The sequence below is a fragment of the Streptomyces sp. NPDC001410 genome (assembly GCF_042895235.1).
Classification (GTDB): domain Bacteria; phylum Actinomycetota; class Actinomycetes; order Streptomycetales; family Streptomycetaceae; genus Streptomyces.
Map to the genome: position 1 here is coordinate 1 of NZ_JBIAWE010000005.1, position 56750 is coordinate 56750.

Annotated in this window: 50 protein-coding genes and 2 pseudogenes (1 of these 52 running past the window's edge); 23 read left to right on the top strand and 29 right to left on the bottom strand. The window is 70.4% G+C overall.

Annotated elements, in window-relative coordinates:
• Positions 1-60 precede the first annotated feature (60 nt).
• Positions 61-1197 (bottom strand): NB-ARC domain-containing protein, encoded by a 1137-nt coding sequence (locus ACFY3C_RS11760; protein ID WP_390770621.1) that lies wholly within the window; start codon positions 1195-1197, stop codon positions 61-63.
• Positions 1194-1751, bottom strand: a complete 558-nt coding sequence (locus ACFY3C_RS11765; protein WP_390770622.1) for a hypothetical protein — start codon at positions 1749-1751, stop codon at positions 1194-1196. The genes ACFY3C_RS11760 and ACFY3C_RS11765 overlap by 4 nt, the downstream gene beginning before the upstream one ends.
• 33 nt (positions 1752-1784) lie before the next feature.
• Here ACFY3C_RS11765 and ACFY3C_RS11770 point away from each other — a divergent pair, with 33 nt between their 5' ends.
• The 4 genes from ACFY3C_RS11770 to ACFY3C_RS11785 all read left to right on the top strand — a co-directional run bounded on the left by ACFY3C_RS11770 (position 1785) and on the right by ACFY3C_RS11785 (position 6648).
• Positions 1785-2627 (top strand): 5'-methylthioadenosine/S-adenosylhomocysteine nucleosidase, encoded by an 843-nt coding sequence (locus ACFY3C_RS11770; protein WP_390770623.1) that lies wholly within the window; start codon positions 1785-1787, stop codon positions 2625-2627.
• Between the two features lie 160 nt (positions 2628-2787).
• Positions 2788-4698: an ATP-binding protein gene (locus ACFY3C_RS11775; protein WP_390770624.1), complete on the top strand. Its 1911-nt coding sequence runs from the start codon at positions 2788-2790 to the stop codon at positions 4696-4698.
• Positions 4699-4879: 181 nt separating this feature from the next.
• The gene (locus tag ACFY3C_RS11780) at positions 4880-6130 is read left to right on the top strand and encodes a helix-turn-helix domain-containing protein (RefSeq protein WP_390770625.1); all 1251 of its coding nucleotides are present in this window, start codon (positions 4880-4882) and stop codon (positions 6128-6130) included.
• 122 nt (positions 6131-6252) lie between these two features.
• Positions 6253-6648, top strand: a complete 396-nt coding sequence (locus tag ACFY3C_RS11785) for a DUF6415 family natural product biosynthesis protein (protein WP_390770626.1) — start codon at positions 6253-6255, stop codon at positions 6646-6648.
• Positions 6649-6902: 254 nt separating this feature from the next.
• Here the strand turns inward: ACFY3C_RS11785 and ACFY3C_RS11790 are convergent, their stop codons facing one another.
• Both ACFY3C_RS11790 and tnpA read right to left on the bottom strand, forming a co-directional pair.
• Positions 6903-8111: an RNA-guided endonuclease InsQ/TnpB family protein gene (locus tag ACFY3C_RS11790; RefSeq protein ID WP_390770627.1), complete on the bottom strand. Its 1209-nt coding sequence runs from the start codon at positions 8109-8111 to the stop codon at positions 6903-6905.
• Complete coding sequence (gene tnpA, locus ACFY3C_RS11795; protein ID WP_390770628.1) at positions 8108-8536, bottom strand: IS200/IS605 family transposase; 429 nt, start codon at positions 8534-8536, stop codon at positions 8108-8110. Before tnpA ends, ACFY3C_RS11790 begins: the two co-directional genes overlap by 4 nt.
• A 64-nt stretch (positions 8537-8600) precedes the next feature.
• Between tnpA and ACFY3C_RS11800 the strand changes: the two are divergent.
• Positions 8601-8759, top strand: a pseudogene (locus ACFY3C_RS11800) (carbohydrate ABC transporter permease); the annotation flags it as partial.
• A gap of 137 nt (positions 8760-8896) precedes the next feature.
• Positions 8897-9604, top strand: a complete 708-nt coding sequence (locus tag ACFY3C_RS11805) for a helix-turn-helix domain-containing protein (protein ID WP_390770629.1) — start codon at positions 8897-8899, stop codon at positions 9602-9604.
• A 35-nt stretch (positions 9605-9639) separates the two neighbouring features.
• On the opposite strand, the gene ACFY3C_RS11810 is transcribed toward ACFY3C_RS11805, so the two are convergent.
• Positions 9640-10665 (bottom strand): ATP-dependent 6-phosphofructokinase, encoded by a 1026-nt coding sequence (locus ACFY3C_RS11810; protein ID WP_386578911.1) that lies wholly within the window; start codon positions 10663-10665, stop codon positions 9640-9642.
• Between the two features lie 225 nt (positions 10666-10890).
• On the opposite strand from ACFY3C_RS11810, the gene pta reads away from it, so the two are divergent.
• From pta to pyk, 3 genes are all read left to right on the top strand, one after another.
• Positions 10891-12981: a phosphate acetyltransferase gene (gene pta, locus ACFY3C_RS11815; protein WP_390770630.1), complete on the top strand. Its 2091-nt coding sequence runs from the start codon at positions 10891-10893 to the stop codon at positions 12979-12981.
• The gene (locus ACFY3C_RS11820) at positions 12978-14189 is read left to right on the top strand and encodes an acetate kinase (RefSeq protein ID WP_390770631.1); all 1212 of its coding nucleotides are present in this window, start codon (positions 12978-12980) and stop codon (positions 14187-14189) included. The genes pta and ACFY3C_RS11820 overlap by 4 nt, the downstream gene beginning before the upstream one ends.
• A 132-nt stretch (positions 14190-14321) precedes the next feature.
• Entirely contained in the window at positions 14322-15749 is a 1428-nt protein-coding gene (gene pyk, locus ACFY3C_RS11825; RefSeq protein WP_386578917.1) for a pyruvate kinase, read from the top strand.
• Between the two features lie 73 nt (positions 15750-15822).
• On the opposite strand, the gene ACFY3C_RS11830 is transcribed toward pyk, so the two are convergent.
• From ACFY3C_RS11830 to ACFY3C_RS11860, 7 genes are all read right to left on the bottom strand, one after another.
• A complete protein-coding gene (locus ACFY3C_RS11830) occupies positions 15823-16236 on the bottom strand; it encodes a hypothetical protein (protein ID WP_386578919.1) in 414 nt (137 codons plus the stop codon).
• 17 nt (positions 16237-16253) lie between these two features.
• Complete coding sequence (locus tag ACFY3C_RS11835; protein WP_390770632.1) at positions 16254-20699, bottom strand: polymorphic toxin type 27 domain-containing protein; 4446 nt, start codon at positions 20697-20699, stop codon at positions 16254-16256.
• A 128-nt stretch (positions 20700-20827) separates the two neighbouring features.
• On the bottom strand, positions 20828-21766 hold the full coding sequence (locus ACFY3C_RS11840; RefSeq protein WP_386578921.1) for an FG-GAP repeat domain-containing protein: 939 nt from the start codon (positions 21764-21766) through the stop codon (positions 20828-20830).
• A gap of 243 nt (positions 21767-22009) precedes the next feature.
• Positions 22010-23347 carry a hypothetical protein gene (locus ACFY3C_RS11845; RefSeq protein ID WP_390770633.1) on the bottom strand — a complete coding sequence of 446 codons (1338 nt, stop codon included), beginning with the start codon at positions 23345-23347 and terminating at the stop codon, positions 22010-22012.
• On the bottom strand, positions 23337-23894 hold the full coding sequence (locus tag ACFY3C_RS11850; protein WP_386578925.1) for a DUF6114 domain-containing protein: 558 nt from the start codon (positions 23892-23894) through the stop codon (positions 23337-23339). The genes ACFY3C_RS11845 and ACFY3C_RS11850 overlap by 11 nt, the downstream gene beginning before the upstream one ends.
• A 119-nt stretch (positions 23895-24013) precedes the next feature.
• Positions 24014-24661 (bottom strand): DUF6230 family protein, encoded by a 648-nt coding sequence (locus ACFY3C_RS11855; protein ID WP_386578927.1) that lies wholly within the window; start codon positions 24659-24661, stop codon positions 24014-24016.
• A gap of 621 nt (positions 24662-25282) precedes the next feature.
• On the bottom strand, positions 25283-26254 hold the full coding sequence (locus ACFY3C_RS11860; protein WP_390770634.1) for a tetratricopeptide repeat protein: 972 nt from the start codon (positions 26252-26254) through the stop codon (positions 25283-25285).
• A 210-nt stretch (positions 26255-26464) separates the two neighbouring features.
• Between ACFY3C_RS11860 and ACFY3C_RS11865 the strand changes: the two genes are divergently transcribed.
• Positions 26465-27082, top strand: coding sequence for a TetR/AcrR family transcriptional regulator (locus tag ACFY3C_RS11865; protein WP_386578931.1), 618 nt, complete (start codon positions 26465-26467; stop codon positions 27080-27082).
• Positions 27083-27150: 68 nt separating this feature from the next.
• Here ACFY3C_RS11865 and ACFY3C_RS11870 read toward each other — a convergent pair whose 3' ends face one another.
• From ACFY3C_RS11870 to ACFY3C_RS11905, 8 genes and pseudogenes are all read right to left on the bottom strand, one after another.
• A complete protein-coding gene (locus ACFY3C_RS11870; RefSeq protein WP_390770635.1) occupies positions 27151-28851 on the bottom strand; it encodes a methylmalonyl-CoA mutase in 1701 nt (566 codons plus the stop codon).
• A 99-nt stretch (positions 28852-28950) separates the two neighbouring features.
• The gene (locus ACFY3C_RS11875; RefSeq protein ID WP_390770636.1) at positions 28951-29289 is read right to left on the bottom strand and encodes a DUF3817 domain-containing protein; all 339 of its coding nucleotides are present in this window, start codon (positions 29287-29289) and stop codon (positions 28951-28953) included.
• Positions 29290-29332: 43 nt separating this feature from the next.
• Positions 29333-29842 carry a MarR family winged helix-turn-helix transcriptional regulator gene (locus ACFY3C_RS11880; protein WP_381785580.1) on the bottom strand — a complete coding sequence of 170 codons (510 nt, stop codon included), beginning with the start codon at positions 29840-29842 and terminating at the stop codon, positions 29333-29335.
• 156 nt (positions 29843-29998) lie between these two features.
• Positions 29999-30649, bottom strand: a complete 651-nt coding sequence (locus ACFY3C_RS11885) for a TetR/AcrR family transcriptional regulator (RefSeq protein WP_390770637.1) — start codon at positions 30647-30649, stop codon at positions 29999-30001.
• Positions 30650-30669: 20 nt separating this feature from the next.
• Positions 30670-30831: pseudogene (locus ACFY3C_RS11890) on the bottom strand (DUF4166 domain-containing protein); the annotation flags it as partial.
• 44 nt (positions 30832-30875) lie between these two features.
• Positions 30876-31634 (bottom strand): hypothetical protein, encoded by a 759-nt coding sequence (locus tag ACFY3C_RS11895; RefSeq protein WP_386578939.1) that lies wholly within the window; start codon positions 31632-31634, stop codon positions 30876-30878.
• A gap of 149 nt (positions 31635-31783) precedes the next feature.
• A complete protein-coding gene (locus ACFY3C_RS11900) occupies positions 31784-32077 on the bottom strand; it encodes an MTH1187 family thiamine-binding protein (protein WP_390770638.1) in 294 nt (97 codons plus the stop codon).
• Positions 32074-32424, bottom strand: a complete 351-nt coding sequence (locus ACFY3C_RS11905; RefSeq protein ID WP_390770639.1) for a DUF3817 domain-containing protein — start codon at positions 32422-32424, stop codon at positions 32074-32076. The genes ACFY3C_RS11900 and ACFY3C_RS11905 overlap by 4 nt, the downstream gene beginning before the upstream one ends.
• A gap of 211 nt (positions 32425-32635) precedes the next feature.
• Between ACFY3C_RS11905 and ACFY3C_RS11910 the strand changes: the two genes are divergently transcribed.
• The 4 genes from ACFY3C_RS11910 (at position 32636) to ACFY3C_RS11925 (ending at position 35298) form a co-directional block, all read left to right on the top strand.
• A complete protein-coding gene (locus tag ACFY3C_RS11910; protein ID WP_386578943.1) occupies positions 32636-33274 on the top strand; it encodes an AIM24 family protein in 639 nt (212 codons plus the stop codon).
• Position 33275: 1 nt separating this feature from the next.
• Positions 33276-33926, top strand: coding sequence for an AIM24 family protein (locus ACFY3C_RS11915; RefSeq protein ID WP_386578945.1), 651 nt, complete (start codon positions 33276-33278; stop codon positions 33924-33926).
• Positions 33923-34729 (top strand): AIM24 family protein, encoded by an 807-nt coding sequence (locus ACFY3C_RS11920; RefSeq protein WP_390770640.1) that lies wholly within the window; start codon positions 33923-33925, stop codon positions 34727-34729. Before ACFY3C_RS11915 ends, ACFY3C_RS11920 begins: the two co-directional genes overlap by 4 nt.
• Before the next feature lie 92 nt (positions 34730-34821).
• Entirely contained in the window at positions 34822-35298 is a 477-nt protein-coding gene (locus ACFY3C_RS11925) for a MarR family winged helix-turn-helix transcriptional regulator (protein ID WP_386578948.1), read from the top strand.
• Between the two features lie 311 nt (positions 35299-35609).
• On the opposite strand, the gene meaB is transcribed toward ACFY3C_RS11925, so the two are convergent.
• Positions 35610-36566: a methylmalonyl Co-A mutase-associated GTPase MeaB gene (meaB, locus tag ACFY3C_RS11930; RefSeq protein WP_390770641.1), complete on the bottom strand. Its 957-nt coding sequence runs from the start codon at positions 36564-36566 to the stop codon at positions 35610-35612.
• A 37-nt stretch (positions 36567-36603) separates the two neighbouring features.
• On the bottom strand, positions 36604-37803 hold the full coding sequence (locus ACFY3C_RS11935; RefSeq protein ID WP_390770642.1) for an acetyl-CoA C-acetyltransferase: 1200 nt from the start codon (positions 37801-37803) through the stop codon (positions 36604-36606).
• A 150-nt stretch (positions 37804-37953) separates the two neighbouring features.
• On the opposite strand from ACFY3C_RS11935, the gene mce reads away from it, so the two are divergent.
• From mce to ACFY3C_RS11950, 3 genes are all read left to right on the top strand, one after another.
• Positions 37954-38394 (top strand): methylmalonyl-CoA epimerase, encoded by a 441-nt coding sequence (gene mce, locus ACFY3C_RS11940; protein WP_145883619.1) that lies wholly within the window; start codon positions 37954-37956, stop codon positions 38392-38394.
• A gap of 208 nt (positions 38395-38602) precedes the next feature.
• Positions 38603-42451, top strand: a complete 3849-nt coding sequence (gene scy / locus ACFY3C_RS11945; RefSeq protein WP_390770643.1) for a polarized growth protein Scy — start codon at positions 38603-38605, stop codon at positions 42449-42451.
• 183 nt (positions 42452-42634) lie between these two features.
• A complete protein-coding gene (locus ACFY3C_RS11950; RefSeq protein WP_145883621.1) occupies positions 42635-43570 on the top strand; it encodes a cellulose-binding protein in 936 nt (311 codons plus the stop codon).
• 66 nt (positions 43571-43636) lie between these two features.
• On the opposite strand, the gene ACFY3C_RS11955 is transcribed toward ACFY3C_RS11950, so the two are convergent.
• Complete coding sequence (locus ACFY3C_RS11955) at positions 43637-45163, bottom strand: PQQ-binding-like beta-propeller repeat protein (protein ID WP_390770644.1); 1527 nt, start codon at positions 45161-45163, stop codon at positions 43637-43639.
• Positions 45164-45314: 151 nt separating this feature from the next.
• On the opposite strand from ACFY3C_RS11955, the gene ACFY3C_RS11960 reads away from it, so the two are divergent.
• The 4 genes from ACFY3C_RS11960 (at position 45315) to ACFY3C_RS11975 (ending at position 49301) form a co-directional block, all read left to right on the top strand.
• The gene (locus ACFY3C_RS11960) at positions 45315-46268 is read left to right on the top strand and encodes an ABC transporter ATP-binding protein (protein WP_390770645.1); all 954 of its coding nucleotides are present in this window, start codon (positions 45315-45317) and stop codon (positions 46266-46268) included.
• Between the two features lie 5 nt (positions 46269-46273).
• A complete protein-coding gene (locus ACFY3C_RS11965) occupies positions 46274-47047 on the top strand; it encodes an ABC transporter permease (protein ID WP_390770646.1) in 774 nt (257 codons plus the stop codon).
• Positions 47048-47178: 131 nt separating this feature from the next.
• The gene (locus ACFY3C_RS11970; RefSeq protein WP_390770647.1) at positions 47179-48426 is read left to right on the top strand and encodes an ABC transporter ATP-binding protein; all 1248 of its coding nucleotides are present in this window, start codon (positions 47179-47181) and stop codon (positions 48424-48426) included.
• On the top strand, positions 48423-49301 hold the full coding sequence (locus tag ACFY3C_RS11975) for an ABC transporter permease (protein ID WP_390770648.1): 879 nt from the start codon (positions 48423-48425) through the stop codon (positions 49299-49301). Before ACFY3C_RS11970 ends, ACFY3C_RS11975 begins: the two co-directional genes overlap by 4 nt.
• Before the next feature lie 6 nt (positions 49302-49307).
• On the opposite strand, the gene ACFY3C_RS11980 is transcribed toward ACFY3C_RS11975, so the two are convergent.
• A complete protein-coding gene (locus tag ACFY3C_RS11980; RefSeq protein ID WP_390770649.1) occupies positions 49308-49640 on the bottom strand; it encodes an ATP/GTP-binding protein in 333 nt (110 codons plus the stop codon).
• A 221-nt stretch (positions 49641-49861) separates the two neighbouring features.
• On the opposite strand from ACFY3C_RS11980, the gene ACFY3C_RS11985 reads away from it, so the two are divergent.
• Positions 49862-50890 (top strand): LLM class flavin-dependent oxidoreductase, encoded by a 1029-nt coding sequence (locus tag ACFY3C_RS11985; protein WP_390770650.1) that lies wholly within the window; start codon positions 49862-49864, stop codon positions 50888-50890.
• Between the two features lie 116 nt (positions 50891-51006).
• On the opposite strand, the gene ACFY3C_RS11990 is transcribed toward ACFY3C_RS11985, so the two are convergent.
• Positions 51007-51399, bottom strand: coding sequence for an SCO5389 family protein (locus tag ACFY3C_RS11990; RefSeq protein WP_386578965.1), 393 nt, complete (start codon positions 51397-51399; stop codon positions 51007-51009).
• Between the two features lie 299 nt (positions 51400-51698).
• Here ACFY3C_RS11990 and nucS point away from each other — a divergent pair, with 299 nt between their 5' ends.
• On the top strand, positions 51699-52370 hold the full coding sequence (gene nucS / locus ACFY3C_RS11995) for an endonuclease NucS (protein ID WP_389181731.1): 672 nt from the start codon (positions 51699-51701) through the stop codon (positions 52368-52370).
• A gap of 70 nt (positions 52371-52440) precedes the next feature.
• Here nucS and ACFY3C_RS12000 read toward each other — a convergent pair whose 3' ends face one another.
• From ACFY3C_RS12000 to ACFY3C_RS12015, 4 genes are all read right to left on the bottom strand, one after another.
• Entirely contained in the window at positions 52441-55005 is a 2565-nt protein-coding gene (locus ACFY3C_RS12000) for an ATP-binding protein (protein WP_390770651.1), read from the bottom strand.
• A 288-nt stretch (positions 55006-55293) separates the two neighbouring features.
• A complete protein-coding gene (locus ACFY3C_RS12005) occupies positions 55294-55617 on the bottom strand; it encodes an STAS domain-containing protein (RefSeq protein ID WP_030656141.1) in 324 nt (107 codons plus the stop codon).
• Positions 55618-55787: 170 nt separating this feature from the next.
• Positions 55788-56636 (bottom strand): 3-hydroxyacyl-CoA dehydrogenase family protein, encoded by an 849-nt coding sequence (locus ACFY3C_RS12010; protein ID WP_386578969.1) that lies wholly within the window; start codon positions 56634-56636, stop codon positions 55788-55790.
• Positions 56637-56748: 112 nt separating this feature from the next.
• Positions 56749-56750, bottom strand: partial view of an RNA-guided endonuclease InsQ/TnpB family protein gene (locus ACFY3C_RS12015; RefSeq protein WP_390770652.1) — a 2-nt sliver only. The gene runs 1273 nt beyond the window's last position; a 2-nt sliver of its 1275-nt coding sequence is all that appears in the window; the start codon falls outside the window, past its right edge — the gene reads right to left on this strand; the stop codon is cut by the window's right edge — 2 of its three bases fall inside, at positions 56749-56750.

The window sequence follows — 56750 nt, forward strand, 5'->3', positions numbered from 1 at the left end:
CCCAACATGGACATGACCAGCGGATGCCCCTGTATGACGATCAGTCCCACGATCGAGCGATCACGAACCGAGGAAGATCGGACTTAACGTCCACTGAGCCATCACACTCGTTCCGAACGCCCGCACAAGATCGTGCAAGCGCCACCGCCCGCGTCCACTCCCCCGCTCCACGAGGTGCGCACGCCCCAGCGCCCTCAGGTCCTTGAGCGGAGGCGCGTCGGCCCCGATCAACACGGCCACCACCTCGTCGGTCACCTCCGGCCCCGGCGCGATGGCCAGCAGGCGCAGGAGTCGGGCCTGATCGGCCGGCAGTCGGCGGTAGGAGAGGTGGAAGGCGGCGCGGACGCTGCGGTCACCGTCGTCGAGGGCGGCGAACCGGTCGTATGACGTGGCGAGCTCCTCGACGAGTTCCGCAACCGACTTGTCGGGATCCTCTGCCAGCAGCGCGGCAGCGATCTGCAAGGCCAGCGGAAGGTGCCCACAGAGATTGGCGAGACGTGCGGCCGCCTCGGCATCATCGGCGACCCGGTCGTCCTCCGGGTCGGCGATTCGCAGGGCGCGGTCGAGGAGTTCATGGGCCGCCGCAGGCATGAGCTGGTCCAACGGAATGAGTCGGGCCCCCAGTTGTGACAGCCGGTTTCGCGAAGTGACGAGAGCCCGGTGCCGCCCACCCCCCGGCAGCAGCGGCCGTACCTGCTCCGGCGAGGACGCGTTGTCCGCAAGGATCAGCACCGCATCCCGCTCAGCCAGCAACGACCGGTACAGCCCCGCCCGCTCGTCCGCCGTGGCCGGAACGTGCTCCGGCTCGACACCGAGCGCCTGCAGCAGCGACTGAAGTGCCTGGCCGGCGGTGACCGGTGCGTCGTCGTACCCATGCAGATCCACGAATAGGACGCCACCCGGAAACCACCCCGCCTCCCGCGCCGCGTACGCCGCCTGAACCGCCAGCGCGGTCTTGCCGATACCGCCGAGACCGGACACAGCGGTGACGAGTACGGCCTGAGGTACCCCACTGCCGCCCATCGGGTTCAGGGCAGCACGCAACCGGTCCAACTCCCGCTCACGGCCCGTGAAACCCGCCGTCTTGGGAGGCAACGCATCCAACGCCGTAGGCGCCGACCCCTGCTGCCGGTACTCCGCCTTCCCGATGACCGTCCCTCTGAACTCACCGCCCCGGAGGTCGATGTGATCGCTCACCCCGCGCTGCCCCCCACCCCGAACGGCACGGCGTACTGAACGATGTACACCCCCAGTCCGAGCACCGAGGCCGCCTCCAACACAGACAGCGCCACCAGGCCCGTCGAGACGTCATCCCCCACCCAGTACACGACGAGCGCACCCAACGGCACGACACAGAAGGCCAGCAGATCCACCACACACTGCGCGACCTTCCGCGAGACCCGCCGCGCATCCCCCCGATGGGCGACCTCCCATTTGAAGACCTCGCCCCCCTCCACCTGAACCATCTCCGCGAGCCGAGGCCCCAGCTCCCCCCGCACATAGGCCCCGATGGCCGAAATCTTCTGGTCATTGACGAGATACGTCCACCCGAGCACGACACACACCGGCGGCAGCGCCAGCAACATCGCGGCCTGCTTGGCCTGCGCGGCGGCGGCGATCACGGCAGCCACGACAGTGAGCGTCACGTACAGCAGATTGTCCCGGAACCCGATTCGGGTCTTCTGCTCGTCCTTGATCGTCTGGTACTCGGTGAGCAGCAACTGCCCTACCGTAACGTCCCGTTCCGCCACTCGTGCCCCTTCCCCCGGCAGTACCTTAAGAGTGTGCCGCAGACGAAGCCGACTGTTCTGATCCTGACCGCACTGGCGCTGGAGTACACGGCGGTGCGGGCGTACATCGAAGAGCGGGAGGAACGATCCCACCCCGACAACGGGACCTTCGTGGAGGTGGGCCGCCTGCCCGGCACGTCCTGGCAGGTCGCCGCCGCCGAGCTGGGCGAGGGCTCCAGGAGTGCGGCCGCACTCACCTCCTCCCTCATCGGCTGGCTGCGCCCGCAGGCCGTCCTGTTCGTGGGGGTGGCCGGCGGCCTCAAGGAGGACATCGGCCTCGGGGACGTCGTGGTGGGCACGAAGGTGTACGGCATTCACGGCGGCAAGGTCACACCCGAGGGCCACCTGGATCGCCCCGAGGCCTGGCACGGCTCCAACGCACTACTCTCCGCCGCACGTGCCGCCGTACGGGACATGCCCGACGTACGGACCCACTTCAAGCCGATCGCCACGGGAGACGTGGTCCTGGCCGACGCCGACTCCGACATCGCCCGGCACGTCCGCGAGCGCTACAACGACGCGGCCGCCTTCGAGATGGAGGGCTCGGGAGCGGCCCACGCGGCTCACCTGGAGGGCCGCGACGCCCTCGTCATCCGGGGTATCAGCGACCACGCGAACGCCGAGAAGGCCGTGGCCGACGCGGGCGGTTCCCAGCAGCGCGCGGCTGCGCAGGCTGCGGCGGTTGCGGTGGGGGTGTTGCGGAAGTACCGGCCGCGGGGCGGGAGTTCCGACGACTCCGAGGAGGGTCCCCAAGGGGGATACGGGGGCGACCACATCGACTTCCGGGGCGGGACCTTCTACGGGCCCGTCATCGGGAAGCAGGTCGGAGGCCGCTAAGGTCACCGTCCACGGCCCGGTACCGCGCGCGAGCGCGACGCTTCCGCCCCGGCCCCTCAGCTTCACCGGCCGCGAGGAGGAACTGCGCCGCCTGCTCCCCTGTCTGGGCCCCGCAGAGGACGACACCGCCCCGCCCATCCTGATCTCGGCCCTCACCGGCATGGGCGGCGTCGGCAAGACGGCGCTCGCGTTGGAGGCGGCGCATCGGGCGCGCGCCAAGGGCTGGTTTCCGGGTGGCACCCTGTTCGTGGACCTGCGCGGGTACGACGAGAATCCCGTCACCGCAGACCAGGCGGTGCTGGCGCTGCTCGACGCGCTCGGTGTGCAAGGGACGGATCTGCCGACGACGGCAGCACGTCAGTACGACGTCTACCGTGAAGGCCTCGCCAGCCGTGCCCGAACACTGCTCATCCTCGACAACGCCTCGGACCCGGCACAGTTCCGCGAGCTGTTGCCCGGCACCGATCATCACCGAGTCCTGATCACGTCACGCGACCGGCAGGACGCCCTGCCCATTCGGCTTGTCGACTTGGAGACGCTCGACCCGGCCGAGTCGGTGGCCCTCTTGACCCGGGCGCTACTCGACGCCGACGAGCGCGACGAGCGGCCCCGGCTGGAGCCTGGCACCCTACGCCAACTCGCCTCACTCTGCGGTCATTTGCCCCTGGCCCTTCAGATCGCCGCCGCGATGCTCCGTCGGCGCCGTCATCGCGGCATCGCCTCGCTGGTGGCAGAGATCGAGAAGGCCGGGGACCCGACCCACGTACTCGACAACGGTAGTCCGGCTGTCGATCTGTACGGACGTTCGTTGGTACTGCGGCCGGTGCTGGTGACGTCGTACCGCCGCCTTTCGCCAGAGCAGGCCCGGCTGCTGCGGTTGCTGGCTGTGGCCCCAGGTGAGGACACCAGCACAGAGGCCGTGGCGGCCCTGATGGACCTGGACGAGGAAACCGCCCTGCGTGCACTGGAGGACCTGGCCGCCGCACATCTCGTCACGGCGACCCAGGAGAGCGCAGGACATGCCGTTGTGCTGCGGTGGCGGTTGCATGACCTGCTGCGGGCTTTCGGGGCAGGAGTAGTGGCCGAAGACGTGGCTTTGCGGGAGGAAGGCGAAGCCGCGCGGGAGCGTGTGCTGGAGTTCTACTACGGGTGGGCCGATGCTGCCGATGACCGGTTGCGGTGGCTGCCCGGTATGCCTGAACCGGAGCACTTCGCGCGCCGGGGGCAGGCCCTGGCATGGCTGGACGGGGAGCGAGCGGCGCTTGTGGCGGCCGTGTCGTGGGCGAAGGAGGGGCGGCACACGGACACAGCGGTGCGGCTGAGCCTGTGCCTGGCGGAATATCTCCACTGGCGGCGGTTCTTCGATGACCTGATCACCGTGAGCCAAGTCAGCCAGGAGGCCGCTCACCGTGTCGGCGATCGCCTCGGTGAGGCCATGGCGTGGCACAACCTCGGTGCCGCCTTGCAGAGTGTGGGCCGGGCGGAGGAAGCGATCGACGCCCACACCCGCGCCCGCGACCTGTTCCAAGCCGCCAAGGACCGCCCGGACGAGGCCATGGCATGGAACAACCTCGGCCTCGCCCTGCGGCGATCGGGCCGGGCAGGGGAAGCGATCGACGCCCACAGCCGCGCCCGCGACCTCTCCCAGGCCATCAAGGACCGCCCGGGCGAGGCCGTGGCATGGCACAACCTGGGTGCCGCCCTGAATGAGTCCGGTCGGGCGGAGGAAGCGATCGACGCCCACACCCGCGCCCGCGACCTGTTCCAAGCCGCCAAGGACCGTCCCAGCGAGGCCATGGCGTGGAACGACCTGGGTGTATCTCTGGAGGAGTTGGGCCGGCCGCAGGAAGCGATCGACGCATATCGCAGGGCCCTGGATGTCCATCACGAGTTCGAAGACTGGTACCGGGCGGCCCAGACCCTTACCAATCTGGCCGCCGCCCACGAGGCCACCGACCGCCCCGCCGAAGCCCGCACCCACTATCTCCGGGCCGCCGACGCCTTCACACGAGCCAACGCCCCTTCCGAAGCCGCTCAAGCCCGTACCCGTGCGGCCCAGCAACCCGAATAACCCCAGCGTCACCCCACTCTCGCATTCCCCCGAGCCCCCGCAGCGCCGCCCGCACACCCACGCTCGTCGCCAGTTCGCGCGCTGACCTACAAAAGGCGTGAAGGCTCGGCCGGACCGTCACATGCGGCGGCCTCTACCCCTACCCTGACAGTGACGATGCTGGTAGGAGGGGCAGGCCGTTATGTCCTCAGAAGCTACTCCGGTCCCGTACGCCGATCCGCTGCGGTTCGGTCAGAGGGTGCAAATCCTTCGCGAGCGCCGTGGGATGACCCAATCTCAACTCGGTGGTCTCATCGGACTTTCGGAGCACACTGTGCGGAAGATCGAGAACGGCCAGCAGAAGCCACCCGGTCTCGACACGGTGCTGCGCATCGCCGAGGCTCTGCGGGTCCGAAACCTGGCGGAGTTGACGGGCCGCTCCGACACACACGTGGACTTGTTCATCGGCCCCGGCCATCCACGCCTCGCAGCCGTCAAGGCAGCCGTCGACAGCTTCCCGCTCAGCACCGGCGCTGAGCCGCCACCGCTGGCGCACCTTGAGGCGCGCCTGCACGCAGCATGGAAGGCACGGCACGCGTCGAAGAACCATCGCGAGGCGATCGGCAGGCTGCTGCCCGACTTGATCCGGGACGCTCAAGCCCTCGTCCGGCATGCCGACACCGCAGTGGAACGGCGCGCCGCGCAAGCCCAGCTCGCCCAAACGTACTCCCTGTCGCAGTTCTTCATCGCCTACCAGCCCGACTCGTCCCTGCTGTGGCGCGTCGCCGAACGCTGCATGATCGCCGCCCAGGAGAGCGAAGACCCGCATGCCATCGGCGTCGCATCGTGGCTGTTGGCGCAGGCGCACCGCGATTCCGGGCCAAGGCACTACGACGCGGCCGACGCGGTCAACTTGGAGGCCGTACGGTTCCTTGAGCCTCTGCTACCCGACGCCTCGGACGACGTCCTAGCCGTCGCGGGAGCCCTTGAGTTCGAACTCGCCTACACCGCCGCCCGGCGACGGGAAACCGGGACGGCATGGCGGCACTGGGACAAAGCCAACGACGTGGCCGCCCGGTTGCCGGCCGACTACTACCACCCGGTCACCAGCTTCAGCCAGGCCGTCATGGGCGCGCACGCGGTCACGGTGGCCGTAGAACTGCATCAGGGCGGTGAGTCGGTGCGCCAGGCGGCCCGTGCGGATCAAGCAACCATCCAGTCCCGTCCCCGACGCGCCCGGCACCGGATCGAGGAGGCGCGCGGCTACCACCTCGACAACCAGCCGGACGTGGCAGTCGCCTCACTGGAGAAGGCGTACGAGGCCGCACCGGAGACGATCCGGTACAACGGCTACGCACGGGCGATCCTCCTGGAGCAGGTCGAATCGACGCAGGCTCCTCGTCGTCGCCGGGCATCAGAACTGGCGGTGAAGGTCGGCCTTCTCGCTGCCTGAGAGTAGCGACCGGATTACGGTCGGCAGTCCCGCGCTGGCGCTTCTACGGTCGGAGCCTCAAGATCCCGGCGGCCTGGCAGGGCCCCGGGGCGTGCCCAACGCTTCGAGGGAGCGCCGACACCATGAAAGCTACAACCCAATCGACGGCCGTGGCAGATCACGGTCAGGGAGTCCCGCTGGACCTCGCGACGATGCGCGAGACCGTGAACATCCTGCTGGACCCAGATGCCGTCCCGAACGCACTGCCCCCGTCCGGCGCCGAGATCGAGACACTGACCCTGACGGTACGCGGCCAACTGGAGCTGCTCATCCCAGAGGTCGAGGTAGCGGCCAAGAAGCTGGACAAGGAAAGCATCCCCCGCTACTGCGCGCTCGCCTGTATCGGCGACGCACGCAGTCGGCTCCAGGCCGAGCCGAGCCGCCGGTACGGCGGAGCCGTCGGCCACGCCCGGCGGCTGGCCCGCGCCCTGAACGCCCTGTGCGACCACTACGAGAAGATCAGCAGTGATCGCTCGTGACGGACCCAAGCCAACGCCCCGGACAAGCCACCAACGCCCAATCCGCCGCAGACTCATTGACCTGACTAGACCGTCCTCCTACGTTCACACGGCAGCCATCTCCACGTCACGCCACAACGATGTGCGTCCAGGAGGTCATGCCCGTGCACCCCACCGCCGCCCTTACCGCCTGCGGCACCGGCTCCGGCCCGCTGGCTGATGAAGAACTTCGTGACTCCGCCCACGACAAAGTCGCGGGCTTCCTGTGTCGGTGGCTATGCCACGTCGCAGAGGACCAGCCCGGCCCTGTTGAGGACGTTCGTCGCGCCTACGTGGTCGGCGTTCGCTGTGAAGCCGCACGTGACGCATTCGAACTTCGCTTGGGTGGCGCGGTTCTCTTCCGCGACGTGCCCGCATGCGAGGCACGTGCGGGAGGTGTTGCGCGCGTCCACCGGAACCAGGAGGCGACCGGCGCTTTCAGCCTTGTTCGCCAGGATTTCGAGGAACTGCGCCCAACCCGCGTCGAGGATGGTGCGGTTGAGCCCGGCCTTCGCGGCGGCGCCGTTCGGCAGGAAGGCGCCGGGCGTGGCGGGGCCGGGCTTGGGCTTGGGTGCACGGGTCATGCCCGCCGTGTTCAGCAGCTCGTGCGCGATCGCGTCGTGGTCACGGACCAGGGCGAGCCCGGTCTTGTGGTGGAAGTCGAGGCGTTGCCTGCGGATCTTGGCGTGGAGCTTGGCGACCTTGCGGGCCGCGGCTCGGTGCTTCTTGGTGCGCTGCCGGGTGCGCTTGGGGAACGTCGCCAAGTGCCGCTGCGCATCGGCCAACTCGGCGGCAGCTGCGTCGAGGAATCGGGGGTTGGCGACGTGTTCGCCGTCTGAGGTGGTCAGGAAGTGCGTGATGCCCACGTCGATGCCGACCACTGCGCCGGTGGGCGGGAGTGGCTCGGCGGGGACATCGTCACAGGAGAGGACAACGTACCAGCGGTTCCCCTCGCGCTTGAGGCTGATCGTCTTCACCCGGCCGCGCACAGGCCGGTGCTGGTGTACCCGGACGTGCCCGACGCCCTGGAGACGCACGCGGGTGTGCGGTTCGTGCGGGGTGGAGTCCCAACGGCAGCCGTCGCCATCCTTCGGGAACACCACGGTGTCGAAATGCCCGACGCCCTTGAAGCGGGGGTAACCCGGCGCCTGCCCGGCCTTGACTCGCCGAAAGAACGCCTGGAATGCCTTGTCGAGGCGGCGCAGGGTCGCCTGCTGGGAGGAGAACGACCAGCGGCCCTGACGCTCCGGGTCGAACGCCCGGATCTCTTTGAGCTGGGCGGACTGGTCCCCGTACTTGATGCTCGTCTTCGAGCCGTGCCGCCAGGCATCCCGGCGTTCCTGCAAGGCGCCGTTGTACAGCGTGCAGTGGTCCCGCAGCATCTCACCCAGCGCCACCGCCTGACGGGCCGTGGGGCGCAGGAGGAACTTGTACTCGCGGATCACGAGCCGTCCCCCTTCTTCCAGGGACGTTCCCACTGGGTGTCGATGTTCCGCTGCACCGTCTCGGCGCTCACCACGCCGACCGAGGCCGCGAAGTACGACGACAACCACAGGGGTGGAAGCTTCGACCGCAGATGCGGGAACTCCTCGCGCAGGACGCGGGAGGTGAAGTTCTTGGACTGGTTCGCGACATACGAGGCCGACGGCTTCGGGTCGTGCTTGACGAACAGGCGGACGTGGTCGGGCATCACTTCGAGCCCCACGATCTCCCGCCCCCTTTCGTCGACCTTGGCCCGGATCAGTTCCTCAAGACGTGACGCGACCTGGCCACCGACCACCGGACGGCGGTACTTCGGGCACCACACCACGTGCAGACCGAGGTCGTACACGCCGCCCGAGAACCGGCGAACTTTCCTGGTCACAGCCACACGACGAACATATACACGACACCGGCAGATGAAATTCTCTGGCCCCTGAACGTCACACGTACGTGTGACGTGGGGGAACTTCTTCGGCAACCGGGGCATGGTCGCGTACGGGCAGCTCGCCGCGTTCTCCGTGATCTATTCGACGCCGGTGATCCTTCTGTACGTTCTCGTGGCGCGGCGACTGGGGGGTGGGTTCGCACTCGGGGGCGCGGTCAAGAGGTAGCGGGCACGGGTGATCCGCCCGTTACCTACCGAACGGCCGGAACGTACCGAACGGCCGGAACCGTACGTTCCTACAATTAGTGATCCTGTCGGAACGGCCCGTAGTCAACCCGCGGGTAGCTCCCTAGCTTGTGCGGAGTGCGCCAGCCCTCAGCCCAGCCGAACCCCTCGACTCCCCCGTTCAACGCCCCGGCCGCCCGCCGGCTCCGTGCCGCCCTCGGCATGGGGCCCGAGCACGTCGCCTACGGGATGCGTGCGTCGTACGGGATGCCGTATGTCACCCCGGACCTCGTCGTCGCCTGGGAACGCGGGATCGCCTGTCCCGACAATCCCGAGCTCACCGCCCTCGCGGGTGTGCTGTGGTGTTCTCCGGGTGAACTGATCGGCAGGCCCCGCACTCTGCGCGAGCACCGCGTCGCCCGCGAGATCGCGCCCGAGGACGTGGCCCACGCCCTCGGCATGGACCTGTCCGGGTATCTGCGCATGGAGGAGAGCGGGGAGTGGCGGGGCAACGAGCGCCAGTCGGCCGCGCTCGCCCGGGTGTTGGAGCTGCCCCTGCCCGACTTCGTGACCGTGACGGGCCGCGAGAAGAAGCTCGCCGAGCTGCTGCACAGCGCGGTGACCACCCGCTGGCAGGCCTATGTGCGCCCGGTCACGAAGCTCGCACCCCTGGACCGGACAGTCCTGGAGGACGTACTGCAGGAGCTGCACCAGGACTACCAGGGGCACATGGCCGCCACCCTCAGCTGGGGCGGCGGCAGCAGCGATGCCAGCGAGTCCGGCCAGGACTTCATCGGCCGGATCGTGGAGAACTTCTGGACGGCCGTCGAGAACAGGACCGGCTAGTCGAGAACAGGTACAGCTGGAAGAGACAGGTACGGCTAGAAGACCGACTCGGCCTCGTCCATGCGGTCCTTCGGGACCGTCTTCAGCTCGGTGACCGCCTCCGCCAGCGGCACCATCTGGATGTCGGTGCCGCGCAGCGCGGTCATCTTGCCGAAGTCACCGCGGTGTGCGGCCTCGACGGCGTGCCAGCCGAAGCGGGTGGCGAGGACGCGGTCGTACGCGGTCGGGACGCCGCCGCGCTGGACGTGGCCGAGGATGACCGGCTTGGACTCCTTGCCGAGGCGCCGCTCCAGCTCGAAGGCGAGCGCGGTGCCGATGCCCTGGAAGCGCTCGTGGCCGTACTGGTCGATCTCGCCCTTGCCGTAGTCCATGGTGCCGTCGACGGGGTGGGCGCCCTCGGCGACGCAGACGACCGCGAACTTCTTGCCCCGGGAGAACCGCTCCTCGACCATCTTGACCAGGTCGGCCGGGTCGAAGGGGCGCTCGGGCAGGCAGATGCCGTGGGCGCCGGCGGCCATGCCGGACTCCAGGGCGATCCAGCCGGCGTGCCGGCCCATGACCTCGACGACCATCACGCGCTGGTGGGACTCGGCCGTGGTCTTCAGGCGGTCCATGGCCTCGGTGGCGACGCCGACGGCGGTGTCGAAGCCGAAGGTGCGGTCCGTGGAGGAGATGTCGTTGTCGATGGTCTTGGGGACGCCGACGACCGGCAGGCCCGCGTCGGAGAGCATGCGGGCCGCGGTCAGCGTGCCCTCGCCGCCGATCGGGATCAGCGCGTCGATGCCGAACTCCTCGGCCATGTCGGTGGCCCGCTCGCAGGCCTCGCGCAGCCGGTCGCGCTCCAGCCGGGAGGAGCCGAGGATGGTGCCGCCGCGGGCCAGGATGCCGCTGACGCCGTCCAGGTCGAGGGTGCGGTAGTGGCGGTCGAGCAGACCGCGGTAGCCGTCCTCGAAGCCGATGACCTCGTCGCCGTACTGCGCCACCGCCCGGTGCACGACTGACCGGATCACGGCGTTCAGGCCGGGGCAGTCGCCGCCTGCGGTGAGAACTCCGATGCGCATCGTGCTGTGTCTCCTGCTCGCTTTCGGTGCCGGTGAGCCAGTGCCGATTGTTTCACGTCCGCCGGAGCGGTGAAGTCCTGACGGGCGCCTTATCCGGCACCGGGGGTACTGTCAAGAGGGTTCTGCTCACCTTGGTGGGCGATTTTTATGCCGTAGACGAGACAGCATCGCCGAGACAGCACCGGCGAGACAGCACCGACGAGCCACAGGAAACGGAGTGCACACGTGACGCGCAGCGTGTACGTGACCGGGATCGACCGCGGCGACGGCCGCCAGGTCGTGGAGCTGGGGGTCATGGAGCTCCTGACCCGGCAGGTCGACCGGGTGGGCGTGTTCCGCCCGCTCGTGCACGACCGACCCGACCGGATGTTCGAGCTGCTGCGGTCGCGGTACCGCCTCTCCCAGGACCCGGCGACCGTCTACGGCATGGACTACCTGGAGGCGTCCGCGCTCCAGGCCGAGCAGGGCACGGACGAGCTGGTCTCCGCCCTGGTCGACCGCTTCCACCTGGTGGCCCGGGACTACGACGTCGTCCTCGTCCTCGGCACCGACTTCGCCGACACCCAGCTGCCGGACGAGCTGTCCCTGAACGCCCGCCTCGCCAACGAGTTCGGCGCGTCCGTGATCCCGGTGGTCGGCGGCCGCAGGCAGACGGCCAAGTCCGTGCTGGCCGAGACGCGCAACGCCTACCGCGCGTACGACGGGCTGGGCTGCGACGTCCTCGCCATGGTCACCAACCGGGTGGTGCGTGAGGACCGCGACGCGATCGCCGAGCGGCTCGCGGACCGGCTGCCGGTGCCCTGCTACGTGGTGCCCGACGAGCCCGCGCTGTCCGCGCCGACCGTCGCGCAGATAGCCCAGACCCTCGGCGCCAAGGTGCTGCTCGGGGACGACTCCGGGCTCGCCCGGGACGCGCTGGGCTTCGTCTTCGGTGGTGCGATGCTGCCGAACTTCCTGGGCGCCCTGACCCCGGGCTGTCTGGTGGTGACCCCGGGCGACCGCGCCGACCTGGTCGTCGGCTCGCTGGCCGCGCACAGCGCCGGCACCCCGCCGATAGCAGGCGTGCTGCTCACCCTGGACGAGGTACCGAGCGAGGAGATCCTCACGCTGGCCGCCCGCCTCGCCCCGGGCACCCCGGTGCTCTCGGTGTCCGGCACCAGTTTCCCCACCGCCGAGCACCTCTTCTCCCTGGAGGGGAAGATGACCGCGGCCACCCCGCGCAAGGCGGAGACCGCGCTCGGCCTGTTCGAGCGGTACGCCGACACCGCCGAGCTGGCCCGCCGGGTCTCGGCACCGAGCAGCGACCGGGTCACCCCGATGATGTTCGAGCACAAGCTGCTCGAACAGGCCCGCTCCGACAAGCGAAGGGTCGTTCTCCCGGAGGGCACCGAGGAGCGGGTGCTGCACGCGGCCGAGGTGCTGCTGCGCCGGGGTGTGTGCGACCTGACCCTGCTCGGCCCGGTCGACCGGATCCGCAAGCAGGCCGCCGACCTGGGCATCGACCTCGGCGACACCCAGCTGATCGACCCGGCCACCAGCGAGCTGCGCGACGCCTTCGCCGAGCAGTACGCCCTGCTGCGCGCCCACAAGGGCGTGACGGTGGAGCAGGCCTACGACGTCGTCTCCGACGTGAACTACTTCGGCACCCTGATGGTCCAGGAGGGGCTGGCCGACGGCATGGTGTCGGGGTCGGTGCACTCCACGGCGGCCACCATCCGGCCCGCCTTCGAGATCATCAAGACCAGGCCGGACTCCTCGATCGTGTCGTCCGTCTTCTTCATGTGCCTGGCCGACAAGGTGCTCGTCTACGGCGACTGCGCGGTCAACCCGGACCCGAACGCCGAGCAGCTGGCGGACATCGCCATCCAGTCGGCGGCCACGGCGGCGCAGTTCGGCGTGGAGCCGCGGATCGCGATGCTGTCGTACTCCACCGGTACGTCGGGTTCGGGCGCCGACGTCGACAAGGTGCGCGAGGCGACCGAGCTGGCGCGCTCGCGGCGGCCCGACCTGAAGATCGAGGGGCCGATCCAGTACGACGCGGCCGTGGAGCCGTCCGTCGCCGCCACCAAGCTGCCCGGCTCCGAGGTCGCCGGTCAGGCCAGCGTGCTGATCTTCCCCGACCTCAACACCGGCAACAACACCTACAAGGCCGTGCAGCGCTCGGCCGGCGCGATCGCCGTCGGCCCGGTCCTGCAGGGCCTGCGCAAGCCGGTCAACGACCTGTCCCGCGGCGCGCTCGTCCAGGACATCGTCAACACCGTCGCCATCACGGCGATCCAGGCCCAGAACCCGAGCGAGAAGGCGTCCGAGCTGTGAACACCCCGACCCGTGTCCTCGTCCTCAACTCCGGCTCCTCGTCGGTGAAGTACCAGCTGCTGGACATGCGGGACAGCAGCCGGCTGGCGGTGGGTCTGGTCGAGCGGATCGGCGAGCAGACCTCCCGGCTCAAGCACACCTGCCGCACCACGGGCGAGACCCGCGAGCACACCGGCCCGATCGCCGATCACGACGCGGCCCTCAAGGCGGTCGCCGAGGAGCTGGGCCGTGACGGCCTGGGCCTGGACTCGCCGGAGCTGGCCGCGATCGGGCACCGGGTGGTGCACGGCGGCATGTTCTTCACCGAGCCCACCGTCATCGACAACGAGGTGCTCGCCGAGATCGAGCGGCTGATCCCCGTCGCACCGCTGCACAACCCGGCCAACCTCACGGGAATCCGCACCGCGCAGGCGCTGCGCCCCGACCTGCCGCAGGTCGCGGTGTTCGACACGGCGTTCCACACGACGATGCCGGAGTCCGCGGCCCGCTACGCGATCGACCCGAAGATCGCGGACCGGCACCGCATCCGCCGCTACGGCTTCCACGGCACCTCGCACGCGTACGTCTCCCGCGAGACCGCGCGACTGCTGGGCAAGGACCCGTCGGAGGTGAACGTGATCGTGCTGCACCTCGGCAACGGCGCCTCGGCGTCGGCGGTGGAGAAGGGCCGGTGCGTGGACACCTCCATGGGGCTGACGCCGCTGGAGGGCCTCGTCATGGGTACGCGCTCCGGGGACCTGGATCCCGCGGTCATCTTCCATTTGGCGCGTGTTGGCGGAATGTCCATGGACGAGATCGACACTCTTCTCAACAAGAGGAGCGGTCTGTTCGGCCTGTGCGGGGACAATGACATGCGGGAGATCCGCCGCCGGATCGACGAGGGCGACGAAGAGGCCGCGCTCGCCTTCGACATTTACATTCACCGGCTCAAGAAGTACATCGGCGCCTATTGCGCGGTGCTCGGCCGGGTGGACGCGGTCGCGTTCACGGCCGGGGTCGGCGAGAACGCGGCGCCGGTGCGGGAGGCTGCGATCGCGGGCCTGGAGGGGCTCGGCCTGGCGGTCGACGGCGAGCTGAACGCCGTACGCGGCGACGAGCCGCGACTGATCTCGCCCGAGTCCGCGCGGGTCGCGGTCGCCGTGGTGCCGACCGACGAGGAACTGGAGATCGCCACGCAGACCTACACGCTTGTCGGAAAGAGCAGTTGAGCAAAAGGCAGTACAGCTGAGCAGTGGAGCTGAGTAATACACGGCAGTAACACGCCTGAGCGCATGTCCGCCCATTTGTATCTTCCGCCAGACGGAATATTCCGCAGCGAAACAAACCGATAGGATCGCCCCATGCGCCGTTCGAAAATCGTCTGTACTCTCGGCCCCGCGGTCGACTCCCACGAGATGCTCGTCGCCATGATCGAGGCGGGCATGAATGTAGCCCGCTTCAACTTCAGCCACGGCACCCACGCCGAGCACCAGGCGCGGTACGACCGCGTCCGTGCGGCTTCGAAGGAGACCGGCCGGGCCATCGGTGTCCTCGCCGACCTGCAGGGCCCGAAGATCCGCCTGGAGACCTTCGCCGAGGGTCCGGTCGAGCTGGAGCGTGGTGACGAGTTCGTCATCACGACCGAGGACGTCCCGGGCGACAAGCACATCTGCGGTACGACGTACAAGGGGCTGCCGGGCGACGTCTCGCGCGGCGACCAGGTCCTCATCAACGACGGCAACGTCGAGCTGAAGGTCCTGGACGTCGAGGGTTCGCGGGTGCGGACCATCGTCATCGAGGGCGGTGTCATCTCCGACCACAAGGGCATCAACCTGCCCGGCGCGGCGGTCAACGTCCCGGCGCTGTCCGAGAAGGACATCGAGGACCTGCGCTTCGCCCTCCGCATGGGCTGCGACATGGTCGCGCTGTCCTTCGTCCGGGACGCCAAGGACGTGCAGGACGTCCACCGCGTGATGGACGAGGAGGGCCGCCGGGTCCCGGTGATCGCCAAGGTGGAGAAGCCGCAGGCGGTCGAGAACATGGAGGACGTCGTCCTGGCGTTCGACGGTGTGATGGTCGCCCGTGGTGACCTCGCCGTCGAGTACCCGCTGGAGAAGGTCCCGATGGTGCAGAAGCGCCTGGTGGAGATGTGCCGGCGCAACGCCAAGCCGGTGATCGTGGCGACCCAGATGATGGAGTCGATGATCACCAACTCCCGCCCGACCCGCGCCGAGGCGTCCGACGTGGCCAACGCGATCCTGGACGGTGCCGACGCGGTCATGCTGTCGGCGGAGTCCTCGGTGGGCGCCTACCCGGTCGAGACGGTCAAGACGATGTCGAAGATCGTCGCCGCGGCCGAGCAGGAGCTGCTCTCCAAGGGCCTGCAGCCCCTGGTCCCGGGCAAGAAGCCGCGCACCCAGGGTGGTTCGGTCGCCCGCGCGGCCTGCGAGATCGCCGACTTCCTCGGCGGCAAGGGGCTGATCGCCTTCACCCAGTCCGGCGACACCGCCCGCCGGCTGTCCCGCTACCGCGCGGCCCAGCCGATCCTCGCCTTCACCACCGACGAGGGCACCCGCAACCAGCTGACCCTCAGCTGGGGCGTGGAGCCCCACGTCGTCCCCTTCGTCAACACCACCGACGAGATGGTGGACATGGTCGACCAGGAGCTGGCCAAGCTGGGCCGCTTCACCCCCGGCGACACGGTCATCATCACCGCCGGCTCACCCCCCGGCGTCCCCGGCACCACCAACATGGTCCGGGTCCACCACGTGGGCGGCGAGACCAAGTAACGCTCCCCGCCAGGACCTTGTACGACAGTGAGGGCGCCCCCTGTGGCAGGGGGCGCCCTCGGTGTTTCATCCGTCAGTCGACGGTGCCCGACTCCACGGGGTAGTCCGGGGGCCAGGGCTTGGAGGTGTCGTACAGCTCCTCCCGGTCAGCCATCAGCTTGTACTCGGCCTCGCGCCAGCTCGGGTTGCTGCCGATGACGAAGCTGTCGCCGTTCGGCTCCAGCATCCAGGTGTACTCCGCATCGCCCGGTTCGAGCCCGTGCCGTTCCCGCAGGACGGCGAACTCGTCGGCGGTGGCCCGGCGGATGTGGAGGCCATCGGGGTAGATGGGCTTGAGGAACATCAACCGGACATGTCCGATGTAGACCTCGACCTGTGAAGTGGTCCGGTCGACGGCGAGCGGCTCGCTGGTCAGGAACAGCTGCCGGTGGGAGGGATGGAATCCCACGACTCTGAACAGCCGACCCCCGCGCATGAAATCTGCCATGGCGGCAATCCTCCCTTCTACTCCGGCACCGGTTCGCCGTTGGGGTACTTGAACCGTTCCGGGAAGACCCTCACGACCTGGCCCTCCTCGTTGGTCATGTACCACTTGATCGAGGACCACGGGCGCTTCTCCAGGCGCACCGCACGGCGCAGTTCGGTCATCTCCCACGCGGTTCCGTAACCGGACTTCGTTATGGTCGCCCAGTCGCCTGGGGTGATCGTCTCACCTCGGGCCAGCAAGGCGTCGAGTGCCTCGTTCGCTGTGTTGGCACCCTTCACACCGTCCAGCGTCACCGAGATCTCGACGTTCGGGTTCGGCACGGCTTTCTCGACGCCGAGCGTCCAGAGCGGTCGTTGGCCCACGCCCATGTCGGCCGGGATCTCCATACCGAACGGGTCGCCGTTGAACGTCCGCGCGGTGGTCTCCTTCAGGGTCTTGGTGGCCAGGCTGTCGGAGAACGGATTGACACCCAGAACGATGTGGTCGCCATCGTGGACGAGATCGTCCATGAGCGCCTTGATGCATTCGTTGTGCACCAGGACCGGCGTCGACCCCGCGTACACGTAGTACGTGTGGTTCTCGGCGACCTCGAAGTTGAAGACGCGGACGGGTCCCTCGACCACAGACGTGCCGAGGACCCGCGTGGAGCCCCCGTCCCGGGTCTCGAAGGTGTCTCCGGCCCGCAGCTCGCCCGCCTCGACCCAGCCGCGCTCGCGCACCCAGAAGCGGTGCGTGTCGGTGGCCTTGACCTCGCCGTCGGCGGTTCTGATCCGGACCAGGGACGCCACGGTGCGGTGGAACAGCTTCAGCACCGGCTGGAGGGACTTCTTACCGGTCGCCTGGTCCTCGGACCAGACGCGATCACCGACCTTGATGTCCTCGATGGGTTTGGGCCCGTCGGCTGTCGCGACCTTGGTCCCGGCGGGGAAACACTTGGACAGCAGGGCCTTGCCGCCGAGCTTCTCCAGCTGCGCGATCGCGGCCCCGGCCAGTCCCGAACCGCGCAGCCCCCACAGTGCCGCGCTGATCCTGGTGCCGTCCCGCATCGCCATGCGCACCGCGATCGCGGCCTCGGCCATCTTCCCGAGCAGACCGGGGATGACGATGCTCCCCACGAGCCACGCACAGCTGCTGATCTTGCCCTTGGAGCAGCCGACGATGTCGTCGATCGCGGCCATGGCCACGGACTTGAGGATCTGCTCGGTGAGCTTGTAGCCGTTGATGTGGAATTTCTTCTCTTCGAACTTCACATCGAGCGGCACGCTCGTCAGGTAGTCGTGCTTGAGGCCGGCACCACACTTGCTGCGCTCGACCCCGGGCAGCGAGCAGGTCTCCAGATAGAAGTCCATCTCGCCGTACACGTGGAACTTGAGGTCGATCTCGCAGCCCGCTTCGCCGCCCGAGTGCGTTCCCACGCAGTCGCTCTGGGGATCGATGTCGACCAGCGTGTCACCGCTGGGCCGCATCACGACCCCCTCGACGCCCGTGCCGCCGCCGTCGGCCGTGCGGCCCCGCTCCTCCGCGTCCTCGAAGTCGGCCTGCTGGGTGCGGATGGCGTCCTGGGCGGCCTCGACGGCGAGATCGCGAGCCTTGGCCGCCGCCGCCTCCGCGGTGGCCGCGTCCTTCTCGGCCTTGTCGGCGACGTCCCGCGCACTGGCGGCGTCGCCCTCCGCGTCACTCGCGGCGCTGCGGGCTCTGGCCGCGTCCCGCTCGGCGTCGTCGGCCTCCGCGTCGGCCTGGGTGGCGTAATCGCCGGCGGAGTCGGCGGCCTTCTGGGCCGCCTCCGCGTCGTCCTTGGCCTGCTTGTCGTACTCGACGGTGTTGGCCTCGGACTTCTTCGCCGCCTTCGCGGACGCGGCCGCCGCGTCGGACGACGCCTGGGCGTCCGCCGCCGAGTCGGCGGCCTGCGCCGCGTAGTCGGCCGCGTTCGCCGCGGCCTCGGCCGCGGCCTTGGCGTCGGCGTCCGCCTTCGCGGCCTGCGCCTTGGCGTCGGCCGCCGCCTTGGCCGCCTGGGCCGCCTTGGCCTTGGCCAGCGCCGCCTGCTGTTCGGCGGCGGTCTTCGAGGCCTGACCGGTCAGCACGGCGAGACCCGCCGAGGAGTCGGTCTCGGCGTACGGGGAGCCGAGTTCGATGGCGTCGTTGGCCGGCTTGACCACCCGGGCCGCCGAGTCACGGGCGGCCGCCGCGGCCTGCGCGGTGGCGTAGGCGTGGCCTGCGGCGCGGATCGAGTCGGCGCCCGCGAGGTTGGCCTCGGAGCGGGACACCGTGGCGTCGCCCCGGGCCTTGGTGGCCGCCTTCTGCGCGGCCTCCGCCTCCGCCTTGGCGGCGATCGCGTTCCACTTGGCGGCGGCGGAGGCGGCGATGGCGTCGGCGGCGGCCGCGTGGGCCTTCTTCACCGCTGCCTCGGTCACCTTGACGTCCGCCTTGGCGTCGTCCGCCGCGGCCTGCGCGCGCTTGGCGGCCCCTTCTGCCTTGGTGGCCGCTTCTCTGGCGTTGGTGGCCGCCTCGGTGGCGTCGTCGGCCGCACTGCGCGCCTCGGTCGCCGCGGCGGTGGCGTCGTCCGCCGCCTTGCGGGCCTTGGTGGCCGCGTTGCGCGCCTCGATGGAGTCCTCGGTGCTGTCCACGGCGGCCAGCAGGGCCTCCGCGCTATCGGCCTTGGCCACCAGGCTGTCGCGGCGCTGCTCCGCCCTGTGCGCGTCGGCCCGGGCCACGGCGGCCCTGCCCTCGGCGGCGACCGCCGCGTCCTTCTTGTCGGCCGCCGTCGTTCCCGCGGCCTGTGCGTCGGCGAGCTTGTCGGCCGCGACCGAGCGCTGTGACTGGGCCCGCGCGTCGGCGTCCTTCGCCTTCTGCCGCTCGGCGGCCGCGAGGTCCTTCTGCGCCTTGGCGTAGTCGCGTTCGGACTCGGCCTTCTGCCGCTTGGCGGCGGCGTCGGCGGCCGCGTCCTTCGCGGTCTTCTCGGCGGCCGCGGCCTTGTTCTCGGCGGCCTTGGCGTCGGAGGCGTGCTGGGCCGCCTCCTTGGCCTGTGCCGCGGCGCCCTCGGCGGCGGCCTTCGCCTGGGCCTCGGCCTCCTGGGCTGCCTTGCGCCGGAACTCGGCCTTCGTGGCGTGCGCCTGGGTGTTGGCCAGGTCGTTCAGCGTCTTGCTGTCACCGGCCGAGGCACGGGTGGCCTGGAAGGCGGTCTCGGTCGCCTTCGCGGCGGCCTGGGCCGCGGCCGCGGACGCCTTGGTGATCTGGGCGGCCTGCTGGCCGTACATCAGACCCCGGCCGCGCGGCAGTCCGGCCTTGTCGGCGATGTCGTACGCCTCGTCCTGCGCCTTGGTGACGTCGGCGGCGGCGTTCTTGGCGTCGAGGGCGGCGCGGGAGGCCACGAAGAGACGGCCGGAGGCGCGTCCCTGCGCGTCCGTGATCCACTTCTTGACCTTGTCGAACTCCGCCTTCGACGGGTAGTCGTTCGGGTGGTCGGCCGGCTTCTGCTTGGTCCAGTACGCCTGCCAGTCCGTGAGGCGACCGGCGATCAGGGACTGCCCCAGCGCCTCGCCGAGCGCCTGCGAGGCCGCCTTGAGGTCGGTGGCCGCCTGCGCCTCGGACACCAGGATGGCGTTGCGCTGGGCCTTCTGGCCGTCCAGCTCGCTCTGCCACTCGGTGGCGGCGACGCCCAGCTCCTCGGTCAGCACGCCATGCGGGTCCGCCGGGTTGCTCCAGGTGCAGGAGGCGAACCGGGACTTGAGGTTCTCCACGTCGATCCGGAACTCCATGGAGTCCGGGTCGGGCGCAGCGGTCGGGAAACCGCCGTACTGGAGAAACAGACGTGCGTCGTCGGCGTACAAGCCGTGCATGTGCTGCAGGAAGTACCAGGCCTCGCGGTCCTCGTAGTCGTCGTGACTGTCCGGCGAGTAGCGGGCGTTGTAGACAGCCGTGGCTGCGTCCACGGAGTCCTTGTTGGCCGTCGCCTGGACGTCGACGTAGAAGTCGTCCTCCTGCTTCCAGTACTGGTCGCCGATCCAGCCGCTGAGGCCGATCTTGTCGAACGGCGTGGGGGGCTCCACCCACTGGAAGCCGGTGTACGTGTAGGGCGGCGGCGGAGAGGTGACCGCGAGGGACTTCTCCCACACGTCGGCGCGGGCGCCCAGCTCGGTCGCCTTCGCGTCCGAGGCCGCCCGATCCTTGTCGAAGGCGGCGGAGAGCGGGGTGTCGGTCCAGTACTCCCTGTTCGCTGCCGTGTGCAGTTGCTCCGGGGTGCCGGCGAGGCCTGTACGTGCCACCTCCTTCATCGCCGGACCGCCCTTGCGCAGGACGTAGTTGAGGCGGCACTGGTCCTCGCGAAGCTGTGCGGCCTGCTTGAGGTCGACGGGGGTGCCCGGGGCATCCGCCGCGGCCGCGACGGGCTTGACCATGTCGGGAAGGTGGCCGCCGGTGACGGCGATGACGGCGGCGGTGCCCAGCGCGGTGGCCGTGGTGAGCACACCGCTCCAGATGCCGGGAGGCCTGGCCCCGTTCCGGCGTCTGCGCCGGTTCTGAGACGCGTGTGAGCGCATGCGGAAATCAGCCGTTCTGCTGAAGAGTGAAAGAGTGAAAGGAGGGTGACGGCCGCTCAGAAGAGCAGGTTGTACGTGGTCCAGGGCATCAGACCGATCTTCGTCCGCGCGGCGAAGGGGGCCGAGGCCTTCCCCGTGCCCTTGTACAGCCACAGCGTGCCCAACTTGTCCAGGGCGAACAGGTCCGGCTTGCCGTCACCGTCGTTGTCACCGACGGAGACGACATCGCCGTAGGTGTTCCACGCCGTGCCGCCGACGGCCGCGACCGTGACGCGGGTGCCGAACACGGCGTCGGCGGTGGCGTTTCCGGTCCCCGGGTAGAGGTAGAGCGTTCCGGTGCTGCTGCGCGCCAGGATGTCGGCCTTGCCGTCACCGGTGTAGTCGCCCCGGCCGGTGATGTCGCTCATGGCGTCCCAACCGGACGCGCCCGCACGGACCTTGGCGGCCAGGGTGCCGTCGGCCTTGCCCTGGTAGAGCCAGAGCGCGCCGTCCTTGTCGCGGGCCAGCAGGTCGGGCTGGGCGGTGCCGGCCAGGCTGTCGGCGGAGACGAGGAGGTCGTAGGCGCCCCAGCCGGTGCCGAGCACCTTGGTGTCGGCGCCGCGCTCGGCCGTGTAGTAGAGCGTGCCGTCGATGACGGCGTACAGGTCGGTGCCGGTGAGGTTGCGGGAGATGTTGGCCTGGGCCAGGGCGGTCGCGTCCCCGTAACCGCCGCCGAGGTCGAATCTGGGCTCGAAGCCTCCGGTGCCGCTGGGCTCGTAGTCGTAGAGATGGCCGTCCTTGGCACGGACGAGGAGCGGGAACATCCCGGTGCCGGTGCCTGCGGCCTGCTGGAGGAGCGGGGCCCGGTCGGGGCGGGCCGCGTGTACTGCCGTTCCCGGTGCGGTGGGCGAGGTCGGTGCGACCTTCGCCGTCGTCATCGCGAGGACGGCGGCCGCGGCGAGCACCGCCGCGACCGAGGCCGCCCGGCGCACCGGGCGGCTGACATGACTGAACATGGAGCGCGAGGTCCCCCTCACTGGATAGACGGGGGATTTGCACGCCTGTAAGCCGTAACTTCGCGTTACGGCAGTGATGTTCCTGGTGTGGTACCCCCGCACCGGGGCTGGTCATGCCCACGGCAAGAGCACACTATGAGGAACGTGTGAAGGCTGTAAAGGGCCGGAAACGGCCGTGGCCCGGTCCTTCACGAGTGGAGGACCGGGCCACGGCGTGCGGCTCCCGAACGGGTCGAGGGGTGCTCAGTCGGTGGTGTACACGTGCATGCCGGGCACGTGGAGGTCGCCACCGAACTGGGCTGCCTGCGTCACCTTCACGTTGGTGAAGTAGATCAGCGGGATGTTGAGCGGCGGCGGGCTGTCGGGGCTGAACGTCACCGGGATCAGTCCGAACAGGTTGCCCGAGATGCTCTGGGTGTACATCACGGTGTCGCCGTTGCGGATGGTGGACGTCGAGCCCTTCTCGGCCTGCACGTGGTAGACCTTGCCGGACTGCTTGTCGTTGACCGTCTGGTGCAGGTCGCCGATGTCGGTCCCGCCGGAGATGACGTACTTCAGCACCTTCTTCTTGGTGCCGCCCGCCGTCTTCACCTCGACGATGCCCTGGTAGTCGGCGCCCTTCAGCAGCAGCGAGCTGGCGTTCAGGTACCAGGGGTCGTCCGCCACCGGCACCTTGTTGTCGACACCGCTGACGTCGTCGGTGGCCGCCACACAGTTGTCCGGAGCCGTCGAGGAGCTCGCGGAGGGGCTGGGCGTGGCCGACTCGGCCGCGTCCGTGACCGCCTGGGTGGTGCTGTCGGCCGTCTTGGAGACCGTGTCGGTGGTGTTCTTCACCGTGTCCGTGACCGTCGTGGCGGCCTTGGTCGCGGTGTCCTTGACGGTGTCGGCGGCGCTGTCCGTGTCCGAGGAGCCGGACGAGGACGACGTGGCCGGCGACGAGGACGCGGACGGCGTCGGGCTCGCGGACGTACCGGAGTCCTTCGTGCCGCCGGTGAGGACGTCACCGATGTCACCGATCGTGTCGCCGATGGTGTCCAGGATGGTGCCACCGCTGCTCTGGGACGCCGACGGGGTCGGCGTGGCCGTGCTGCCGCCACCGGAGTCCGAGGAGCCGGAGTCCGAACCCGAGCCGGAGGAGCCGGAGGTCGCCGTCGGCGTGGGCGTGGCCTGGTCGCCGGAACCTGAATCCGACGAAGAGGTCTTGCCCGTGGTCTTGCTGTCCTGGGTCTCGGCGGACGCCGTGGGGGTCGGCGTGGGCGTGGCGGTGGACTCGCTCGCGGACGGCGACGGCGAGGCCGAGGCGTCCTTGGAGCCGTCCAGCGCCGCGACGCAGTCCTTGTAGTCCGCGGCCTTCTGGCTGTTGGACGTCGACGGCGTGCTGCCGTTGTCGGCGAGGGCGAGGGTCGAGGTGAAACCCATGCCCACGATGACCGCCGTGGGCATGGCCACGGAAGCGATCGCCTTGCCGCCCGGCATATGGAACCTGGTGAACAGCGGCCTCTTGGGTGCCGCGTGGCGTGGCCCGGTTCTCGCGCGGGACCCGTCCACGTCGGTCCCGTGGGCCACCTCGTCAGCCGGCACTGTGCCTCCCGTTCGCCTCGTTGGCCGGGCTCGTCCCTGACAGGTCGTACGACTTGCTCACCTCGTCCGCGGCCTGCGGCGGCAGCGGCGCGGCTTCGGGGGCTGCGCCCTCACCCGGACCGGGCCCGGCCGGCGGCTCCGGCTGCGGCTCCGCGGCCGGCGCCCACGCCACGGCCATCGCTCCGCCGACGAGGGCGAGCAGGAAGCCCATGATGAAGCCGCCGAAGTTGGAGACGGGGAGCGACACGAGCGCCAGCAGGATCGCGGCGACTCCCGCGAACGTACGTACGTGCTTCTGGAACCAGAGGCTGACGCCCAGCACGATGAGCAGCACGCCGATGATCAGGGAGCCTGCTCCCGCCGTGGTCGCCATCGCCAGCGTCAGGTGACCGAGCTGGAGGTGGAAGTACGGGAAGTACATGATCGGAAGACCGCTGAGCAGGACGTAGAGCCCGGCCCAGAACGGACGGGTGCCCCGCCATGCGCGGAACTGCAGCCTCCGGTGGGTGAACTGGCCGGGTTCGGCGGCAGGAGTCTCGGCGCTCATGGAAAACAGCTCCCTGGTGCGGCGTTGCTGTGGTGGTGATGTGTACCGCGCGTGAAGACGCGGCCGGAGTGCGGGTCGGGCGGGGGTGCCGTCGGCTCCCCCGCCCGATCACCGAGTGCCTAGTAGCACTCGATGCCCTTGCCGTCGCCCTTGTGCAGCGACATGTGCAGACCGCTGAGCTTGAAGGTGCCGGCGGTGGTGGCCCACGCCGTCTGCTGCACCCCCGTCAGGTCCGCCGAGTCCGCCTGCTGGGCGAAGCCGAACGGGTTGGCCTGCTCGCCGTTGCCCTTCATGCCCGGACCCTTGCTGGCGTCCTTGGCGGCCACACCGATGTCGATGCCGTTGAAGGTCGCGTCGGCCTGCAGGTCGTCAACATCGATGTAGAGGTTGTGGGCCTGGACCTTGTCGTGACCCGCGCCGCCAGCCTCCAGACGGAGGGTGACCGACCCGAGGAACGGCACGTTCGGGGTAACCACGGACTGGCACATGTTGGTGATCGTGGCGTCGTTGAACGACGAGACGGCGACCGCGTGGGCCGTCTTCTTCCCGTCGAGCGTGTAGCCGCTGTCGACCGCCCCGTACTGGGCGAAGCCCTCACCGTGGAGGCTGTCGGCCGTCACCTTGAACTGCTGACCCGAAACGCTGAACGAAGCAGCGAGAGCGCCCTGCGCGAGGGCGACACCTATCGCGGCCGTAGCGGCGACGCTGGGCACCATGACCACAGCGAACCGCTTCCATCTGGTCCCGCCACGCACCTGGGACTCCATATTTCCTCCTTCTCGGACGTACATCTCCTGGCCCGGACTCGCCCCAGTCGGCGGCTCAGCCAGGCAGGGATGGGAGAAGTGCTACGTCCTCGGGAAGGAGAGCGCCCGTACCCGGAGGCGCGAACCGCGCCCGAATCACCGGCGATCACCCCCGAGCGACAACCACTGGTCGCGCCTGACACACATCACGCACAACCTCTGGACAGGCTTCGCCGGTAAGGCGAAGACCCCCCTGCCCTAGAGCCGGCGCCACTGCCGCCGGCTCTGCCCGGTGGGGACCCAGAGTCTCCCGCGACCCGACCGGCTGTCGGGGTACGGGAATGGACCGAGCGTCGCCGATCGTGGTGCATTCTCGCGCCGGGCACAAGGGGGTTCGTTACTCGCTAGTAACGGCCGGATAACCGAACAACGACCCGCTGGTCTCGGAGTGCCACCCTGGGTGGCTTCCGGGGGTAGAGCAATGCCATTTATTTCAGGACAAAACCAGACAGGTCAATGGCCCTGATTTACTGCGAGTAACAGCGGCCGCGATTACCAAGATTTGGTAAAGCGCGGCCGCCCTGACGCCTCGTCGGCAAATCTTTCACCCCGGCGTCACAAGCCGTGGCGTTTAGTAACTGGTCAGAACAGGGCTCGGGCCAGCGCCCGGCGCGCCCCGACCACCCGCGGATCCTCGGGTCCGACGACCTCGAACAGCTCCAGCAGCCGACGCCGCACCGCGTCCCGGTCGTCACCCACCGTGTGCTGCACGGTCTCGATGAGCCGCCCGAAGGCGTCCTCCACATGACCGCCCACCAGGTCCAGGTCGGCGGCCGCGATCTGCGCGCCCACGTCGCCCGGCTTCTCGGCGGCCTCCTTGCGCACCTGCTGCGGGTCCATGCCCTGCACCCGCTGGAGCAGCTCGGCCTGCGCGAGACCGAGGTTGGCCTCCGTGTTGGCCGGGTCGTCGGCCAGTACGTTCTTGTACGCCTGGATGGCCCCACCCAGGTCGCCCGCGTCCAGCGCCTGTACGGCGGCCTCCAGCAGGGAGTCGTACGGGCCGGCCGGCACCTCGCGCTCGGCGGCGGCACCCGGCTGCGCGTCCGGGTCGACGGTCAGGCCGGTCAGCCCGAAACGCTGCTCGGCGACCTGCACCAGCTGGTCCAGGGTCTGCCGGATCTGCTGCTCCCCGGCGGCCCCCTGGAAGAGCGGCAGCGCCTGCCCGGCGACGACCGCGAACACGGCGGGGATCCCCTGGACCCCGAACTGCTGCATCAACATCTGGTTGGCGTCGACGTCGATCTTGGCGAGCAGGAAGCGCCCGTTGTACTCGACGGCCAGTCGCTCCAGGACCGGGCTCAGCTGCTTGCAGGGCTGACACCACTCGGCCCAGAAATCGATGACGACGGGGACTTCGGCGGAGCGCTGCAGGACATCGCGCTCAAAACCGGCTTCGTCGACATCGATGACGAGATCGGCCGGAGAGACGGCCCCCGCCCCGCCCTGCCGGGCGGCTTCGGCGCGCGCCTGCTCGGCCTTGCTCTTGGCCTCCTGGGCCGCCTTCACCGCGGCGAGGTCGACGACGCCGCTCATGGACATGTTCCGTGGCTGCATGCGTCTATCCTCCCCCGTTCCCGCGTATGAATGAAAAAGCGTTGCGGTTGGCGTCGGGGTCCCCACCCCACGCCGGTGACCGTCGCCCGTGTACGTCCCTCACGAGCTTTCGCTACGAGTCGTAGCGTAATGGCAGAGGGGGTCGCCGCGACACCACGCCCCGGTGATCTCCCTCACGGCATCACAGAAACGGCCGGTTATGGTCGTGGGATGCAGAGCCGCACCCCCGCCAGCCGTACCGGACGCCCGCGCAGCGCCGCCGCTGACGCCGCGATCCTGGCGGCCACGCGTGCGGCGCTGGTGGAACTCGGCTGGTCCAAGCTCACCCTCGGAGACGTGGCGACGCGGGCCGGGGTTGCAAAGACGACGCTGTACCGACGCTGGGCCGGCAAGCACGAACTGGTGGTCGACGCGGTCGCCGAACTCTTCGACGAACTGGAGCTGCCCGACCGCGGCAGCCTGGCCGCCGACATCGAGGGCGTGGTCCTGCAGTTCGCGGCGATCCTGGACCGCCCGGAGGCCCGCAGCGGCCTGATGGCGGTGGTCGCGGAGTCGACCCGGGACGACGCCCTGCGGGAACGTATCCGCGCCTCCATCGTGGACCGCCAGATGCGCCTGGTCCTGGAGGGCCGCGCCCGCGCCCAGTGCCGCGGCGAACTGCCCCCGGAGCCGGACCCCGTGGAATCCGCCCGAACGGGGGACCTCATCTTCGACATGGTCGCGGGTGCGGTGGTCCACCGCACCCTGGTGAGCGGCAAGCCGGCGGACGAGGAGTGGGTCCGAAGCTTCACCCGGGTACTGCTGACGGGCCTGGCGTCTCAGCAGTAGGCCGGCCGGCACAGGCCGGGGGTCCAGGGGGCGGAGCCCCCTGGTACGCCCGCACGAGGCAACGGCACCTAGAAGCCCGCAGGCTCCGTGTACACCCCCCACTCCTCCCGCAGCACCCCGCAGATCTCACCGAGGGTCGCCTCGGCCCGTACCGCGTCCAGCATCGGCTCGATCATGTTCGCCCCGGAGCGGGCCGCGGCCAGCATCCCGTCCAGCGCCCCCCGGACCGCCGCCTCGTCCCGCGCGCCCTTGCGCGCACCCAGCACCCGGACCTGCTCCCGCTCCACCTCATGGCTGACCCGCAGGATCTCCAGGTCCCCGGTCACCGACCCGGTGTGGACGTTGACGCCGACGACCCTCTTCTCACCCTTCTCCAGCGCCTGCTGGTACCGGAACGCGGACTCCGCGATCTCCCCGGTGAACCAGCCGTCCTCGATCCCGCGCAGGATCCCGGACGTGATCGGCCCGATCGGGTGCCGCCCGTCCGGGTGAGCCCTCAGCCCCCGCTCCCTGATCTGCTCGAAGATCTTCTCCGCGTCCGCCTCGATCCGGTCCGTCAGCTGCTCGACGTACCACGAACCACCCAGCGGATCCGCCACGCCCGCGACCCCGGTCTCCTCCATCAGCACCTGCTGCGTGCGCAGCGCGATCTCCGCGGCCTGCTCGCTCGGCAGCGCGAGGGTCTCGTCCAGGGCGTTGGTGTGCAGCGAGTTGGTCCCGCCGAGCACGGCGGCCAGCGCCTCCACGGCCGTACGCACCACGTTGTTGTACGGCTGCTGCGCGGTCAGCGAGACACCGGCGGTCTGCGTGTGGAACCGCAACCACTGTGCCTTCTCGCTCTTCGCCCCGTACACGTCCCGCATCCAGCGGGCCCAGATGCGCCGGGCCGCACGGAACTTGGCGATCTCCTCGAAGAAGTCGACGTGGGCGTCGAAGAAGAAGGACAGCCCCGGCGCGAACACGTCCACGTCGAGCCCGCGCGAGAGCCCCAGCTCCACGTACCCGAACCCGTCCGCGAGCGTGTACGCCAGCTCCTGTGCGGCCGTGGCCCCGGCCTCGCGGATGTGGTAGCCGGAGACGGAGAGCGGCTTGTAGGCGGGGATGCCGGCGGCGCAGTACTCCATGAGGTCGCCGATGAGGCGCAGATGGGGCTCCGGCTGGAAGAGCCACTCCTTCTGCGCGATGTACTCCTTGAAGATGTCGGTCTGGAGGGTCCCGTTGAGCACCCCCGGATCCACACCCTGGCGTTCGGCGGCGACCAGGTACATGCAGAAGACGGGTACGGCGGGCCCGCTGATGGTCATCGACGTCGTGACGTCGCCGAGCGGGATGTCCTTGAACAGGACCTCCATGTCGGCGGCCGAGTCGATCGCCACCCCGCAGTGCCCGACCTCGCCCAGCGAGCGCGGGTCGTCGGAGTCGCGGCCCATCAGGGTCGGCATGTCGAAGGCCACGGACAGACCCCCGCCGCCGGCGGCGAGGATCATCTTGTAGCGCTCGTTGGTCTGCTCGGCGTTGCCGAAGCCGGCGAACTGGCGGATCGTCCAGGTGCGTCCTCGGTAGCCGGTCGGATGGAGCCCGCGCGTGTAGGGGTACTCCCCGGGCCAGCCGATCCGCTCGAATCCCTCGTACGTGTCCCCCGGTCGGGGTCCGTACACCGGCTCCACGGGATCGCCGGAGAGCGTGGTGAAGTCTGCGTCGCGCTTGCGCGCGGCGTCGTATCGGGCCTGCCAGCGTCGGCGGCCTTCCTCGATGGCGTGAGCGTCCATACCATCGAATTTACTTGGACGTCCTAGTAAATGTCGATGCCCGCCGCGCAAGCGGCTGATGTGATGGCCCGCCGTACGGGGGTCGTACGGCGGTGAAACCTACGCCTTGGCGACGGCCGGGGCCGGCTCGGCGACCTTGCCCTCCAGCTCGCGGCTGATCTTCCGCTCGACGAAGAAGGCGGCCGTCGGGATCGTCCCCGCCAGCAGCACCCACAGCTGCTTGCCGACCGGCCACTTCGCCTTGGAGCCCAGGTCGAAGGCGAAGACCAGGTAGACGACGTACAGCCAGCCGTGCGCGATGGCGACGACCCGGGTGAAGTCGGCGGCACCGTCGACGTCCATCCCGTACTTGGCGATCATGCTCAGGCACAGCAGGACCAGCAGCACGCCGGTGAGGTAGGCCAGGACGCGGTAGCGGGTCAGCACGCTCTTCTTCATGCGGTCGAGCGTAACCGTCCGTTCCGGGAGATCTTGCCCCGGGTCACTCCTCGTCGAAGTCGTGTGCCGAGATCCGCAGCGGGCGCAGCATCGCGAAGATCTCCGCGCACTCCTCGGCGTCGTACGCCCCGAGGCCGAAGTCCATCGCCATCAGGTCGCGGGTGGCCGCGTCGACCACCTCACGGCCCTTGTCGGTGATGACGGCCAGCGTGCCGCGGCCGTCGTTGGGGTTGGGGCGCTTGGCCACCAGGCCGGACTTCACCAGCCGGTCCACGGTGTTCGTCACGGACGTGGGGTGCACCATCAGCCGCTCGCCGATCTTGGACATCGGCAGCTCACCGGCCTTGGAGAAGGTGAGCAGCACCAGCGCCTCGTAGCGCGCGAAGGTCAGTCCGTACGGCTTGACCACCGCGTCGACCTCGGCCAGCAGGATCTGCTGGGCCCGCATGATCGAGGTGATCGCGGCCATCGAGGGCACGTTTCCCCAGCGCTGCTTCCAGAGCTCGTCGGCACGGGCGATGGGGTCGAAGGGGAGGCTGAGAGGCTTCGGCACGTCATCAGACCCTACCGGCCGGTCATATGCCGGTCAGCCCCGTCTCGGTCTTCGGTCGTTCGGCGGCCACTTCGGTGAGGTCCGTCACGACGATCTGGCGATGACTCGTCACGTTTAGTTATGGAAAGCGACGGAATGGGTGTCTGGTCTCCAGTGTCAGCGGCGGCCGGTGCGGCGCAGGTGGTGGCGGATCGCGCGCTGGGCGACCGGGCCCAGCTCCTCCAGGGCCGCGACCAGCGCGCCCAGCTGTTCGAGGGCTTCCAGGGCCGCGTGTGCGCCGGCCTCGTCCACGCCCTCGTACAGCTCCATGCCGACGAAGGAGGCGGCGACGGCGCGGGCCAGGCCCGTCGGGTCGGCGAACCCGGCTAAGGGGGTCGAGGCGAGCACCCTGCGCAGCACCTGCTCGATCTCGGCGATCCACAGGTCGAGGCCTGCGGCCGTGGCCGGGCCGAGTGCGGCGTGGGTCTGGGCGCCGGCCAGGAGCTGGCCGAGGAGGGTGACGTGCCCGCCGGCCCGTTCCTGCTCGTGTATCTCCCGGCCGACGGCGAGCAGCTCGGAGAAGCAGGTGACCGAGGCGAGCCGCCCGCGATGCCGTGCCACGGACTTCTCGGCGCCGTAGCGGCAGGCGGCGGCGAGCAGCTCGTCGACCGAGCCGAAGTGATAGAAGACCAGCGCCTGGTTGACCCCGGCAGCCGAGGCCACCGTACGGGCCGACGTCTTGGCGATGCCCTGCTCGGTGAGCGTGCGCAGTGCGCCCTCCAGGAGGCGGGTCTTGGTCTCCTGGGCCTTCACCGTCTCCGGGCTCACGCACGCGCCTCCGCCCGCACGTCGAGGCTGCGGGCGCCCCTGGGGCCGAGCACGGTCCGGGCGTCGAAGCCGCTGGAGCGGCCGGGCAGGTCGAAGATGCGCACGAAGGTCACCGTCTCACGGCCGAGGGGGTCGGTGTACGGCACGTTCCCGATCATGAAGGAGACGTCCCGGCCGGTGCGGATCTCCCCGCTCGCCAGGCCCGTCGAGGGGCGGCGCGCCGGGATCACCCGTGCTTCTCCAGGGCCAGCGTGCGCAGGAGGCGGGGGGTGCATGCCTGGGTGACCGGGGCGCGCAGGCAGCGGCGGGCGGCCGGGGTGCAGGCGAGCGGCGCCTTGAGGAGGGCGAGCGAGAGCGCGACCATCAGCAGCAGCGGGCACAGGAAGGCCGCGGTGGCCGCGAACGGGCCGAAGACGCGGATCCCGGACTCCAGCCCCAGACCGGCCAGGCACGCCGTGAGCACCAGCGCGCGCACGGCCAGCTCGGTCAGCCAGTTGACCAGGGCCCGCTCGGGGGTGATGCCCCGCTCCAGCCACAGCCGCAGCCGGTCGAAGGACCAGGCGGTGGCCCAGCCCATCAGCGGCCGGAACACCAGCCGGTCGGCGAGCGCGCCGAAGGCGCCCCAGCGGGGGCGGTAGTCGTAGCCGGTGAGGAAGCGGACGCCTTGCGCGTCGGGCACGTAGCGCCAGTAGCCGCTGCCCTCGGCGGGCAGGGAGAGGGGGTGCGGGGAGGCGAAGCGCAGGGCGGCGGTGCGGGTGCCGTCGGGGCACTCCTTCTCGCCCGCGGCGACGCCGGAGCCGGACACCGTGAGGAACGGCAGCACGCGTGCGACGTACCGGAAGCGCTGCGGTTCGCCCTCCGCGCGGGGGAGGTAGTCGATCTCGCTGACCCGCAGGTCCCAGCGCAGGTGCTGGGCGGGGTCCTGCGTGCGCGCCCAGAGATCGTCCAGGTCGGTGTGGATATGCGTCTCTATGTAGAGACCCATGGTGTTCCCCCACGTCAGAGTGGCACTTGAGCGACTGCTCAAACTGTCTGGCTGGGAAAGTACCCCCCTTTGAGCGACCGCTCAAAGAAAGCGGTTGACAAAACCCCGGCCCTTGAGGGCCGGGGTTTTGTGTGCGAGTCGGCCGGTGCTCACCCGGCCAGGTGCCGCTCGACGGTCTCGACCTTGGAGGTGAGCCCGTCGGTCACGCCGGGCCGGATGTCGGCCTTGAGGACGAGCGACACGCGGGGCGCCCGCTCCTCGACGGCGGCCACGGCCCGCTTGATCACGTCCATGACCTCGTCCCACTCCCCCTCGACGGAGGTGAACATCGCGTCGGTGCGGTTGGGCAGGCCCGACTCGCGGACGACACGGACGGCGTCGGCGACGTGCTCCCCCACGTCCTCGCCGACACCCAGCGGTGTCACGGAGAAGGCGACGATCATGCGTTCACGACCCCTTCCTTGCGGGCGCGGGCCGCGATGACGGCGTCCTCGGCCTCACGGCGCAGCGCGCGCTCGATGATGAAGCCGCCGCCCGGGATGATCGAGTACGCGAAGTAGAGGGCGGCCTTGCCCTTGGCCCACTTGGTGCGGTTCCAGGCGTCCGCCCAGAAGAGCACGTAGAGGATGAACAGCACGCCGTGGATCGGGCCCAGCACCGGTGCGACGTCGAAGCCCGAGGCGACCGTGTACTTGATGATCGTGCAGGTCGCGAGAATGATCCAGGAGATGCCCTCCGGCACGGAGATCAGACGGAGGCGGCGGATGGCGGATGCTGTCTTGAGGTCCACGGGTCACCTTCGGTGGGAGTGTCGCTGAGGGCGCGGTCACTTGGCGATCGGTTTGCTGATCGGCTTGCCGATCGACTTGGCGATCCGCTTTGTGAACGGAAGCACAAGGGTTCGCCCATTGTGGCAAACGGTGCCCCTAGGGGTGCGCTCAGGGTCGTTCTCCACCCACGGGCCCTGTTCCGCCCACCCGCGGCGCCGCTACTTTCGCAGCGTGGCGACGTTCCGGCTCCAAGGGAGCAAGGTGCTCGCCGTCGACATGACCGGGGACGCCGTGAAGGCGAAGAACGGCTCGATGGTCGCGTACGACGGGCAGATGGCCTTCAAGAAGCTGAGTGGTGGTGGCGAGGGGCTGCGCGGGATGGTGACCCGGCGGCTCACCGGCGAGCAGATGACGGTGATGGAGGTGAGAGGACAGGGGACGTGCTGGTTCGCGGACCGGGCCTCGGAGATCAACCTGGTCGGTCTCCAGGGGGACAAGCTCCACGTCGAGTCGAGCAACCTGCTCGCGACCGACGCCGGGCTGCGGACGGGCACGACGTTCACCGGACTGCGCGGCGCCTCGCAGGGCAACGGGCTGTTCACGACGACCGTCGAGGGACACGGCCAGGCGGCGATCATCTCCGACGGCCCGGCCGTGGTGCTCCGGGTCAGCCCGCAGTACCCGCTGATCGTCGACCCGGGCGCCTACATCGCCCACCAGGGGAACGTACGGCAGTCCTTCCAGTCCGGTGTGACGTTCCGCACGCTCTTCGGGGAGGGCGGCGGCGAGGCCTTCCAGATCCGCTTCGAGGGCGACGGGCTGGTCTATGTGCAGCCGAGCGAGCGGAACACGATCGCGGGGGACCTGTGAGATGAGCTTCCGGGAGATCAACTCCAAGATGGTCGAGGCGACCGTGCTGCCCGGCCGTCGGCTGTTCAGCCAGCGCGGCGCGATGCTCGCCTACCAGGGGGACGTGTCCTTCACGCCCAACCTCCAGGGCGGCCAGGGCGGGCTGGTGTCCATGCTCGGGCGGCGGGTGGCCGGCGAGGCGACCCCGCTGATGACCGTCGAGGGCAGCGGCACCGTCTTCTTCGGGCACGGCGGCCACCACGTGCACGTCATCAACCTCTCCGGCGACACCCTGTACGTCGAGGCCGACCGGCTGCTCGCCTTCGAGGGCACCTTGCAGCAGGGCACGATGTTCATGGGCGCGCAGGGCGGGGTCATGGGCCTGGTCCGGGGCCAGGTCACCGGGCAGGGCCTGTTCACCACCACCCTCCAGGGGCAGGGGTCGGTGGCCGTGATGGCGCACGGCGGCGTCTTCGAGATCCCGATCACACCCCAGCGCCCGGTCCATGTGGACCCGCAGGCCTACGTCGCCCACCACGGCGACGTGCGCAACAAGCTGTCCACCGCGCTCGGCTGGCGCGACATGGTGGGCCGCGGCTCCGGTGAGGCGTTCCAGCTGGAGCTGAGCGGCAGCGGCACGGTGTACGTCCAGGCCTCGGAGGAGAAGCTGTGAGCGCGTACGGACCCCCCGGCGGCCCGGTGGTGTACGACCCGATGACGCTGCCCGTCGACGACAACGTGAACAAGTACACCTTCTGCGTCGAGCTCAAGAGCGGGCAGTGGTTCCTGCAGAAGGGAAAGATGATCGCCTACTACGGGGCGATCGAGTTCAACGGCATCGGGCACGGCCGACTCGACCGACTTGTCCGTACGTCTTTCCATTCGCCACTGCACGCGAGCGACTGGGTCGTGGCGCAGGGCTCGGGCAAGATGCTGCTGGCCGACCGGGCCTTCGACGTCAACTCCTACGACCTGGACGACGGGAACTTGACCATTCGCGCGGGCAACTTGCTCGCTTTTCAGCCAAGTCTCGCGCTCAAACAGTCGATCGTGCCAGGTTTTCTGACCCTTATCGGAACCGGAAAGTTTGTGGCCGCATCTAACGGTCCGGTGGTGTTCCTGGAACCTCCGATCCGGGTGGACCCCCAGGCGCTGGTCGGGTGGGCCGACTGCCCGTCACCGTGTCATCACTACGACCACGGGTACCTGACGGGCGTGATGGGCGGTCTACGTGCGATGACGGGCCTGGGCGGAGCTTCCGGCGAGGAGCACCAGTTCGAGTTCGTGGGAGCCGGGACGGTCCTGCTGCAGTCGAGCGAGACCCTGATGGCCGAACCGGCGACGGGGGCGGTTCCGCCCGAACCGGGGGTGCCCGGCGGTGGCGGAGTGGCACCGTCCGGACACGGTCCGCAATCGTCGGGCGTACCGCGCCTTCCCGGACAGCTGGGGGACCTCCAGCGTCGCTTCGGGCTGTGAGCGGTAGTCTGCGGAGTGTGACGTCGAACGCGTGCGCACAGTCACACCACCCGAAGTAGTTCGTCATTCAACTTCTTAGGTAGACTTCATTCATGGAGACCGAGACGGCCACGCGCTGGCTGACCGATGCGGAGCAGTGCGCCTGGCGCACCCACCTGGAGGTCAACAGGCTGTTGACGTACCAGCTCGAAAAGGATCTGCAGCCGTTCGGCCTGACTATGAACGACTACGAGATCCTCGTGAACCTGTCCGAGTCGGAAGACGTGCGGATGCGGATGAGCGATCTGGCCTCCGCGACGCTGCAGTCCAAGAGCCGGCTCTCGCACCAGATCACGCGGATGGAGAACGCGAACCTGGTGCGGCGCGAGAACTGCGAGTCCGACCGGCGGGGGTTGTACGCCGTGCTGACGGAACACGGCATGGAGACGATGAGGAAGGTCGCGCCGCATCACGTGGCGTCGGTGCGGAAGCACTTCATCGATCTGCTGTCGCCGGAGGCCCTGATAGAGCTGGACAAGGGCTTGAAACCGATCGCCGAGCATCTGAGGGGGCAGCGGGGGCGCCCCTGAGGCTCTCCGAGAACCTCGGGCAGCAGCAGCTGGGCCGGGCGATGAGGGCGCCCGCGCAGGCCATCGCCGCCGTCAGGGCCCACAGGTTCGCTGCCAAGCCCGCCTCAGCGATCGTCAGACCGAGACCCACCGCGAAGCGGCACAGCCGTACCCGGGCGGGCGTACGCCACCGCGCTGCCCGCCGAGAGCGCACCCAGCACCCAGGGGACCAGGGCGGTGTCGTACGACCGTTCGGCGGCGAAGGCCGGCACCAGCAGTTCGATGCCGCTGAGGGTCGGTCCCCGGCAGCAACTCGGCCGAGTTGAGGAGCTTCAGCCCTCGGTGAGCCCCGTCACCAGTTCGTCCGCCGCGCGGTACGGGTCCAGTTCGCCTGCCACGATGCGTTCCGCGAGGGCGCTCAGGCGGCGGTCACCGTGGAGGTCGCCGATGCGTTCGCGCAGGGCCGTGACCGCGATGGTCTCCACCTCGCGGGCCGCGCGGGCCCTGCGGCGCTCGTCGAGGACGCCGTGCTCCTCCATCCAGGCGCGGTGCTTCTCCAGGGCCTCGACCACCTCGTCGACGCCCTCGGCGCGGGCCGCGACCGTCTTGACGATGGGCGGGCGCCAGTCGCCGGGACCGCGGGCCTCACCCAGGCCCAGCATGTGGTTCAGCTCGCGGGCGGTGGCGTCGGCGCCGTCCCGGTCCGCCTTGTTGACGACGTAGACGTCGCCGATCTCGAGGATGCCGGCCTTGGCCGCCTGGATGCCGTCGCCCATGCCGGGGGCCAGCAGGACGACGGAGGTGTCGGCCTGGGAGGCGATCTCCACCTCGGACTGGCCGACGCCGACCGTCTCGACCAGGATCACGTCGCAGCCCGCCGCGTCCAGGACGCGGATCGCCTGGGGGGCGGCCCAGGCGAGGCCGCCGAGGTGGCCGCGCGTGGCCATGGAGCGGATGTAGACGCCGGGGTCGGAGGCGTGGTCCGACATGCGCACCCGGTCGCCGAGCAGGGCGCCGCCGGAGAACGGGGAGGACGGGTCGACGGCCAGGACGCCGACCCGCCTGCCCTGTTTGCGGTACGCCGTGACGAGGGCGGAGGTGGAGGTCGACTTGCCGACACCGGGCGAGCCCGTCAGACCGACCACGTAGGCGTTGCCGGTCAGCGGGGCCAGCGCCGCCATGACCTCCCTGAGCTGCGGGGACGCCCCCTCCACCAGGGAGATGAGCCGGGCCACGGCCCGCGGCCGGCCTTCCCTGGCCTGGGCCACCAGAGAGGAGACGTCCTGCATCAAACAGCTCCGTTCACTTCACAGACGTAACTGAAACTCAGGCCTTCGGTACCCGCACGATCAGGGCGTCACCCTGGCCGCCGCCACCGCACAGCGCGGCCGCGCCGACGCCGCCGCCGCGCCGCTTGAGCTCCAGCGCCAAGTGCAGCACGAGCCGGGCACCGGACATACCGATCGGGTGACCCAGCGCGATCGCGCCACCGTTGACGTTCACCTTTTCCGTGGATACGCCGAGGTCCTTCATTGACTGCACGGCGACCGCGGCGAAGGCCTCGTTGATCTCGATGAGGTCCAGGTCGGAGACCTCCAGGCCCTCCTTCTTCAGGGCGTGCTGGATGGCGTTGGAGGGCTGGGACTGCAGCGAGTTGTCCGGCCCGGCCACGTTGCCGTGGGCACCGATCTCGGCGAGCCACTCCAGGCCCAGCTCCTCGGCCTTGGCCTTGCTCATCACGACCACGGCCGCCGCACCGTCCGAGATCTGCGAGGAGGTACCGGCGGTGATCGTGCCGTCCTTGGCGAAGGCCGGGCGCAGCTTGCCCAGGGACTCCACGGTCGTGTCGCCGCGGATGCCCTCGTCCTTGCTGAAGACGACCGGCTCACCCTTGCGCTGCGGGATCTCGACCGGGGTGATCTCGGCCTCGAAGACACCGTTCTTCTGCGCGGCGGCGGCCCGCTGGTGGGACAGGGCGGCGATCTCGTCCTGCTCGGGACGCTGGATGCCCAGGCGCGTGTTGTGCTTCTCGGTGGACTCGCCCATGGCGATGCCCTCGAAGGAGTCGGTCAGACCGTCGTACGCCATGCAGTCGAGCATCTCGATCGCCCCGTACTTGAAGCCCTCGCGGGACTTCGGCAGCAGGTGGGGGGCGTTGGTCATGGACTCCTGGCCGCCGGCGACCACGATGTCGAACTCGCCGGCGCGGATCAGCTGGTCGGCGAGGGCGATCGCGTCCAGGCCGGACAGACACACCTTGTTGACGGTGAGCGCCGGGACGCTCATCGGGATGCCGGCCTTGACCGCGGCCTGGCGGGCCGGGATCTGGCCCGCGCCGGCCTGGAGCACCTGACCCATGATCACGTACTGCACCTGGTCGCCGCCGATTCCCGCACGGTCGAGGGCAGCCTTGATCGCGAAGCCGCCGAGGTCGGCTCCGGAGAAGGACTTCAGCGAGCCCAGCAGCCGCCCCATGGGCGTGCGCGCGCCCGCGACGATCACCGAACTGGTCGTTCCAGAAGACATGAGCTGCGATCCCCTTCCAGCTGCAAAAGAGCCGAGGAGTGAACGAGGGTTTACTTCGAATGTACTGAGTGGCACTCCGTGCCGTCACCGGGCCGTCGGTGTGATCGCGCGCACGTTGCGTAACCACCTCCGTAGCGCTGCACTGAATCCATGCTGACGCGAATCGACCACATCGGGATCGCCTGTCACGACCTCGACGCGACCGTCGAGTTCTACAAGGCCACCTACGGCTTCGAGGTGTTCCACACCGAGGTCAACGAGGAGCAGGGCGTGCGAGAGGCCATGCTCAAGATCAACGAGACGTCCGACGGCGGCGCCTCCTACCTCCAGCTGCTGGAGCCGACCCGCGAGGACTCCGCGGTCGGCAAGTGGCTGGCGAAGAACGGGGAGGGCGTCCACCACATCGCCTTCGGTACGGCGGATGTGGACGGGGACTCCGAGGAGATCCGCGGCAAGGGCGTACGCGTTCTGTACGACGAGCCACGTCGCGGCTCCATGGGGTCGCGGATCACCTTCCTGCACCCCAAGGATTGCCACGGAGTCCTGACAGAACTGGTCACTTCGGCCCCTGTTGAGTCGCCCGAGCACTGACCCCCGTACATAAGGGCCGGTAGGGTTGGGGGCGGTCGTCCCTGTAGGCGGGGGTCGGCCGCATGCCGGGGTCCGGGTTTCGGGGGACGAGCGTCGGGGCAGCAGCCCGTGCTCCGCCGTTGATCTGACACCATTCCCCGGGGGCCCCGTTCGGCGGATGGACGGAGCTCGTTGGAGAAGCTGACCAGGGGACGGATGGGACCGCGCAGTGCGGGGCTACGAGAGCCAGGAGCGAGAGCCGGCGGCTGACGTCGACCACCTCTCTCGGTTCGAGGCCGAGATGAAGCGGCTGAAGACCGAGCGGGAAAAGGCGATCCAGCACGCCGAGGACCTCGGCTACCAGGTCGAGGTGCTGCGCGCCAAGCTGCACGAGGCGCGACGCACCCTGATGACCCGGCCCGCCTATGACGGCGGTGACATCGGTTATCAGGCCGAGCAGTTGCTCCGTAATGCCCAGATCCAGGCCGACCAGCTGCGCCAGGACGCCGAGCGGGAGCTGAGCCAGGTCCGGGCGCAGACCCAGCGCATCCTGCAGGAGCACGCCGAGCAGGCCGCCCGGCTCCAGGCCGAGCTGCACCAGGAGGCGGTCACCCGCCGCCAGCAGCTGGACCAGGAACTGGCCGAGCGCCGGCAGACCGTCGAGTCGCACGTCAACGAGAACGTGGCGTGGGCCGAGCAGCTGCGCGCCCGCAGCGAGTCGCAGGCCCGCCGGCTCCTCGACGAGTCCCGCGCCGAGGCCGACCAGGCCATGGCCGCCGCCCGGGCCGAGGCCGAACGACTGACGGGCGAGGCCCGGCAGCGGCTGCAGAACGACGCCGAGGCGGCACGTGCCGAGGCCGAGCAGATCCTGCGCCGCGCGCGCACGGACGCCGAGCGGCTGCTGAACGCCGCCTCCACGCAGGCGCAGGAGGCCACCGACCACGCCGAGCAGCTGCGCAGCTCCACCGCCAGCGAGTCGGACGCCGCCCGCCGGCAGGCCACCGAGCTGAGCCGGGCCGCCGAGGAGCGCATGGCGCAGGCCGAGGAGGCGCTGCGCAAGGCGCAGGCCGAGGCCGAGAAGCTGGTCACGGAGGCCGAGCAGGCCGCCGCCAAGACGCTGTCGAGCGCCGAGGCCGCGAACGAGACCCGTACGCGTACGGCCAAGGAGCAGGTCGCCCGGCTGGTCAGCGAGGCCACCAAGGAGGCCGAGACCACCAAGGCGGACGCCGAGCAGCTGGTCGCGGACGCCCGTGCCGAGGCCGAGAAGATCGTCGCGGAGGCCTCCGAGAAGGCCCGCACGATCACCGCCGAGGAGAGCGCGACCCAGCTGTCCAAGGCCGCCAAGACCGCCGAGGACGTCCTCAACAAGGCCTCGGACGAAGCCAAGAAAACCACCAAGGCCGCAGCCGAGGAGGCCGAGCGGATCCGCACGGAGGCCGAGGCCGAGGCGGACCGGCTGCGCGCCGAGGCGCACGACATCGTCGAGCAGCTCAAGGGCGCGGCGAAGGACGACACCAAGGAGTACCGCGCCAAGACGGTCGAGCTGCAGGAGGAGGCCCGCCGGCTGCGCGGCGAGGCCGAGCAGCTGCGCGCCGACGCGGTCGCCGAGGGCGAGTCCATCCGCGCCGAGGCCCGCCGCGAGGCCGTGGTGCAGATCGAGGAGGCGGCCAAGTCCGCCGAGGAGCTGCTGGCCAAGGCCAAGGCGGACGCCGACGAGCTGCGGCAGAAGGCCACCACGGACAGCGAGAAGGTCCGCACCGAGGCCATCGAGCGGGCCACCGCGCTGCGCCGGCAGGCCGAGGAGACCCTGGACCGCACCCGCAAGGAGGCCGAGCGGCTCCGCGAGGAGGCCGGTGAACAGGCCGAGGCGGTCAGGTCGGACGCCGAGCAGGCCGCGCGTGAGCTGCGTGAGGAGACCGAGCGCGCGGCCGAGGCCCGTCGCGCCGAGGCCGCCGAGGAACTGACCCGGCTGCAGACGGAGACCCAGGAGCGGCTGGTCGCGGCCGAGCAGGCGCTCACCGACGCCCGCGAGGAGGCTGCCCGGATCCGCCGGGAGGCCGCCGAGGAGACCGAGCGGCTGCGCGCCGAGGCCGCCGAGCGGATCCGTACGCTCCAGCAGCAGGCCGAGGCCGAGGCCGAACGGCTGCGCACGGAGGCCGCGTCCGACGCGTCCGCCTCGCGCGCCGAGGGCGAGGCCATCGCCGTACGCCTGCGTTCGGAGGCCGCCGCCGAGGCCGAGCGGCTCAAGGCGGAGGCCCAGGACACCGCCGACCGGGTCCGTGCGGAGGCGCAGGCCGCCGCCGAGCGGCTCGGCACGGAGGCGTCCGAGACGCTGGCCGCCGCGCAGGAGGAGGCCGCCCGGCGCCGCCGCGAGGCCGAGGAACTGCTCGGCGCCGCGCGCTCCGAGGCCGACCAGGAGCGCGAGCGGGCCCGCGAGCAGAGCGAGGAGCTGCTGGCCTCGGCGCGCAGGCGCGTGGAGGACGCGCAGACCGAGGCGACCCGGCTGGTCGAGGAGGCCGACCGGCGCGCCACCGAGATGGTGTCCGCCGCCGAGCAGCACGCGCAGCAGGTGCGGGACTCCGTCGTCGGGCTGCACGAGCAGGCGCAGGAGGAGATCACCGGGCTGCGCTCGGCCGCCGAGCACGCGGCGGACCGTACCCGCCGGGAGGCCGAGGAGGAGGCGGACCGGGTCCGCGCCGACGCCTACGCCGAGCGGGAGCGGGCGAGCGAGGACGCGTCGCGGGTCCGGCGCGAGGCGAACGAGGAGGCGGAGGCCGCCAAGGCGCTCGCCGAGCGTACGGTCGCCGAGGCGCTCGCGGAGTCCGAGCGGCTGCGCTCGGACTCGGCCGCGCACGCACAGCGGGTGCGCACGGAGGCGTCGGACGCGCTCGCCGAGGCCGACCAGGCCGCGGCGCGCACCCGGGCGGACGCCCGCGAGGACGCCAACCGCATCCGCTCGGACGCGGCGACGCAGGCGGACACGCTCATCACCGAGGCGCGCAGCGAGGCGGAGCGGCTGCAGAACGAGACGGTGGCCGAGGCGGACCGGGTCCGTGCCGAGGCCGTCGCGGGCGCCGAGCAGCTCATGGCGGACGCCACCGACGACGCGGAGCGGCTGCGCGCCGAGGCCGCCGAGACGGTCGGCTCGGCCCAGCAGCACGCGGAGCGGCTGCGCATCGAGGCCCAGCGGCTGCGGGCGGACGCGGAGGCGGAGGCCGAGCGGCTCGTCAACTCGGCGCGCGAGGAGTCCGAGCGGACCCTCGACGAGGCCCGCAAGGACGCCAACAAGCGGCGCTCGGAGGCGGCCGAGCAGGTCGACACGCTCATCACGGAGACCACGGCCGAGGCGGACAAGCTGCTCACCGAGGCCCAGCAGCAGGCGCTCAAAGCCACCGCGGACGCGGAGTCGCAGGCCGACACGATGGTGGGTGCGGCCCGCAGCGAGGCCGAGCGGCTCGTCGCCGAGGCGACCGTCGAGGGCAACTCGCTGGTCGAGAAGTCCCGTACCGACGCGGACGAGCTGCTGGTCGGCGCCCGCCGGGACGCGACCGCCATAAGGGAGCGCGCGGAGGAGCTGCGCGACCGCATCACGACCGAGATCGAGGACCTGCACGAGCGGGCCCGCCGCGAGGCCGCCGAGACGATGAAGTCCACCGGCGACCGCTGCGACGCGCTGATCAAGGCGGCCGAGGAGCAGCTGGCCAAGGCGCAGGCGAAGGCCAAGGAGCTGGTGTCGGAGGCCAACTCCGAAGCGGGCAAGGTCCGGATCGCCGCCGTCAAGAAGGCGGAGGGCCTGCTCAAGGAGGCCGAGCAGAAGAAGGCGTCCTTGATCAGGGAGGCCGAGGAGCTGAAGGCCGAGGCGATCCGCGAGGCTCGGCGCTCGGTCGAGGAGGGAAAGCGCGAACTGGAAATCCTGGTGCGCCGGCGCGAGGACATCAACGCCGAGATCTCCCGTGTCCAGGACGTGCTGGAGGCGTTGGAGTCCTTCGAGGCGCCGTCGGCCGGCAAGGACGGCGGAGTCAAGGCGGGCGCCACCGTGGGCGCCCCTCGATCGGGTGGCAAGCCGTCGGACGGCTAGCGGGTGGCACGGGTTCCGGTGTCTTCTGGGTGCTTTGTCCTGGTCTTTGGCAAGCCGTCCCGCGGTCAGCCACCCAAAAGAGGTGTCATTCTCCAGATCAAACACGTATCCGCTCGATGACACACCGCTTCGGCCCCTAGGATTCCCCCTATCACCTCACCGGTCTCTTTCGACAGGAACCCCATGAGCGACACTTCCCCCTACGGCTTCGAGCTTGTGCGGCGTGGGTACGACCGCGCTCAGGTGGACGAACGAATCTCCAAGCTCGTCTCCGACCGTGACAGCGCTCTCGCCCGCATCACCGCTCTGGAAAAGCGCATCGAGGAGCTCCACCTCGAGACGCAGAACGCCCAGGCCCAGGTGACCGACGCCGAGCCGTCGTACGCCGGTCTCGGTGCGCGTGTCGAGAAGATCCTGCGCCTCGCCGAGGAGGAGGCCAAGGATCTGCGCGAGGAGGCCCGGCGCGCGGCCGAGCAGCACCGCGAGCTGGCCGAGTCGGCGGCCCAGCAGGTGCGCAACGACGCAGAATCGTTCGCTGCGGAGCGCAAGGCCAAGGCCGAGGACGAGGGCGTCCGGATCGTCGAGAAGGCCAAGAGCGACGCCGCCCAGCTGCGTTCCGAGGCGCAGAAGGACGCGCAGTCCAAGCGCGAGGAGGCGGACGCCCTCTTCGAGGAGACCCGCGCCAAGGCCGCGCAGGCCGCCGCCGACTTCGAGACGAACCTCGCCAAGCGCCGCGAGCAGTCCGAGCGCGACCTGGCCTCCCGCCAGCAGAAGGCCGAGAAGCGCCTCGCCGAGATCGAGCACCGCGCCGAGCAGCTCCGCCTGGAGGCGGAGAAGCTGCGCACGGACGCCGAGCGCCGCGCCCGCCAGACGGTGGAGACGGCCCAGCGCCAGGCCGAGGACATCGTGGCCGACGCCAACGCCAAGGCCGACCGCATCCGCTCGGAATCCGAGCGCGAGCTCGCGGCCCTCACCAACCGCCGCGACAGCATCAACGCCCAGCTGACGAACGTCCGCGAGATGCTCGCCACGCTGACCGGCGCCGCGGTGGCCGCGGCCGGCTCCCCCGCCGAGGACGAGCCGATCTCCCGGGGCGTTCCGGCGCAGCAGTCCCGGTAGGCACGGGTAGTCGTACGACGCCGTGAGGGGCGGTGGGACTCGGTCCCACCGCCCCTTCCGCATGCACTAGCGCAGTCCCAGCAGGGGCGGTTGGCTCGTGCCGTCGCCGTTGACGACGACCCAGGTGTCGCCGGCTCGCAGCAGTTGGGCGCCGGTGGCGTACCGGTCCGTGCGCACCGTCGTCCCGTCGTCCTCGCCGATGCGGTGGCCGTGGGCCGTGTCGAGCGTCCACAGCCTGCCGTTCCCGAGCAGGCCGCTCCCGAGCACCGCCACCCGGCCGCGGCCCGCCGGAGCCAGCGCGGCGACCTCACCCAGGTCGGCGTGCCACAGGTGCCGGCCGTCGCGCAGCGCGTAGCCCGAGACCCGGTCGGCAGAGGTGGCACCCGGCTTGGCCGCGGCGACGACGAGTGTGTCCCCGCTGACGGTCGCCCAGAGCGCCGGCCGCGCCTCGAAGGTGTCGTAGGCGCCCGGCAGCGGCTTGAGGTCCTCGTCGTCGCCGGTGAGCGGGATCTGCACCGGGTCGCCGTGGGGGTCGGGGTAGGCCAGGACTGCCGCGACACCGCGCCTGTCCCGTTCCTTCAGCAGGAGGGTGAAGGGGTCGGCGCAGAGCACCATGACCATGTCGGCGGGGCTCTCGATGGGCAGGGCCAGGCTGCCGCGCTGCTTGCCGGTGGTGTTGTCCAGGGTCACCAGCCGTCCGCTGCCGCCGTCCGCCGTCGCGCACGTCAGCACGACCGTGGTGGTGCCGCCGGTGGCGGAGACGACGCTCGGCGCGCACGCCTCGCCGTCGCGGTGCTTCCGGTCCAGGTCGGCGCTCCAGCGCGGTCGGCCGTCGGCCAGGCCGTACGCCCGGACGCCCGTGTCGGTCAGCGCGACGGCCACGTCCCGGTCGGCGGCGAGCAGGCTGTCGCTGCCGGAGGTGAACTGAGCGACGCCGTTGATGTGCCGCTCCCACAGCTTGCGGCCGGTGCGGGTGTCGACACCCCACACCGTGTCGCAGGGCTTGTTGTAGCGCGCGAAGGCGACCAGCCCGACGCCGTCGACGACGCGCTCACTCATCCCGCACACCGACTCGCGTACCGGGGCGCGCAGCGTCCAGCGGCGGTCACCGCCGTGGGCGTCGTAGGAGACGAGCGCGTCGTCGCGCACCCGGACGACGGTCGGGGCGTCCCGGCCCACGGTCCACACGCCCTGCGCCCGCACGGTCGCCGGCCGGTCCGGCGCGGCCTGCCAGGAGGCGTCGAGAACCGGGCCGCGCATCCACAGGTACGCCTGCCGGCCGGGCCAGAGCGCGAGCAGCACGCCCGCCACGGTGAGGACGGCGGGCACGGCCTTGCCGGGACGCCGCTCGGTGAACGACTGGATCGCGCGGGCCAGGACGCCGAACCCGACGAACGTCAGCAGGAACGCCAGAAGGAGAGTGGGGACGGTGCCTTCCGGGCAGTCGTCGCCGCCGCACTCGCCGCCGGGAATGGACGTCCACCCCAGGACATGGAACTCCACCGCGAGCCCGACCGCGGCCCCGGCCGCGACGACCGCCAGCCCCGCCCACACCGCGCCCCGCCCCGTGCGCGGTCTGCTGTCCTCAACCACTTCCGCCCCCGCCCGTGTTCTGTTTTCCGGCGCTCCCCAGCACCGCCCCCGTTGCTCAGGGGAGCTGGAGCATAACCCGCCGGTAGGGGCGCACGGACTCCCTCCGACCGCTCAAGTGGCAGGCGCCCAACACCCGTCTTAGCGTGGCCGCATGATCGAGCTGGCGGGGCTGACCAAGCGGTACGGCGAGAAGCTGGCGGTCGACGGCCTCACCTTCACGGTCAGGCCCGGGATCGTCACCGGGTTTCTCGGGCCGAACGGCGCCGGCAAGTCCACGACCATGCGGATGATCCTCGGACTGGACCGGCCCACCGCCGGGGACGTCCGGATCGACGGGCTGCACTACGCCCAGCTGAAGGACCCGCTGACGTACATCGGGGCCCTGCTGGACGCGAAGGCCGTGCACGGCGGGCGCACCGCGTTCAACCATCTGCTGTGTCTCGCGCAGAGCAACGGGATCCCGAGGCGGCGGGTGGACGAGGTGCTCGACGTCGTCGGGCTCACCGCCGTGGCGCGGAAGAAGGCCAAGGGGTTCTCGTACGGGATGGGCCAGCGGCTCGGGATCGCGGCCGCGCTGCTCGGTGATCCGCGGATCCTGATGTTCGACGAGCCCGTCAACGGGCTCGACCCCGAGGGCATCCACTGGATCCGGAACCTGATGAAGTCGCTGGCCGCGCAGGGGCGGACCGTGTTCGTCTCGAGTCATCTGATGAGCGAGATGGCGCTGACCGCGGATCACCTGGTGGTCATCGGACAGGGGCGGCTGCTCGCCGACACCTCCATGACGGACTTCGTCCGGGAGAACGCACGCAGTTATGTACGGATCCGTTCTCCGCAGCGTGAGCGGCTGCTGGACGTGCTGCACGAGGACGGCATCACCGTCGTGGAGGCGGGCGGCGACGCGCTGGAGGTGGCGGGCGGCAAGGCCGAGCGGATCGGGGAGCTGGCCGCGCGGTACGGGATCGTGCTGCACGAGCTGAGCCCGCAGCAGGCCTCGCTGGAGGAGGCGTTCATGCAGCTGACGGCGGAGTCGGTGGAGTACCACGCGCACGCCGCGCCCGCGCCCGCCCCGCAGGACTGGGGCGCCGGCTGGAAGGGGGCCTGAGGCCCATGGCAGCCCGTCAGGTCATCCGGTCGGAATGGACCAAGATCCGGTCCGTCGCCTCCACGGTGTGGACACTGTCGCTCGCCGTGGTGGTCACGCTCGCCATCGGGACGCTCATCTCCGCGCTGTCGAAGAGCCAGTACGCGAACATGCCGCTGCGGGAGCGGCTCTCCTTCGACCCGACGGTCATCAGCTTCGCGGGCATGACCCTCGGCCAGCTCGCCATGATCGTGTTCGGGGTGCTCGTCGTCTCCAACGAGTACAGCACCGGCATGATCCGCGTCTCACTGGCCGCCGTGCCGCGGCGCGGCACCTTCCTGTTCAGCAAGATCGCCGTGGCCGGCGCGCTCGCCCTGGCCGTCGGCATGGTCACCAGCTTCGCCGCCTTCTTCCTCGGGCAGGCGATGCTCGGCGACCTCGGCACCCGGATCGACGATCCCGGTGTGCTGCGCGCGGTGATCGGCGGCGGGCTCTACATGGCCCTCATCGCGATGTTCTCCATGGGCATCGCCACGATGCTGCGCTCCCCCATGCTGTCGCTCGGCATCCTGATGCCGTTCTTCTTCCTGATCTCCAACATCCTCGGCAACGTCGACGCCACGAAGAAGGTCGGCCGCTTCCTGCCCGACCAGGCCGGCAGCCGGATCATGCAGGTGGTGCCGAGAGTCGGCGACGACACGCCCTACGGCCCCTGGGGCGGGCTGGGGATCATGGCGCTGTGGGTGATCGCAGCGGTCGCGGGCGGTTACGCCCTGCTGAAGCACCGGGACGCCCAGTAGGCATCCGAGCCACGTTTCGCGCCGCCTTGGCTTTACTTACTCTTGGGCGGAACCGTCAGCGCCCGGATATCCTCCTAACCCTTACGGGGGCGTGTGCCCCGCTGTCCTGAACCTTTCGATGGGTGCGGAGCATGATCGAGGCTGTAGGCCTTACCAAGCGCTACGGCGACAAGACCGCCGTGTACAACCTTTCCTTCCAGGTGCGACCGGGAGCCGTGACCGGCTTCCTCGGACCCAACGGATCGGGCAAGTCGACGACCATGCGGATGATCCTCGGGCTGGACAACCCGACGTCCGGCACGGTGACCATCGGCGGCTACCCGTACCGCAAGCTGCCCAACGCCCCCCGCCAGGTGGGCGCCCTGCTCGACGCCAAGGCGGTGCACGGCGGCCGGGCCGCCCGCAACCACCTGCTGAGCCTCGCCCAGCTGTCGGGCATCCCGGCCCGGCGGGTGGACGAGGTGCTCGGGGTCGTCGGCCTGCAGGAAGTGGCGAGGAAACGATCCAAGGGCTTCTCGCTCGGCATGGGCCAGCGCCTCGGCATCGCCGCCGCGCTGCTCGGCGACCCCCAGGTGCTGCTCTTCGACGAGCCGGTCAACGGCCTCGACCCCGAGGGCATCCTCTGGGTGCGCAACCTGATGAAGGCCCTCGCGGCCGAGGGCCGTACGGTCTTCGTCTCCTCGCACCTGATGAGCGAGATGGCGCTGACCGCCGACCACCTCATCGTGATCGGGCGCGGACAGCTGCTCGCCGACATGAGCGTGACGGACTTCATCTCCGCCAACTCCGCCGACTTCGCGCGGGTGCGCACCCCGGACACCGAGCCCCAGCTGCGCGAGAAGCTGTCCTCCGCGCTCACCGAGGCGGGCGGCCACGTGCTGCCGGAGCAGGACGGCGCGCTGCGCGTGACCGGGCTGCCGCTGCCCCGGATCAGCGACCTCGCGCACGAGGCGGACGTACGCCTGTGGGAACTGTCCCCGCACCAGGCCTCGCTGGAGGAGGCGTACATGCGGATGACGCAGGGCGCCGTCGACTACCGCTCGACCATCGACCAGAAGGCGGGCCTGCAGCAGCCCCTGCCGCCCGGCGCCCAGCCGCCCATGCCGGTTCCCGGCCAGGGCCAGCCGGGCTGGTACGCCCCGCCGCCGCCCCAGCAGGGCGGCGGACAGCCGTTCGCGATGCACACGCCGCCCGCGGGGCCGTACGGCGCCGCGCCCGCCGGCGCGCAGGGCGCTCCGGGCGCGGGTGCGCCCAACCCGTACGCGGCCCCGCAGGGGCAGCCTCCGGTGGCCGCTCCCGCGGCCCCGGCCGCAGCACCGTCCCAGCCCGCTCCCGCGGCCCCGGCCGCCGACCTGACCAAGTCCGAGGACGCCCGATGAGCACCCACCAGCCCCCGATGCCGCAGGCACCCGCAGCCGCGCCCGAGTGGCAGGCGGCGCCCGGCGCTCCGTACTCCGGTTACAACTCGCCGATCCCCGTCGTGCGCACCCACCTCGGGCACGCGCTGGCGTCCGAGTGGACGAAGATCAAGTCGGTGCGGTCGACGATGTGGACGCTCGGCGTCTTCGTCCTGCTCGTGGTCGGCATCGGCCTGCTGGCCGGTCTCACGGTGCAGAGCTCCAGCTCCGACCTGGACGGCGAGAGCCCGCTCATGCTCGGCTTCTTCGGTCTGCTGATCGGCATCATGTGCATCATCACGCTCGGCGTGCTGACCACGGCCTCCGAGTACGGCACGGGCATGATCCGTACGACGATGACCGCGTGCCCGAGCCGGGGCCGGGTGCTGGCGGCCAAGTCGATCGTGTTCTTCGTGATCGCCTTCGTGGTGACGCTGGCCACCGTGTCGTTCGTGGCGATGGTGCACGCGTCGATGCTGAAGGGCCACGGCGCGGGCACCCCGTCCAGCAGTGAGTGGCTGAAGGCCACGGTCGGCATCAGCCTCTACATCGCTCTGCTCGGGCTGCTCTCGCTGCTCGTCGGCTCGATCATCCGGCACTCCGCGGGCGCCATCACGATCATGATCGGCGCGGTCCTCGCCCCGCTGGTGCTCGCGCTGTTCATGAACGCGGAGTCGCTGCAGAAGGTGCAGAAGGCACTGCTCGAGTACTCGATCCCGAGCCAGATGGGCGTCTTCTACAACAACACCCTGAGCGAGTCCGGCCCGACGGGCTGGGACCCGCTGTGGATCATCCTGGGCGTGACGGCGGCCGCGTACGCCGGCGCCTACGCGCTGCTGCAGAGCCGGGACGTGTAGCTCAGCTCAGAACTTCGGCGCGTTGCGGGACCGCTGCACCCGGGTGGTGCGGCGGTCCTTCGCGTTCCAGCACGCCTTGTGCCAGTGGCGGCGCTCGTCCACGCCCGAGTGCTCCGGCCAGGCCACCACGTGCGGGACACCGGAGGGGATCATCTGGTCGCAGCCGGGGCAGCGGTAGGTCTTGCCCTCGGCGCTCGCCCCGGCGACATGGCGCACGCTCCACTCCTCGCCCTGCCAGCTCTCGGTGGAATGCCATCCGCCGTACCGGCCGGCCCGGTCGTCCTCGGCCCTCCGGCCGGACGACCCGGCTGCCTTCGGTCGGTTGTGACGCGGGGACACGGGACACCTCTCGGGGCTATACAGGAAGCACGGGCTGCGTCCAGCCTACGCGGCCCCGAGGGGGGTACCCGTAGCATGCCAACCCGCACAAGTCCCCCTCCCGGGCGGCTCATTCTGCAGACAATCCGCAAATCTCCCCGCCAGGCCGTGTCCTAGGCACGTGTCAGACGGTTATGCCGGTTGGGGGAGCTCCGGTCGGAGCCAAGGAAGCAGGAAGAGCGATGCACGTAGGAAGTTTTGTGCTGGCGGCCCAGTTCCCGGGCCAGGGGCCGGGGGAGGCCCTTTACCGGGCGGTCCGCTCGGCGGAGGTCTCCGAGGAGGCCGGGCTGGACGCGGTGTGGCTGGCCGAGCACCACTTCGTGCCGTACGGCACATGCCCGTCGGCGATCACCCTGGCCGCGTTGCTGCTCGGCCGCACCCAGCGTATCCGGGTCGGCACAGCGGTCAGTGTGCTGCCCACCGCGCACCCGGTCGCCCTCGGCGAACAGGCCGCGCTGCTGCATATGACGAGCGGCGGCCGGTTCACGCTGGGCGTGGGGCGCGGCGGTCCATGGGTGGACCTGGAGGTGTTCGGCACGGGCCTCGACGCGTACGAGCACGGGTTCCCGGAATCACTCGATCTGCTGGTGCGCTGGCTGCGCGAACCGTCGGTGTCGGCTTCGGGTAAACGGTTCTCCTTCCGTGAGGTGCCCGTCGTACCGCGCCCGTCGGAGGCGCTGACGGAGACACCCGGGCCCGAGGTCCTGGTCGCCTGCACCTCGCCGGCGAGCGTGCGGCTGGCCGCCGAGCGCGGGCTGCCGATGCTGCTCGGCATGCACGTCGGGGACGAGGAAAAGGCCGAGATGGTCGCCCTGTGGCGGCAGTTCGCGCGGGCCGCGGGACGGCCGGCCGAGGAGATCGCGGGTGCCGCCCATGTCTCGGCCGGCGTCTGCCAGATCGCGGACCGGCGCACGGACGCGGCGGAGACGCTGCTGAAGGCGATGCCGGGGTGGCTGAAACAGGGCCTCGACGCCCACATCACGGTCGATGGCCGGATGCGTGCGATGCGCGATCCGCTCGCGTACACCGAACTGCTCTGCGGGCTGCACCCGGTGGGCACCCCGCGGCTGGCCGCCGACCGGCTCGCGGCCACTTCGGAGCGGACCGGAATCTCCCGGTTCGCCCTGCTCGCCGAGGGGTCGGGCGACCTCGCGGCGACGGAGGAGAACCTGCGGCGACTGGGCGCCGAGGTGCTGCCCCAGCTGCGCTGACCGGCCGCCGACTCCCTTCTGCCGTAAGGCGCTTGCCGCCCCAGTACGAACGCACCTCCCCGTGGGTGGAGCGGCAAGCAAGCGGCTCACCGAGCCGGGAGCACGGGAGCCGCGCGTCAGCAGTCCCGAAGCTCCGGCGACTGGTTCAGCAACTGGCTGCGCACCGAGGTGAAGCGGGCCAATGTCTCGTCCACCGAGGCGTCCAGAGGGAACACCGCCACCCGATGGCAGTTCTGGAAGGCCAGCCGCACACCGAAGTGCCGCTGCAGCGCACCGCGTATGGCGTCACTCGCGAGCGCACGCAGCAGCTGACCGCGTGCCTGCTCGTCCGGCGGGGGCGTCTGGTTGTCGGCGAAGGTTCCGCCGTCCACCTTCAGCTGGGCCACCAGGGAGCTGATCATCTCCCACGCATAGGGCAGGGAGGTCCGGACGCAGTCGACGAAAGCTGCTTCGTCGACCTCGCCTCGCTCGGCCTGTTCGAGTAGGGCCGGTGAGACGTCGAGCGACATGGGTTCTCCTCTCGCACCCCCGACGAGCAGGGGTTGCCTGACAGAAAAGGAAGTTCGCGATATCGAACACGCTCAGTACACAGATCGCGACCTCCCGTTTACTACGGTAAGCAGCGGTCGGTGACCACACCAGCAGAATGCGTATATGGAACGGCCCCTTTAGGCACACAATCGGCCAGGGATGAACAAGAGTTTCCAGGATGAATGGGGTGACCCACCGGGTCCATGTTGACGGTGGGGGCGGGCGGTGAGGAGGGCGAATCGCGTCTACCCGTGGGTGTCGAGTAGCGTTGCCGACCATGCGTCTCGTCATTGCCCGATGCTCGGTCGACTACGCCGGCCGGCTCACCGCCCACCTGCCCTCGGCGCCCCGTCTGATCCTGGTCAAGGCGGACGGCAGCGTCTCCATCCACGCGGACGACCGGGCCTACAAGCCCCTCAACTGGATGTCGCCGCCGTGCACCCTCAAGGAGGGCACGGGCGAGGACGAGGGCGTGTGGACCGTCGTCAACAAGGCGGGCGAGAAACTGATCATCACGATGGAGGAGATCCTCCACGACTCCTCGCACGAACTCGGCGTGGACCCCGGTCTGATCAAGGACGGCGTGGAAGCGCACCTGCAGGAGCTGCTCGCCGACCGCATCGAGACGCTCGGCGAGGGCTACACCCTCATCCGCCGCGAGTACATGACCGCGATCGGCCCGGTGGACATCCTGTGCCGGGACGCGGACGGGCAGACGGTCGCGGTGGAGATCAAGCGCCGCGGTGAGATCGACGGCGTGGAGCAACTCACGCGCTACCTCGACCTGTTGAACCGCGACCCGCATCTCGCCCCGGTCCGCGGCATCTTCGCGGCCCAGGAGATCAAGCCCCAGGCCCGGGTCCTCGCCACGGACCGCGGCATCGGCTGCCAGGTCCTGGACTACGACGCGATGCGCGGGATCGAGGACGACAAGCTGCGGCTGTTCTGACCGGTTTTCCCGGTACGAGCAGAAGGGCGGGTCCGTGCCGGACCCGCCCTTCTGCCGTGCGCGCCGGACGTCACATCACGACGGCCGGACCGCTGCCCACCGGCGCGCTCGCCGAGTCGCTGGAGGTGGGGGACGACGAACCGGTCGTCGTGCTTCCGGTCGTGCCGGCGTCGGTGCCGCCCGTGGTGGTTCCGCCGGTGGTTGTGTCGCCGGTGGTGCCGCCCGTGGTCGTACCGCCGGTGGTCGTACCCCCGCTGGTGCCGCCCGAAGTCGTACCGCCGGTGGTCGTACCCCCGGTGGTGCCGCCCGTGGTCGTACCGCCGGTGGTCGTACCCCCGGTGGTGCCGCCCGAAGTCGTACCGCCGCTGCCACCGGTCGTGCCGCCCGGCGAGCTGGACGAGCCCGACGGCTTGGGCGTCCTGGACGGCGAGCCCGAGGTCTTGCCGCCGGTCGGCTTGCTGCTGCCGGAGGGCCGGGTGGTGGCCGACGGCGACGACGGGTCGGCCGAGGTGCCGTCGGTGCCCGGGTCCGTCGGGGTGTCGGAGGGCGTGCCGGCGCTGCTGGTCGAGCCGCTGTCCTTCTTCGGGTCCGCGCCCAGGCCGCCGTCGTCCAGTCCCTGGCTCGCGGACGGATTGACGCCTACCTGTCCGGCCGGGTTCTTGTCCGCGCTCTCGTGGGACGTCATGCCGAGCGTGACCACCGTGCCGAGGACGGCGACGAGCAGGGCGCCGGAGCCGGCCGCGACCATGTTGCGGCGGGCGAGACGGCGGATGCCGCCCAGCGACTTGAGGGACGGGGGCTGGTGGGTGACCAGGGTGTCGTCGGCTGGGGCGTACGACGCCGGGTAGAGCGCCGGCACCCCACCGGGGGGCGACGCCGACTCCTCGTGGCGGGCGTCCGGTATCTCCTCGCCCGCCATCGGCCCGGGCACATCGCCCGCGAGGTCGGCGACCAGGGCCAGGGCCCGGCGTCCGGCGACGGTGCCCCGCTTGTCGGCGAGCGCCGCGCGCAGGCCGCCCGAGGACTCCAGCTCGGCGCGGGCCCGGTCGAGCTGTCCGCCGCAGAGCGCGAGGATGCCCAACTCGTGGTGGAACCAGGCCTGTTCGGCGACCTCACCGGAGAGCCGGGCGGCCTCGGCACCGGACCGCAGCGCCCGTTCCCAGGCGCTCCAGTGCAGCCCGGCGGCGAAGGCGGGCGCGGCCGTACGGGCGAGCCGTACCGCGACGCTCTCCTCGCCCTCGACCGGAGGCACGGTGTCCGGCACCACGACCGCGAGCGCGGCGAGGACCGCGTCGGCCTCGACGGACACCCGCTCGGGCGTGACCGAGGGGTGCCCGGCCCACCAGGCGTAGTGCTCGGCGGCGGTGAGGGCCCGGGCGGGGGCGTCGTCGGCGTAGCCGGCGGCCTCCAGCTGGGCCGGCACGCCGGCCGCGAGACGGTAGCGGGAGCCGACCGGGGAGACCAGTGCGCAGCTCACGAGTTCACCGAGCGCGGCGTCCGCGTGGGTGTCGCCGACCAGCGCGGGCAGGTGCGCCTGGTGCGGCACCTCGCCGCCGAGGGCGACGGCGAAGCGCAGGGTGGCGCGGGCGGAGGCGCTGAGCCGGGAGGCGAGCAGCGGCGCGGGCGCGGCGGCCTCGCCGAGGGACGGCAGCGGGACGTCCTGCGCCTCCGCCGGGTCCAGGGGTGCCTCGACGGGAACGCGTACGTCCTCGAAGACGCCGTACTCGTCCACCGCGCCGGTGCTGGCGCGCAGTTGGTCGCGCTGCCGGAGCAGGGCGCCGGCCTGGACGAACCGCAGCGGCAGGCCCTCGGACTCGAACCACAGGTCACCGGCCCAGTTGGCCTCCTCCTCGGTGAGGACCCGGCCGACGGCCTGCTCCAGGATCTCGACGCCGGCCGCGCGGTCCAGGCCGGTGAGGAAGACCTCCTCGACGTCGGAGTCGGCGGCGGGCGCGGGGACGTCCGGGGTGGCGCCGAGCAGGAAGGCGCACTCGGGGGTGGCGGCGAGCAGCTCGTCCAGGGCGGCGCCGCCCAGCTCCAGGTCGTCGACGACCACGACCGCGCCGATCTCGGCGACCAGTTCGAGCAACTCGTCGCGTTCGGGCCGGTGCAGGGGGGCGTCGTAGACGGCGTGGAAGAGGTCGTACAGGAGATCGGTGGCCGTGCGGCGGAAGCCGGTGAGGTGGACCACGCCGTCGGGGGCGAGGTCCAGGCAGTCCTCGGCGACCAGGTCGAGCAGGGCGGTGCGGCCGGAGCCGGCGGGGCCGGTGAGGCGCACGGAGCGGCCGCGGGCCAGGAGGCGGACCAGGCGTTCGCGGTCGTCCTGGCGCTCCAGGAGGGCGAGCGTGGGCTGCGCCGGACCCGGCGGCACGGGCGGCCGCGCGGCGCGCTCGGTCTCGGCGCGCTCGGCGGCGGTGCGCTTGCGCGGCCGGCCCGGCCGCTCGTGCGGCGGGCAGGGTTCTATCTCGCTGCCGTCGACCGGATTGACCGTCAGCAGGAAGTCGCCGGAGACCAGCTGCGCCGTGCGGGCGAGCGCGGGCGTGCTCTGGCCGAAGTCGGAGGTGAGGGATTCCCGGGGCGGGCGGCGGCTCGGAGCCTGGCCGTGCTCCCCGGGTCCCGGAGTGATCGGGTCCATAGGTTCAAGCCCCCCAAAAGCGTCGTGTGCCCTGGCAAATACCGGCCCTCCCGGCCTGCTGCACACCGCGCTGTCGCTTCTGGTCCGGGCCCGCTCGATCGAGGGTTGCGAGGCAGCGGGCGACCGAACCCTAAACCTTCGCACAGTATCTACGACAGGGCGGGGTGCCGCGCGGTCCGAAGCATCACAGTCCGGTGAGGATTGCCCTCGACGTGCGTTTCGGCAGCTGCGTCCGGGTCTCCCCCGTCGCCCGGTTCACACCCGATCGGGGTGTTCACCCGGGACGCGTCACACGCGGGGCAGCGACTCCACCCCGATGCCGCCCTCGATGGCGAGGATGCGGTGCAGCCGGGTGGCCACCAGCAGGCGCTGCATCTGCGGCGGGACACCGCGCAGCACCAGACGGCGGCCGCAGCGGCCGGCCCGCCGGTGGGCGCCCATGATCACCCCGAGTCCGGTGGCGTCCCAGGAGTCCAGTTCGGACAGGTCGAGCACCAGGTCGCCGACTCCGGTGTCGACGGCCGAGTGCAGGGCCGTACGGGCGTCCGCCGCGCTGCGGACGTCGAGGCGGCCCCCGACGACCAGCTCGGCGTGGTCGCCCCTGATGTACATATGCGCTCCCCGTTGAGTGCGGTGTGGCGTACTCCGTGACGGTTCTGGTGCTGGTGCTGTGCAACGTCTGACTGCCTGGGCGGCAGCTCGGTTGCTGCTTGTAAGCGAACCGATACCGAATTCACCCCCGGGAGTGACGCTCCCGGGGTGTGCGTCCGGTCGTGTACGGGTCAGTACTTGTAGAAGCCCTGCCCGCTCTTGCGCCCGATGTCACCGGCGTCCACCATCCGGCGCATCAGCTCCGGCGGGGCGAACTTCTCGTCCTGGGACTCGGTGTAGATGTTGCTGGTGGCGTGCAGCAGGATGTCCACGCCGGTCAGGTCCGCGGTGGCCAGCGGGCCCATGGCGTGGCCGAAGCCCAGCTTGCAGGCGAGGTCGATGTCCTCGGCGGTCGCGACGCCGGACTCGTAGAGCTTGGTCGCCTCGACGACGAGGGCGGAGATGAGCCGGGTGGTCACGAACCCGGCGACATCGCGGTTGACGACGATGCAGGTCTTGCCGACGGACTCGGCGAACTCCCGCGCGGTGGCGAGGGTTTCGTCGCTGGTCTTGTAGCCGCGGACCAGCTCGACGAGCTGCATCATCGGCACCGGCGAGAAGAAGTGCACGCCGACGACCCGCTCGGGGTGCTCGGTGGCCGCCGCGATCTTGGTGATCGGGATGGCGGAGGTGTTGGAGGCGAGCACGGTCTCCGGGCGCACGATCTTGTCGAGCGCGCGGAAGATCTCGTGCTTGACCTCCAGCTTCTCGAAGACGGCCTCCACGACGATGTCGGCGTCGGCGACGGCGTCCAGATCGGTGGTGGCGGTGATGCGGGCGAGGGCGGCCTCGGCGTCCTGCGCCGCCAGCTTGCCCTTGCCGACGAACTTGTCGTACGAGGCCTTGATGCCGTCGGTGCCACGCTTGATTGCCTCGTCGGTGACGTCGCGCAGAACGACGTCCCAGCCCGCCTGTGCGGCGACCTGGGCGATGCCGGATCCCATGAGACCGGCCCCGATGACGGCGAGCTTCCGTGCCACTCCGACTCCCTCAACGCTGTTGACGTCTGGCTCTTCGGCGGACCATAGCGCTCCGGAGCCGCTGTGTGACCGGTAAGTAACGCGCGTCACGTCTCAACGCGTGAGACGCCCATC

Coding starts and splice junctions, on each gene's coding strand:
- ACFY3C_RS11915 (WP_386578945.1), top strand. CDS start 33,276: ATGAGCTTCCGGGAGATCAACTCCAAGATGGTCGAGGCGACCGTGCTG.
- pyk (WP_386578917.1), top strand. CDS start 14,322: ATGCGCCGTTCGAAAATCGTCTGTACTCTCGGCCCCGCGGTCGACTCC.
- ACFY3C_RS11780 (WP_390770625.1), top strand. CDS start 4,880: ATGTCCTCAGAAGCTACTCCGGTCCCGTACGCCGATCCGCTGCGGTTC.
- ACFY3C_RS11840 (WP_386578921.1), bottom strand. CDS start 21,766: ATGTTCAGTCATGTCAGCCGCCCGGTGCGCCGGGCGGCCTCGGTCGCG.
- ACFY3C_RS11925 (WP_386578948.1), top strand. CDS start 34,822: ATGGAGACCGAGACGGCCACGCGCTGGCTGACCGATGCGGAGCAGTGC.
- ACFY3C_RS11895 (WP_386578939.1), bottom strand. CDS start 31,634: ATGGGTCTCTACATAGAGACGCATATCCACACCGACCTGGACGATCTC.
- ACFY3C_RS12000 (WP_390770651.1), bottom strand. CDS start 55,005: ATGGACCCGATCACTCCGGGACCCGGGGAGCACGGCCAGGCTCCGAGC.
- nucS (WP_389181731.1), top strand. CDS start 51,699: ATGCGTCTCGTCATTGCCCGATGCTCGGTCGACTACGCCGGCCGGCTC.
- ACFY3C_RS11810 (WP_386578911.1), bottom strand. CDS start 10,665: ATGCGCATCGGAGTTCTCACCGCAGGCGGCGACTGCCCCGGCCTGAAC.
- mce (WP_145883619.1), top strand. CDS start 37,954: ATGCTGACGCGAATCGACCACATCGGGATCGCCTGTCACGACCTCGAC.
- ACFY3C_RS11960 (WP_390770645.1), top strand. CDS start 45,315: ATGATCGAGCTGGCGGGGCTGACCAAGCGGTACGGCGAGAAGCTGGCG.
- ACFY3C_RS11935 (WP_390770642.1), bottom strand. CDS start 37,803: ATGTCTTCTGGAACGACCAGTTCGGTGATCGTCGCGGGCGCGCGCACG.
- ACFY3C_RS11785 (WP_390770626.1), top strand. CDS start 6,253: ATGAAAGCTACAACCCAATCGACGGCCGTGGCAGATCACGGTCAGGGA.
- ACFY3C_RS11975 (WP_390770648.1), top strand. CDS start 48,423: ATGAGCACCCACCAGCCCCCGATGCCGCAGGCACCCGCAGCCGCGCCC.
- ACFY3C_RS12005 (WP_030656141.1), bottom strand. CDS start 55,617: ATGTACATCAGGGGCGACCACGCCGAGCTGGTCGTCGGGGGCCGCCTC.
- ACFY3C_RS11870 (WP_390770635.1), bottom strand. CDS start 28,851: ATGGACGCTCACGCCATCGAGGAAGGCCGCCGACGCTGGCAGGCCCGA.
- ACFY3C_RS11875 (WP_390770636.1), bottom strand. CDS start 29,289: ATGAAGAAGAGCGTGCTGACCCGCTACCGCGTCCTGGCCTACCTCACC.
- ACFY3C_RS11985 (WP_390770650.1), top strand. CDS start 49,862: ATGCACGTAGGAAGTTTTGTGCTGGCGGCCCAGTTCCCGGGCCAGGGG.
- ACFY3C_RS11850 (WP_386578925.1), bottom strand. CDS start 23,894: ATGAGCGCCGAGACTCCTGCCGCCGAACCCGGCCAGTTCACCCACCGG.
- meaB (WP_390770641.1), bottom strand. CDS start 36,566: ATGCAGGACGTCTCCTCTCTGGTGGCCCAGGCCAGGGAAGGCCGGCCG.
- ACFY3C_RS11775 (WP_390770624.1), top strand. CDS start 2,788: ATGGGCGGCGTCGGCAAGACGGCGCTCGCGTTGGAGGCGGCGCATCGG.
- ACFY3C_RS11970 (WP_390770647.1), top strand. CDS start 47,179: ATGATCGAGGCTGTAGGCCTTACCAAGCGCTACGGCGACAAGACCGCC.
- ACFY3C_RS11965 (WP_390770646.1), top strand. CDS start 46,274: ATGGCAGCCCGTCAGGTCATCCGGTCGGAATGGACCAAGATCCGGTCC.
- ACFY3C_RS11855 (WP_386578927.1), bottom strand. CDS start 24,661: ATGGAGTCCCAGGTGCGTGGCGGGACCAGATGGAAGCGGTTCGCTGTG.
- ACFY3C_RS11950 (WP_145883621.1), top strand. CDS start 42,635: ATGAGCGACACTTCCCCCTACGGCTTCGAGCTTGTGCGGCGTGGGTAC.
- ACFY3C_RS11860 (WP_390770634.1), bottom strand. CDS start 26,254: ATGCAGCCACGGAACATGTCCATGAGCGGCGTCGTCGACCTCGCCGCG.
- ACFY3C_RS11990 (WP_386578965.1), bottom strand. CDS start 51,399: ATGTCGCTCGACGTCTCACCGGCCCTACTCGAACAGGCCGAGCGAGGC.
- ACFY3C_RS11900 (WP_390770638.1), bottom strand. CDS start 32,077: ATGATCGTCGCCTTCTCCGTGACACCGCTGGGTGTCGGCGAGGACGTG.
- ACFY3C_RS11830 (WP_386578919.1), bottom strand. CDS start 16,236: ATGGCAGATTTCATGCGCGGGGGTCGGCTGTTCAGAGTCGTGGGATTC.
- ACFY3C_RS11865 (WP_386578931.1), top strand. CDS start 26,465: ATGCAGAGCCGCACCCCCGCCAGCCGTACCGGACGCCCGCGCAGCGCC.